Source organism: Streptomyces galbus (assembly GCF_005280195.1).
GTDB lineage: Bacteria > Actinomycetota > Actinomycetes > Streptomycetales > Streptomycetaceae > Streptomyces > Streptomyces galbus.
In genome coordinates this window covers 497,971-554,538 of record NZ_SZPR01000012.1, presented here as the reverse complement: position 1 = coordinate 554,538, position 56,568 = coordinate 497,971, and the positions used below count along the sequence as shown (strand labels likewise).

Below are 56,568 nucleotides of genomic sequence, written 5' to 3'. Positions count from 1 at the left end.
CGACATGGGCATTCCGCCCAGTCCGATCGCGCTGACCTCCACGTCACCGATGCGGCGGGTGTGCATGGGCTGTCGACCCCTCTCGGCTCTTTCGGCTGTCGCTCGGACACGGTGAGTACCCCGCGCCCCGTGGGCGTCGCGGGACACCGGACCGCACTCCAGCCTCTCGCCGTGCCGCGCACAGGTCCAATGGAGGAATCCGAACGCATTCAGCACGCGCACTGCTGAATCCCGGCCCGTGTGAGGGACACGGGCCGGGACACCCCCCTGCTCGGTCGGCGCTCCAGGGGGACGGGGTGGTCTCAGCGGCTCGCCAGGTACTCCTGCGCCCCGGGCACCTCGTGCGCCAGCTCGGCCTCGACGAGGCCGCCGACCGCCCCGGCGTCCGGCTTGAGCACGTACGTCTTCAGGCTCGCGGGCCGGTCGACGTCGGAGAAGTCCTGCGGGGTGCCGAGGCCGGTGTCGGCGTTCTTCTGCGACCGGTGCGCCTTGACCACGTCCTCACGGGCCAGGCTGCCCGCCGCGCACGCCTTCTTGAGGTCGGCGCCCAGCAGTTCGGCGGCGTTGTACCCGGACAGCACACCCGAGTCGACCAGCGCTCCCGGGTACTTCTTCTGGTACGCGGCGACCATGCGGCGCACCCCGGGCAGGTCCGAGCTGACGGCGGGCGCGGCGCTCACCACGTTCAGCAGGCCCGCCAGCGCGGGCGCGGCCGGGGTCTTCATGAGCTGCGGGGCGAAGCCGGGGGCGCTGCTGACCACGGGCACCTTCAGGCCCTTGGACGCGGCGACGCCGACCAGGGACGCGGTCTGCGCGGGACCGGCGCTGATCAGCACGGCCTTCACGCCCGCCGCGCGCAGCGCGGAGACCTGCGCGGACAGGTCGGTGTCGGTCGCCTTGATCTTCTGTCCGACCACCTTCAGGCCCGCCTTGCGCGCGGCCCAGGTGGAGCCCTCCAGGGCGTTGGAGCCGTAGTCGCCCTCGAAGTAGACGTGGCCGATGCTGTCGCCCTTCTTCAGGCCCTTGGTGCGGGTGAGGAAGTCGACGGCGGCGATCATGTCGACGTCGTACGTGGTGCCCAGCACCTGCACGGACGAGTGGCCGAGCAGGGAGGCGGCCCAGGCCTGCGGGAAGGTGAGCAGGTGGTCGCGCTCGACGTCGTCGAGGAGGGCCGCGACCACCGGGGAGCCGATGACCTGCGGGAGCGCCACGACGTCCGGGGCGATGTCGGCGTACGCGGTGACCGCCTTCTGCACGTCGTAGCCGTGGTCCTTGACGACGATCTCGACCTTGCGGCCGCAGATCCCGCCGTCGGCGTTGGTCTGGTCGGCCCACATCTGCTGGGCCTGGACGATGCTCTTGCCGAGGGTGGCGTAGGGGCCGGTCAGGTCGGTGAGCGCGCCGAGCCGGACGGTCTTCGCGCTCACGCCGGGGCCGCCCTTGACGCCGTCGGCGCCGTCGGACGTGCCGCTGCCGTCCGCCTTGGAGCTGCATCCGGTGGCCGCGAGGAGCAGCGCCGTGAGGGCCGAGGCGAGGGCGAGGCCCGGGGTGCGGTGGGTGACGTTCACGGGGTGTGCTCCTTGGTTCGTACGGCGGAGGCGGACGGGGTGGGGGCCGGGGCGGGGCCGGGTGCGGCGGCGGACGGCGGCCGGCCGGGGCCCGTCCGGCGGCGCAGGCGGGCGCGCAGCCGGCGGACGAGGCCGTGCAGGCCGTCGGGGGCGAACAGGAGGATCACGACGATGGCCGCGCCGTAGAGGTAGCGGGCCGCCTCGGTCGGGCCGACCCCGCCGTCGGTCGTGCCCGGCGAGGCGACCAGGGGCAGTTGGTCGGCGTAGCGGGTCATCAGCAGGGGCAGCGCGGTGACGAACACGGCACCCGCGGTCGCGCCCGCGACCGAGCCGAGACCGCCGATGACGATCATCGCCAGGTAGTCCACGGAGAGCGTGAGGCCGAAGTAGTCCGGCACCACGCGGCGGAAGGCGAGCGCCAGGAACGCCCCGGCCAGGCCCGCGTACATGGACGACACGACGAACGCGGCCGAGCGGTAGCGGGCGACGTCGACGCCCATCACGGACGCGGCGGTCTCGCTGTCGCGCAGCGCGGTCAGGGCCCGGCCGGGGCGGCCGCGCAGCAGGCCGCGCGCGGTCCACCAGGTGAGCGCGAAGAGCGCCAGGCCCAGGTACCACAGGCGTTCCTCGGCGCCGAACGGCACGCCCAGGACGACGAGTTGCGGCTCCAGGTCGAACGCGAACGACCCGACGGTGAGCGGTGGCACGGAGCGGCCGTTGAAGCCGCCGGTCACGGAGTCCGCGGTGAGCAGGACGTGGTGGCCGAGGAAGACCAGCGCCAGGGTGGCGACGCCCAGGTAGATGCCCTTCACCCGCCCCGCGACGGGGCTGAACAGCCCGCCGGCCGCACCGGCCAGCAGCACCGCCAGCAGCAGCGCGAGCAGCGGCGGCAGCCCGAGGCCGGGGTCGCCCGCGAACCACGTGTAGCCGTAGGCGCCGACCGCGAGGAAGAAGGCGTGGCCGAGGGAGAGTTGGCCGGCCGTCCCGCACAGCAGGCCGAGGCCGACGGCGCCGATCGCGGCGGCCATCGAGAACAGGCCGATGCGCAGCCAGAACGCGTCGAGGTAGAACGGCAGGGCGACGAGCAGCAGGACCGGCGGCAGCAGCCGGACCGTCCTGCGGATCGGGTCAGACACGGACCGCTCCCTTCGCGCCGAACAGTCCGGTGGGCCGCACCAGCAGCACCGCGATCATCACGGCGTAGGGTGCGACGTCGCCGACGCCCTCGCCGAGGACGTGCAGGTCGGACTGGTAGCCCGCGACGAACGCCTCGGTCAGCCCGATGACGAGGCTGCCCGCGAGGGCGCCGGCCGGGGAGGCCATCCCGCCGAGGATCGCGGCGGGGAACGCCTTCAGGGCGATCTGCCCGGTGGTGCGCTCCAGGCCGGGCGCCGGGAACGCGGCGAGGAACACCGCGGCCAGCGCGGCGAGCGCGCCCGCCAGGCACCAGGCGAGCATCCGCACCCGGCTCAGCCGTACGCCCATCAGCGCCGCCGCCTCCGTGTCCTCGGCCGCCGCGCGCAGCGACAGGCCCCAGGGGGTGAACCGGAACAGGGCGAACACCGCCCCGATCACCACGGCGGAGACCGCGATCGCGGCGATCCGGCTGTCGGCGACGGTGACCGGGCCGATCTCGGTCACCGCGTCGCCCCAGGGGTCGCCGAGGGACAGCAGGTCGCCGCCGATGCGCCGGGACAGCTCGGTCACCAGCACGATGTCGACGCCGATGGTCACGATGGTCTGCACCGGGGCGGCCGCCGGGTCGGGGCCGCCGCGCTGCAGCAGCAGGCGGTCCACGGCGCCCGCCAGGAGTCCGGTGGCGAGGACGGCCACGGCGAGGGCGCCCGCGAAGCCGAGGTCGTCGTGCAGGACGGCGACCAGGTAGCCGCCGAGCAGCAGCAGCGAGCCCTGGGCGAAGTTCAGCACCCCGGACGCCTTGAAGATGACGACGAAGCCGAGGGCGACGAGCGCGTAGACCGCGCCGAGGGCGAGGCCGCTGAGGGTGTTGTCCAGGAATGCGGTCATGCCGCGTCCTCCTCGTCCGCGCCGGTGCCGAGGTAGGCGCGCAGCACCTCGGGGTGGCGGCGGACCTCGTCGGGGGTGCCGTGGGCGATCGGGCGGCCGAAGTCGAGGACGGTGACCTCGTCGGCGAGGCGCATCACCAGGCCCATGTCGTGCTCCACGAGGACCACGGACAGGCCCAGTTGCTCGCGCACGGTGCCCACGACCTCGGCGGTGCGCGCGCGTTCGGCGCCGTTCATGCCGGCCACCGGCTCGTCGAGCAGCAGTACGCGCGGCTCCAGGCAGAGGGCGCGGGCCAGTTCCACGCGCTTGCGGTCGCCGTACGACAGCAGCGCCACGGGCGCGTCGAAGTGCGCGCCGAGGCCGACGAGTTCGGCGATCTCGCGGGCGCGGGCCAGGTGCTCGCGCTGCTCGCGCCGCGCCCGGGGCAGGCCCAGGGCGCTGGCGGTGAAGCCGGCCCGCGACAGGGCGTGGCGGCCCAGCATGAGGTTGTCGGCGACCGTGCCCGCGGTCGTGACGATGTTCTGGAACGTGCGGGCCACGCCCAGCGCGGCGATGCGGTGGGGCGGGCGTCCGGTCAGCTCCGTGTCGCCGAGCAGGACCCGTCCCGCCGCGGGGCGGCACAGGCCGGACAGCACGTTGAAGCAGGTCGACTTGCCGGCGCCGTTGGGGCCGATGAGCGCGTGCACCGAGCCCGGGGCGACGGTGAAGGACACGGCGTCCAGCGCGGTCAGTCCGGCGAAGCGCACGGTGACGTCCCGCACGGCGAGGGCGGGCGGCGGTGCGGTGGTGCGGTCGTTCACGCGGCCCCCTGGTCGCGGGTGGGGTCGGTGGCCGGGCGGGTGGCTTCCGGGGCGGTGGTCGTCCCGTCCGCCGTCCCGACGGCCGTTCCGCCCGTCGTCTCCTCCGTCGTCTCGCCCAGGTACAGGCGGCGTACGGCGTCGGTGCGGGCGAGGTCGTCGGCGGACCCGGAGAGCCGGATCTCGCCGACCTCCAGGACGTGGGCGTCGTCGGCGAGGGAGAGGGCCATGCCGGCGTTCTGCTCGACCAGCAGCACAGCCGTGCCCTGGGCGTTGATCTCGCGGATCACCTCGGCGATCCGGTGCACCATGAGCGGGGCGAGGCCCAGCGAGGGCTCGTCGAGCAGCAGCAGGCGCGGCGCGGCCATCAGGGCCCGCCCGATGGCCAGCATCTGCTGCTCGCCCCCGGACAGCAGCCCGGCGGCCTGGCGGCCGCGTTCGGCGAGCACGGGGAACAGGCCGAACACGCGGTCACGCGCCTCGCGGACCTGGGCGGGTGCGCGCCGGCCGAGGCCGAGGCCGCCGCTGCGCAGGTTCTCCTCGACGCTGAGCCCCGCGAACACCCGGCGGCCCTCCGGGACCTGTACGACGCCCGCCCGGACGGCGGCCACCGGGTCGCGGCCGTCGAGCGGGGTGTCGCCGTAGCGGATGCGGCCGGCGGTGACCGTGCCGCGGTGCAGCCGCAGCGTGCCGGAGACGGCGCGCAGGAGGGTGGTCTTGCCCGCTCCGTTCGCACCGAGCAGGGTCACGATGCCGCCGTACGGGACGGTCAGGGACACGGAACGCAGGGCCGAGACGGCCTGTCCGTACATCACGTCGACGTCCTCGACGTGCAGTGCCGGCCGTTCCTGCGGTGGTGCTTGGGGCATCGCGGCTCCTCGGGTCCGTGCCGGTGCGGCACGGCGCTTCGGGGGAAGGGGTGCTCACGACAGCACGGCGGCGCGGGCGGCGACAGGCCGCGGGGCGGGATCGCTGCGCGGGCCCAGCGGCCGGCGGGGCGGGCTGTGCGGGTGCCCAGGGGGCGGGGGGCGGGGGCGGGGGCGGGCAGCGGAAGAGGGCCGAGGGGGCCGGTCGGCGCCCTCGGCCCAGGTCGGGCTCACGGGTGCGGGCGCCCCTGGGCACCCGCCGGTTCACCGGGTTCGGGCTGCCACCCGGACCCGTCGGCTCACCGGGTGCGCAGGCGGCGGGCCGTCAGGGCGAGGCTGATCTCGACCATGTCGGCGGGGCGGGTCAGGGAGCGGCCGGTGAGCTGCTCGTAGCGGCGCAGGCGGTTCAGGACGGTGTTGCGGTGGCAGTAGAGCCGTTCGCCGGCGCGCTGCGCGGAGCCGTCGCACTCCAGCCACGCCTGCAGCGTGTCGAGCAGCACCTCGGCGTCCGCGGGTTCGAGGGGCGCGAGCGGCCCGAGGACCCGGTCGGCGAGGGCCTGGCCGAGTTCGGGCGCCGTTATCACCAGGGCGGCGGGCAGGTGTTCGGTGAGGCGGACCGTGCCGCCGGACGGCGGGCACATCCGCAGCGCGGTGTCCGCGAGGCGGCGCGCGTCGCCGACGGCTGCGAGTCCCGCGACGGCCGTGCCGATGCCGACCCGCGCGCCCGGCACCGGGTCGTCGGCGCCGGGCAGGCAGCGCTCCGGGTCGTCGCCGTCGCCCAGCAGCACGATCCCGTGGTCCACGTCGGCTCCGGTGTGCCAGTGCACCCGGGCGTCCCGGGCGACCGCGGCCCGCGCGGCGGCGCCGTCCGCCGGGCCGGCCGCGGACACGGCGACCACGACGTACCGCCCCTGCTCGGGCAGTTCGAGCGCCTGGGCGGTCTCCGGCAGGTCGGCGATGCGGCTGCTGCCGTCGAGGAGCGCGCCGGCCAGCATCCGCAGCCGGTTCTCCCGCCGCCAGGCCAGCCGCCGCTCGGTCTGCCGGTAGGCGTCGGCCACGAGCGTGCAGTGCTCATCGACGAAGTTCCACACGTCGGCCGCCACGTGCACGAGGAGCCGTACGTCCTCCGGGGCGGTGCGGGAGGTCTCCTCGACCAGCGCCTGCCAGACCATCGAGCCGCCGAGCCGGAAGGCGTGCAGCAGCGCGTCCAGCGGAAGCCCCTGCTCGGCCCGGGTCGCGCCGATCTTCCACGAGCAGCGGCGGGCCGCCTCGCGGCTGGCGCGCGGGTCGAGCAGCGAGGCCACGCTGTGCCGCAGCGAGCGGTGCACCTCCTGCCAGGTGGCGCCGCTGTCGTGGTCGACGGTGGCCCGGTAGGCCGGCTCCTGCTCCTGCAGGACCAGCACCAGCCGGTCGGTGAGGTCGGCCAGGTCGTCCAGCAGGACGCGGGCTGCGCGGTGCAGGACGTCCAGGGCGTCGGCGTCGATCAGCGAGCGGCCCCGCCGCGTGCGCGGCCGCACGGCCGGCCCGAGCGGGGCGGGGCGCACGGCGGCGCGAGGCCGTACGGCGTACTGCATGGCTGTCCTCCCCGGGGATCGCCTGCGTCGTCCTGCCCCGCAGGATGACATACCGTCCGGTCGGTCCCTAGGGGTGTGCGGGGGTCTTTTCGGTCTGCTCGACCAGACGGGCCAGTTCGACGCGGGAGCGCACGCCCAGCGCGGCGAACACCTTCCGCAGGTGGTAGTCGACGGTACGGGTGCTCACGGTGAGGGCCTGGGCGATCTCCCGGTTGGTCGCCCCGGCGGCCACGTGGCGGACGATGCGCAATTGCTGCGGGGTCAGCGCGGACAGGTCCCCGGCGCGCGCGCCGCCGGCGGACGTCCCGTTGGCCCGCAGCTCCGCCCTGGTCTGCTCGGCCCAGGCCCGCGCGCCGCAGCGCTCGAAGCCGACGAGCGCCGCACCCAGGTGGTCCCGCGCCTCGCGCAGCCGGCGCCGACGACGCAGCCACTGCCCGTAGAGCAGCTCGGTCCGGGCCCGTTCGAAGTCGCCGCCCGCCGTCTCGTGCAGGGCGAGCGCGTCCTCGTACAGCCCGTCGGCCCGGTCGGGCGGGGCCAGCAGGGCGCGGCAGCGCAGGAGTTGGGCGGGGGCCTGCGGGTCGGCGCCGAACCGGGCCCATTCGGCGAACTCCTCCACGACCGGTCCCGCGCTGCCGCCCTGCCCGGCCCGTGCGGCCGCCTCCACGTAGCACGGCACCGCCAGCATCCACACCGCGAAGTGCCCGCGCCGGGGCCCCGGCCGCACCAGCGGGCCGAGCCGGTCGGCGGCCTCGGCGGGCCGGCCGTCGCCCAGGTCGGCGCGGGCCAGTGCCCACTCGGCCAGCGTGGCGGCCTGGGCGAGGCCGTGCCGCAGGGAGATCTCCTGCGCGTGGCGCACGTGCCGGGCCACCGCGTCGGCGTCGCCGTCGATCGACGCGGCCAGTGCCTGCGCGGCGTGGTGGTGGGCGGCCGTGTTGCGCTGCCCGGCCCGCAGCGCGGCCCGCAGCCCCTCCTCGGCGTGGGTGCGGGCCAGCCCGTGCCGTCCGGCGCGCAGTTCGGTGTACGCCAGGTACTCCAGCGCCGGGCCCAGCGCCGCCGCCTCGCCCTGCGTGCGCGCGGCGACCAGGGCCGCGGTGGCGGCCCCGCGGGCGCCCACGAGGTCACCCATGAGCAGCGCCGCGGCGGCGGCCCGCAGCAGCAGGTCCGCCCGGTCGCCGGGCGCCGCGCCGTCCACGACGCGCCGCAACGACCCCACGGCCACCCCGAACCGCCGCTCGAGCAGGGCGAGCATGCCCCGGCGGTGCTCGCGCAGGACGTCGTCGGCGCATGCGCCGGAAACGGCGGAGGCGGTGGAAGCCGCTGGGGCCGTGTTTCCGAGGGCGGGACGGGCGGGGGTGCCGGCGCCCTCGCGTGGGTGGAGCCGGGCCCGCGGCCCGCCCGGGTCGCCGGTGCCGCCCCCTCCGTCCCGCTGTCCCTCCGTCAGTGCCTCCAGGCACCCCGGTACGTCGCCCGCCGCCCAGGCCGCGTCGGCGGCGCCGAGGGCGGCGGCCAGGGCCGCGTCCGGGGCGTGCGCGGCCAGCAGGCTCTTGGCCAGCAGCAGGGTGGCCCGGGCCTCGTCGACCGGCCCGTCGCGCAACAGGGCCGCCCCGCGCAGGAGTTCCGCCCGGCCCCGCAGCTCGCTGTCCGGGGCGTCGGTGCGTACCGCGTCGAGGAGGCGCAGGGCCCGGTGGGGCTGTCCGGCGAGGAGGGCCTGACGTGCGGCGGCCAGGCGGTAGCGGGCCCGGTCGTGGCCGTCGCCGGTGAGGTCGGCGGCGCGGGCCAGCGCGGCGCACCGCAGCCGGGGCGACGCGGGGACGGCCGGGTCGGCTGCGGCGGCCGCCAGCCCGGCCGCGCGGGCGCCGGCAGCGGCCGGGCCGTCGGCCGTCGTGGTCGCGTCGGCAGGTGCCGCCCAGGCGTGGTGCAGCAGTCCGGGCAGGCCCGCTTCCTGGGCCGCGAGTGCCCGGTGCGCGGCCCGCCGCCCGCGCTCCCCCGCGCGCGCGTAGAGCGCCCTGCGCACCAGCGTGCTGCGGAACCGCAGCCGTCCGCCGCTCACGACCAGCAGGTCCGGGGGCGGATCGAGGCGGGCGGCGGGAGCGCCGCCGGTGAGCCGGGCGAGGGCCCGCCGCACGGGCGCCACGGCCGTGGAGCCGTCCTCCGCCTCGCGTACGGCGGCCGCGGCCGTGAGCAGCACCTCGTGCTCCTCGTCGGTGAGGGCGCCCAGGCGGTCGCCCACCAGCCCGGTGAGGATCTCGGCGTCGGCCAGGGGCCGGGGCAGCGGGGCGCGTCCGCGCACCTGGGCGGGCGTGAGCGAGCGGAGGAGGGCGAGCAGGAGGGCGGGGTTGCCCTCCGCCTCGGCCACGAGGCCGTCGCGGACGTCACGGTCGATGCCCCCGCCGGTCTCCGCGTCCAGCAGCGCGGCCGACGCGGCGGCCGTCAGCGGGTCGAGGCGCAGCCGCGGGACCCCGGCGAACTCCGGGTCGACCGGGCGGTGTCCGGGAACGGTGAGCAGCAGGCTGACGGCGCCGGCGGCGCGCGGGTCCCGGCCGAGGCGGCCGAGCGCGGACCGGGAGGCGGGGTCCCACAGGTGTGCGTCGTCGACGCACACCAGCAGTGGACCCCCGGCGGAGGCGGCGCACAGGGCGGACCGCAGGACGGTGTCGGCCGGTCGGCCGTCGAGCCCGGCCGGGGGTGGTGCGGCGGCCTCGTGCGCGTGCGGCGGGGCGAGCAGCCCCAGCAGGGCGCGCAGCCCGCCGTACGGCACGGTGGCGCAGGCCGGGTCGGCGCGGACGTGCGCCACGGGTCCGGCCGTGAAGGCGCGCGCGGCCCGGTCCAGGAACCGGCTGCGCCCGCACCCGGGTTCACCGGTCACGAGCCGCGCCTCCCCCTCGGCCACGGGCGGCCCGGCCGGCTGCGGGACGGCGGTCGGCCGGTCGCCGCGCACGACCGCCGGGGGAGCTGTGTGACGCACGGTCGTCTGTCCGGTCATCCCCGTGACGTTACGAGCGTGTGACGTGGACCGGAAGCCTTCCGTCCGTGCCGGTCGCCCGCGGGTCCCCGGCGCGAGCTGGGAGTTGGCGGGCCGCCCGGCTCACCGGACTGTGCCGTCGCCCAACGCCCGGCCCCCGCCGCGGTGCGCCGGCACAGGTCCGGGAACGGGGCGCGGCGGACGCGCCGGTCGCGCGTCCGCCGCTGTGCGGTGCCTGCCGGGGTCAGGAGGTGTGCGGGCAGTTGCCCCGGTACTCGTCGATGGTCAGGCTCGGCCTGGGCAGCGGGCAGAGGAACTGCTCGTAGCGGGTGTCGTTGTCGATGAAGCGCTTCAGCCAGGAAATGCTGTACTTCGCGATCGTCGTGTTCGACGAGTTGGGCGTGAAGTGCGTGGCGTTGTTCAGCTCCAGGTAGGCGCGGTCCAGCGAGGACGGCAGGGTGGAGTAGAACGGCTCGGCGTGACTGGCCACGGGGGCGATGGTGTCGCCGTCCGCGCCGAAGATCAGGGTGGGGGTGCTGATCTCGGGCCAGGTCTTGTCGAGGTTCCACGGGGTGAGCGGGATCGCCGCCTGCAGCGAGGGGCGCGACTTGGCCGCCTCGAGGCTGCCGCCGCCGCCCATCGAGTGGCCCATCACGCCGAGCCGGGAGCTGTCGATCCGGCCGCGCACGGAGCTGCGCCCGGTCAGGTAGTCCAGTGCGGCGAGGAGCTGCCGGCCGCGGGAGTCGGGCTGGTCGAGCGTGGTGAGGGTGTCGATGGTGAACACCACGAAGCCCTGCGAGGCCAGGCGCGGGCCCAGCCAGGCGATGGACGACTGGGTGCCGGTGTAGCCGGGCGAGACGGCCACGGCGCCGAACGTGCCGTCGCTGGTGCTGGTCGGGTAGTAGATCGTGCCGCCGCCGAAGCCGGTCACGGCGAGCGAGGACACCGAGGTCTCGGAGACGGCGTACGGGCCGCGCAGGGCCTCGATGCTGGACGTCGTCGGCGCCGGGCCGCGCTCGTAGGGGTTGTCCGCCGCGTGGGCGCCGGGCCCGCCGAGGAGGCTGAGGCCGACGGTGGCGGCGATCGCCACCGCCGCGCCGGCCAGACGCCGGGCCCCGCGCCGGGCCGGTCCGGAGGGGACCTGGGCGCGGTGGGGAGTGCCGGTGCGGGTGTGCTGCTGCACGGAGGGGGGTCCTCTCGGTCGTGGCGTGCCACCGGCCGTGCACGCCGGACGGGGTCCCGTGGGGCGGGCTCCCGCCGTCCGGCCGGCCGGCGGATCACCGCCGTTGGGATGGCCGTGCCACTGTGGGCCGCCGACGGGCCCCCGGGGACCGGCAATGTCACCGGTCTCGTGGCGTCGCGGGCGTCACCCTGGCCGCCGGTCCGGTGGCTGTCGCCGGCGTCACTCTGGCCGCCGGTCTCTCGTCGCCGGGGTGACCGCGCGTCCGCCGTTCTTCCGTCACCCGGGCGGCTGCACGGCCGCCGGACGGGTGTGCGAGGCTCGCTGAGGAGCGGCCGGTGTTCGTCGGCCGTCGTCCTGTCGTACGGCAGCGAGGAGAGTCAACGGCATGCGCATCGGTCTGCTCGGCACCGGCCCCTGGGCGCGGATGGTCCACGCCCCGGTTCTCGCCGCCCACGGCGGCCTCGACTTCGTCGGCGTGTGGGGGCGGCGCGCCGACGCCGCCAAGGAACTCGCCGACCAGCACGGCACGCGGCCCTACGACGACGTCGACGCGCTGATCGCCGACGTGGACGCGGTGGCCGTCGCCCTGCCCCCGGCCGTCCAGGCGCCGCTCGCGGAGCGCGCCGCGCGGGCGGGGCGCCACCTGCTGCTCGACAAGCCGCTGTCGCTGACGGTCGACCAGGGGCGGGCGGTCGTGGACGCGGTGCGTGCGGCAGGGGTCGCGTCGGTGGTGTTCTTCACGACCCGGTTCCAGCCGGAGACCGCGGAGTGGATCGCGCGGCAGGCGGACGAGGGCGGCTGGTTCACCGCCCGGGCCGAGTGGCTGGGCGCGGTGTTCACCGGCGACAGCCCGTTCGCCGCGTCGCCGTGGCGGCGGGAGAAGGGCGCGCTGTGGGACGTCGGCCCGCACGCGCTGTCCGTGCTGCTGCCGGTGCTCGGCGACGTGTCCCGCATCGCGGCGGCGGCGCACGGCCCGGGTGACACGGTCCACCTGGTCCTGGAGCACCAGGGCGGCACGACCAGCACGGCCACGCTGAGCCTGACCGCCCCGCAGGCCGCCGCCGGCGCCGCGGTGGAGCTGCGCGGCACGGCCGGGGTGACCCGGCTGCCGGAGACCGCCGAGGGCGCGACCGAGGCCCTGACCCGCGCGGCGGACGCACTCCTCGCCGCCGCCGCGTCGGGCGTCCCCCACCCGTGCGACGCGGCCTTCGCCCTGCGCGTCACCGAGATCCTGGCCGCGTCGCAGTCACTCCTGGACGGCACCGCGCAGGGGGTGCTGGACACTCCTTAGGCGGGTGGTGGAGCGGCGGGCCGCCGGTGAGGGCGGCCCTCCCGGCTCGGACCGGGGCCGAGGGACGGGCCGGTCCGGTCGCGGCTCACCCGCCTGCCGGGCCGGGAGGCGGTCGGGGCGGAGCGGCGCTTCGATGGCTGCCATGAGCGAGCGCGACGACTTCCTGGCCTGGGTCGGAACCGACCTGTACGCGGCGGAGCTGGCCCTTCACAACGGCGACGCGGGCCCGCGCAGGGCGCTGTGGTCCCACGAGGAGCCGGTGAGCGTGCTCGGCGCCTGGCGCAACGCCTTCGGGCTGCGTGAGGTCGACGAGCTCTTCACCCACCTCGCGGAGGACTTCTCCGACTGCACGTCGTACACGTTCGAACTGCGCGCGTGCGACGTGGTGGGCGACGTGGCCTGGACGGCCGGCTTCGAGCACACGTCCGTGTCCGTCCGCGGCGAGCCCCGGAGCTACACGCTCCGGGTGACGCAGGTCTACCGCCGCGAGGACGGACGGTGGCGGGTCGCCCACCGCCACGGGGACGAAGAGCCGTGACCGGCCCCCTCGGCCCGGCCGCCACGTGTCACCCCGCCGCGAAGTGCACCCGCTCGCCGAGGACCGGGTAACCGGCCCGCGCGAAGGGGGACACCATCGGCGTGTTGCCCTGGTCCGTGGCCGCGGCGACGGACTCGGCGCCGTGGGCGGCCAGGTGGTGGGTGCACTCGGCCAGCAGGTCGGACCCGTAGCCGCGGCCGCGGTGTTCGGGCAGCACCCCGACGAAGGGTGTCGGCGTGGATGCGGCGCAGGGCGTCGAGGAAGACCCCGTCGTCCGGTTCGGGGGCGCACCGCAGGCGGCCGGGGCGTTCCGGCGGACCGCACGCCCGGGTCCAGCGGTAGCGGCAGCGCTCGACGAGGAGCGCGCACCCGGCGGCGCGGGCCGCGGCGAACCGGGACTCCCAGGGGCGCCGACGGAGCACGGCCACCGGTTTTCCCGCGCCCGCTTTCCCGCTGCACTCCCCGGTCTCGCTCCCCCGCCCGGTCTCCGCATGCGGCCCGGCTGCCCGTGGTGGAGCCTGGGGGCGTGGGCACAGAGGGTGGTCCGGCGGTGCGTCCGCCGCGGGACGGGGAGCGGCGCGGCTGGCTGCAGGGAGCTCCGCCGCCGCTGTGGGTGCGGGCCCTGCCGCTCGCGCTGACCGTGGGCGTGGGGGTGGCCGCCCTGCTCACCCCCGACGCCGAGGACCTGGGCTTCCTGCTCGGCGCCATCCCGCCGCTGGCCGTGCTGTCGTACGGCCCGCTGGCGACCGCCGCCCTCGGCGCGGCCGTGCTGGCGATCCTGACGTCGTCGGTCTTCCACCTGAACCGGCCCGGCCAGGCCGACCTGCTCACCGTGCTGTTCGTGGCGCTGCTGAGCGTGTTCGTGTCGTACGTGCGCAGCCGGCGGGACGTCCAGCTCGACACCGAGCGCACCATCGCGGAGGCCGCGCAGCGGGCGGTGGCGCCGCCGGTGCCCGAGCGGGTCGGTCCGGTGCGGTGCGCGGGCCTGTACCGGGCGGCGGAGCGCGGGACGCTCGTGGGCGGCGACTTCTTCGACGTACGGCAGAGCCCGTACGGGGTGCGGGCGGTGCTGGGCGACGTGCAGGGGCACGGGCTGTCGGCGGTGGCGACGGTCGCCTCGCTGCTGGGGGCGTTCCGGGAGGCGGTGCTCGACCTGCCGGACCTGGCGTCGGTGGCGGCGCGTCTGGACCGGCGGCTGGTGGTGGACGCGGCCCGCAGCGCGTACCCGGAGCTGTTCGCCACGGCCGTGCTCCTTGAGTTCGCGCCGGACGCGGCCCGGGTGCGGGGCGTGGCGTGCGGGCACCCGCCGCCGGTGCTGCTGCGGGACGGCACCGCCACGCAGGTCGAGGCGGTGCCGTGCCTGCCCCTGGGCGTGGGCCTGCCCGAGGCGGTCGGGCCGAGCGCGTTCACGCTGGACCTGCGGCCCGGTGACCGGCTGGTCGTGGCGTCGGACGGGGTGTGGGAGGCCCGCGACGCGGCGGACGCGTTCTACCCGCTGACCGAACGGCTGCCCGCGCTCGCCGACCCCGACCCGGCGGTGACGGCGGACCGGGTCTGGGCGGACGTCCTGCGGCACGCCCCCGAGGTCCGCGACGACGTCACGATGCTCGTGCTCGTTCCGGTCCCTCCGGAGCCCCGCTGACCCCCGGCTCGCCCTCCCCCTCGGCGTCGATGTGCGGCAGCAGCCGGTCCAGCCACCGGGGCGTCCACCAGGCGTGCCGGCCCAGCAGCGTCATGACGGCGGGCACCATCAGCAGCCGTACGACGGTGGCGTCGATGAGGACACTGACCGCGAGGCCGAGGCCCAGCATCTTCACCACGATGTTGTCGCTGAGGATGAACGCGGCGAACACGCTGACCATGATCAGGGCGGCACAGGTGATGACCCGGGCGGTGATCTCCAGGGCGTGGGCCACGGACGCCTCGGCGTCGCCGGTGCGCAGCCACGCCTCGTGGACGCGGGAGAGCAGGAAGATCTCGTAGTCCATGCTGAGGCCGAAGATGATCGCGAACATCATCATCGGCACGTAGCTCTCGATGGGCACCTTGCCCGAGACGCCGAGCGCGGGGCCGCCCCAGCCCCACTGGAAGACCGCCACCACCACGCCGTAGGAGGCCGTGATGGACAGGACGTTCAGGACGGCGGCCTTCACCGCCACGAGCAGGCCGCGGAACACGGCGAGGATGATCAGGAAGGCGAGGGCCACGACCACGCCGATGATCAGGGGCAGCCGGCTCGCCACGATGTCGCGGAAGTCGACCTGGGCGGCGGTGGTGCCGGTGACGTAGCCGTGGGCGGCGGTGCCGGAGACCGCGTCGGGCAGGGTGTGGTCGACGAGCCGGTTGGTCAGGTCCGTGGTGGCGGCGTCCTGCGGGGCCTGCTCGGAGTAGACGGTGCCGATCAGCACGTCCCCGTCCTCGGTCGGGGTGAGCTGGGTGACGGTGGCCGCCCCGGGGACGGCGCTCAGCGTCTTCTGGGCCTGGGTGGCGAGGGCGGAGCGCTGGTCGGAGGGCACCTTCGTCTGGTCGACGACCACGGTGAGCGGTCCGTTGGAGCCCGGCCCGAAGGCGTCGGTCATCAGGTCGTAGGCCCGCCGGTCGGTGAAGGACGTCGGATCGGCGCCGTCGCCGATGTGGCCGAGCTGGATCGAGAACACCGGGATCGCCAGCACCGCGATCGTGGCGACGCCGGCGGCGAGGAAGCTCCAGGGCCGGCGTTCGACGCGCTGGGCGTAGCGGTGCCAGGTGCCCTGGGGTGCGCTCCCCGGGTCGGCGTCCGTCTCGGCGACCGGGCGGCGCACCCGGTAGCGGTCGACGTGGCGCCCGACGAGGCCGAGCAGGGCCGGGACCAGCGTGAGGGCGCCGGCGACGGCGGAGACCACCGTGACGGCGGCGGCCAGGCCCAGTTTCCCGATGAAGCTCACCCCGGAGGCGTACAGACCGGCCAGGGCGATGATCACCGTGGTGCCGGAGACGAGGACGGCGCGTCCGCTGGTCGCCGTGGCGTGCCCGGCGGAGCGCACCGGATCGGCGCCGTCGATCAGCCCCTGGCGGTGCCGGGTGATCAGGAACAGCGCGTAGTCGATGCCGACGCCCAGGCCGATCATGGTGGCGAGGGTCGGGGAGACGGTCGCGAAGGTGAAGGCGGCGGCGAGCAGGCCCAGGCAGGCCAGGCCGCCGACGACGCTGATCAGCGCGGTCAGCAGGGGCAGTCCGGCGGCGATGACGCTGCCGAAGCCGACCAGCAGCACGACGATCGCGACCGCGAAGCCGATCAGTTCGCTGACCCGGTCGTCGGCGGCGGGCCGGGCCAGTTCGCCGAGCGGTCCGCCGTACTCCACCTGGGTGCCGGCCGCGCGCAGCGGCTGCACGGCGTGGTCGACGCCGTGGAGGTAGCCGTCGCCGAGCGTGGAGGGCTGGACGTCGAAGCGGACGGTGAGGTAGCCGGTGTGCCCGTCGCCGGACAGCGGGCCGACCGGGGAGGCGGGGGTGGACAGCGGGTTCTGCACGGCGAGCACGTGGGGCAGTTTCTGCAGGTCGCCGACCGTGGTGGACATCTGCGAGCCGAGTGCGGTCAGCGACTGCTTGCCGTCGTGCACGACGATCTGGCTGCTGTAGCCGCCGGCCTGCGGGTCGTGCCGCTCGAGGACGTCCAGGCCCTGCTGGGACTGCACGCCGGACAGGGCGAAGTTGTCCGAGTAGGTGCCGCCCCAGGTGCGGCTGAGGACCTGGAGCGCGACCAGCGCGACCAGCCAGGCGATGATCACGACGAGGAAGTGCCGGGCGCACCACTCGCCCAGGCCGCGCAGTCCTCCCCCGGCGGTCTTCCCCGGCTTGCCCCCCGGGCCACCGGTGGTGGCGTTCATGGGCCCACCGCCCTCTCCGCCGGAGCGGGATGTCCGACTCCTCCATTGCACGCCAGGCGGTGTGGCCCGGCATCTCGGGTCGCCGGGAGGCCGTACGGCGGGGGGCGGGGCTACCGTGGTGGTGGGGAGGCAGCGGCTCCGGGCGGCCCCGGCGCCTTCCGGCCGGTGCGCTCCCGCGGTGAACGGCGATGGCGGGCCCGGTGACGGCACCGGACCGGAGCGCCATCCGGACCCGAGGAGCCCAGATATGTCGACGTCACAGCCCTCCCAGGACCGCGCCACCCCGGACAACCTGCTGCACACCTGCAATGGCACCGATGTGTCGCCGGAGGACGTGGTCATGGCCACGGGCAGGGACCTCACGCCGCACAACCTCGAATGGGCCCGGCGCAAGCTGGCCGAGGACCCGAACGCGGTCGAGAAGCTGCTGCCGTAGGCCCTGCGGGGTACGGGGGACCGACCAGACACCTGGGGACCGACCAGACACCTGGGGGCCGGGCGGAGAACCGCCCGGCCCCTGAGGCACCCCTGCGGGAGGACTGGTACTAGTACTCCCCCGACTCCCGTTCCTCCGGCAGGTCGCTGTCGTCGACGATGTGGACCGCCGCCTCCTCGGCGCCGGCGGCGCCCGCGTCGATGCCGACGTCCTGGGCGACCTCTTCCTTCGTCTCGTCGGTGTGGGCGCCCTCGTCGGGGGCGACGAGCCGGCCGGCCCGCCGTGTGCCCGCCTCGGGGTCCACGGGTTCGCCCTCGCCGCCGGGGAGGTCGCCCACGTCGTCACCGAGGGGCTCGGTGGCGTCCGGGACCTCCTGGGCGAGGCGCTGGTCGAGGGACTCGCCCTCGTGCTGCTCGGCCGCGGTGGTGCCGTACTTGGTCACGCCCAGCGGCTTCTCCGGCGGCGAGTAGCCCTCGTCGAGAGTGTCGTCGTAGGTGCGCTCGTCGAGGGCGTCCTGCAGGTCCAGCGGGGACGCGTCCTCCTGCTCCTCGTTGGTTCCGGTGGGCTGGTAGGCGTCGTCGCCCATCGTCTCGGGCTCGGTGCCCATGGGTGCCTCCTTCGCTGGCCGGGGGCCTGATCGTCCTGGTCCGCGTTTCCCGTCAGCGGCCGCCCAATCACGGCACTTGCCGCGAGCGCGGCGGAGAGGGGCGCCGGCGTTCACACCGCGCGGCGCCGGACCAGCAGGCCCAGGACCAGCAGGCCGGGCAGCAGGGGCAGCCACGCCGTCAGCAGCCGGTAGCCGAGGACGGCGGACGCGGCGGTCGCGCCGGGGCTGCCGGCCGCGGTGAGGGCGAAGGCCAGCACCGCGTCGAGGGAGCCGAGGCCGCCCGGGGTGGGCAGCAGGGCGGCGGCGCTGCTGGCGGCGAGGTAGAGCAGGGCCACCCGGGCCGGCGCGAGGGGCAGGCCGACCGCGTGGGCGACGGCGACCAGCACCAGCGCGTGCAGCACGGCGAAGGCCAGCGAGCCGCCCCACAGGGCCGCCGCCCGGCCCGGCCGGGCGTGCACGGCGCGGATGTCGCCGAGGACCGCGGCCGCCGCCCGCCGCCAGCGCGGGCGCAGCGGGCCCCGCAGCAGCGCGGCGAGGGCCAGCGCCGACCCGCCGGCCACGGCGAGGGCCGTGGCGGAGACCTGCGGCAGGCGCAGGACACCGGGGCAGCCGAGGGCCAGGACGGCGATGAGGGCGCAGCGGGCCAGGACCGCGGCGATGCCCTTGACGGCGACGGCGGTGGCCGAGCGCCCGGCCGGGACGCCGCAGCGCAGCAGGAAGCGCAGGGTGACCGCGCCCGCGCCGAGCCCGGCGGGCAGCAGGTGGTTGGCGGCGGAGGCGGCGAACTGGGCGGCGACGAGCCGCGCGCGGGGCAGCGGCCGGGTCACCGCGCCCTGCTGGGCCAGGGCGGCGCACAGCCAGGTGGCCGGGGTGAGCGCGGCTCCCAGCAGCAGCCAGCCGTGATCGGCGTCGGCGAGCCGTCCGGCGCCGCTCTCCAGGACGGGCCAGTGGCGCCGGGCGACGTAGGCGACGGCGGCCAGGACGGCGAGCGCGAGCGCGAGGTGCCACCGGACGCGACGTAAGGCGGAGGTGGGTGCGGACTCCTTGACGCCGGGGGCGGCCCTCGCAGAGCCGGGGGCGGTCTTCTCGACGCCGGGAACGGATGTCGCAGCATCGGGGCCGGGCTTCTCGGCGCCCGGAGCGGCTCTCGCGGCACCGGAAACGGGCTTGTCCACGCAAGCAGCGGATCTCGGGGCACCGGAGGCGGACTTGTCGACGCCGGGAGCGGCGTCCGCGGGGCCGGTGGTGGACTTCCCGGCGACGACGATGGGCGGGGGTGCCGCCTGCTCCCTGGTCCTCCGGGTCGTCGACGTCGTCCCGGTCGCCGGGGTCATCGGACGGCGCTCCGCCGGGCCGTCGGGGCGACCTGCACGCTGACCTCGCCGATCCGGTGGTCGTCCCACGTCCGCGCGTAGGCGGGCGTGGGGTGGCCGGGGCCGGTGAGGTGGGCCACGGGGATCCGGTCGGCGGTGGCGCGGATGCCCGCCTCGGTCGTGGTCGTGTCCGGCCCTCGTGTCGCGGCGGAGGCGCAGCCGGCGTAGTACGCGACGGGGATCGCCTGGTCCCCGACGAGCAGACAGGGCGGGCGGACGCCGAGACGGTGCAGCCCGGTGGCGGTGCGGGTCCAGGTGACACGGTCGGCGGTGGTCCGCTCGACGGTGCGGTGCAGGACGGCGTACTGCACGCCCAGGTGGCCGGCCAGCGCGCAGGCCACCAGCACGGCGGCCACCGGACGCCGGCGGCCGTCGGGCCCGCGCACGAGGTGGAGCAGCGCGTCGGCGACGGGCAGGGCCAGCAGCGCGTAGGCGGGCAGCAGGAAGCGCGGGGCGGCGTAGCCGATGAGGAACAGGTACGGGAAGGCGGCCGTGACGGCGCAGGCGAGGGGTACCAGGGTGCGGGCGGTCCGGCCGGCCCGGACCGCGACGACCAGGCCCAGCGCGGCCAGCAGCGGCAGGGCGAACCACCACAGCAGCACCACCGGGTGAGGCATCGGCGCCGTGCACGGACGGCACAGGGTGCGCCCGACGAGGCCGCGCATCTGGTCGGCCACGGCGACGTGCCAGCCCAGGCCGCCCTGGACGCGGGAACCCTCCGACAGGCGCTCGGCGAGGCCGCCGTAGCGGACGTACGCCTCGATCACCCACTCGGCCGCGCCCGCCGCGAGGCCCGCCACCAGCGCCGCCAGGAGCCGCAGGCGGCGGGTCGCCGGGGCGAGGAGGAGCAGGGGCGCCGCCACCCACGCCGCGTCGGTGGGCCGCATCCACGCCATGAGCGCGGCGCCCGCCCCCACGCCCCACAGGGCGGCGCGGTCCGGCCCGTCCGCGCATGCCCGCAGGAAGCAGCCGACGCAGATCAGCGCGCCGAGCGCCACCCACAGGTTGGGCATGACCTGGGGGCCGTAGAAGAGCGTGACCCACAGGGTGGCGAAGAGCGCCCCGGCGCCGGCCAGGACGCGGGCCGGGAAGAGGCCGCGCCACTGGCGCAGCGCCAGGTAGAGGACCAGACCGGACAGCAGGGCGAGGTAGACGCGCAGCAGGGCGGTGGACGTCGACCAGGAGGCCACCGGGGCGACCAGCAGGGACACGCCACGGGCGCGCGGGGCGCTGAAGGAGGACGCCGGGGCCTGGGCGCCGACCTGGCTGACGTACACGGTCTCGTCCCAGCCGAGGCCGAGGCCCGGTCCGACCAGCAGCAGTTGGGCGAGGGTGAAGGCGCCGGCGACGGCCGCGAGGAGCGCGTCGTCGCGGGCCTGCCAGGCCGGGCCGGCGCGCGCCCGCGGCTCGCGCCGCCGCACTCCGGTGAACAGGGCATCCACGCCGTAGACCATCGTCCGACCTTCGCCTCGCCCGTCGCGGGGTCACAGGACCCCGCGGCCCGGAGGGGGACGGGCACCGGGACAACACGGTCAAACTAGCCCAGACCCCGGCCGGCCGCCGCGCTGGACGGGGCCGGTCGGGGACGCGGGCGGTCAGCGCACGTGCGGGGCGCGGTGCGGCGGCTGTTCGGGCGTCGGCCGGGCGGGGAGCGACGGCACGGCCCGCACCTCGGGTCCGTCACCGTCGACGGTGAGCGGTGCGCCGTAGTGCCGGAGCGTCAGGGGCGGCCCGGACAGCAGGCGGTAGGCCGCCTTGCCCGGGGTGATCTCCACGTGCAGGCGGCTGTCGCGGAACTGCAGGCTGAAGGCCAGCCGGCTGAACTTCTCCGGCAGGCGCGGCTTGAAGCACAGCGTCCCGCGCTCGTCGCGCAGCCCGCCGAACCCGGCGACCAGCGCCATCCAGGTGCCGGCCAGCGACGCGATGTGCAGTCCGTCGCGGGTGTTCTGCTCCAGGTCGTGCAGGTCCATCAGCGCGGCCTCGGCCGTGTACTCGTAGGCCAGCCGCAGGTGTCCCGCCTGGGCCGCGATGACCGCCTGCACGCACGCCGACAGCGAGGAGTCCCGCACGGTCAGCGGCTCGTAGTAGGCGAAGTTGCGGGCGACCTGCTCGTCGTCGAAGTGCTCGGGGCAGGTGTACATCGCCAGCACCAGGTCGGCCTGCTTCACCACCTGCTTGCGGTACAGGTCGAAGTACGGGAAGTGCAGCAGCAGCGGGTACTGGTCGGGCCGGGTGCCGGCGAAGTCCCAGCGCTGGTACCGGGTGAACCCCGCGTGCTGCTCGTGCACCCCCAGCTCGTGGTTGTACGGCACGTTGACCGCTTCGGCGGCGTCCCGCCAGGCCGCGCTCTCCTCGTCGTCCACGCCGAGCCGGGCGGCCTCCTTCGGGTGGCGCTCGACGGCCTCGGCGGCGGCGAGCAGGTTCGCCCGGGCCATCAGGTTGGTGTACGTGTTGTCGTCGGCGATGGCGCTGTACTCGTCGGGGCCGGTGACCCCGTCGATGTGGAAGGCGCCGTGCGGGTCGTGGTGGCCCAGCGAACGCCACAGGCGGGCGGTCTCCACCAGCAGTTCCACGCCCGTGTCGCGTTCGAAGTCGGTGTCGCCGGTGGCCACCACGTAGCGCTTGACGGCGTCCGCTATGTCGGCGTTCACGTGGAAGGCGGCGGTGCCGGCGGGCCAGTACGCCGAGCCCTCCGAGCCCTCGATGGTGCGCCAGGGGAACGCCGCGCCGCGCAGGCCGAGCTGGGCGGCGCGCTCGCGGGCGGCGGGCAGGGTGTTCTGCCGCCAGCGCAGCGCCTCGGCGACCGCCTCGGGCGAGGTGTACGTCAGCAGCGGCAGGACGAAGGTCTCGGTGTCCCAGAAGGCGTGCCCGTCGTAGCCGGACCCGGTCAGCCCCTTGGCGGGGATGGCGCGCTGCTCGGCGCGGGCGCCGGCCTGCAGGACGTGGAAGAGCGCGAAGCGCACCGCCTGCTGGATCTCCTCGTCGCCCTCGACCTCGACGTCGGCGCGGGCCCAGAAGTCGTCGAGGTAGTCGCGCTGCTCGTCGAGCAGTCCCTGCCAGCCGCTGTGCCCGGCCGCCGCGAGCGCCGCCTCGACCTGGTCGCTCATCGCGGGCCGGGAACGGGCCGCCGACCAGCCGTGGGCGACCAGCTTCTCCACGCGCAGGGTCTCGCCGGGCTCCAGCACGGAGGTGACGGTCAGGCGGGCGACGTCGACGTTGCTCTCGCTGGCGGTGGTGGTCCGCTCGGGCCCGCTGACGACGTGGTCGGCGGCGACCGCGACGCGCAGTCCGCTGCGCCGGGTGCGGTGGACCAGGCGCAGCCGCCGGCCGGCGGTGAAGTCCTCCTCGGGCTCCAGCGGCGACTTCAGGGCGCGCGCGGCGCGCGGGTCGCCGTTGGGTTCGGGGAGGCTCTCGTTGGCGACCAGCTCGGACTGGATCACCACCCGGCTGCGGCTGCCGACGGCCTCCACCTCGTAGGCGATGGCGGCCACGGCCCGCTGGGTCAGCGACACCAGCCGGGTGGAGCGCACCCGGACCGTGGTGCCGGCCGGCGAGGTCCACTCGCAGGTCCGCTCCAGCACGCCCCGGCGCAGGTCGAGCACGCGCTCGTGGGAGACCAGGCGCCCGTAGCGCAGGTCGAACGGCTCGTCGTCGACGAGGAGCCGCAGCACCTTGCCGTTGGTGACGTTGATGACGGTCTGGCCGGACTCCGGGTAGCCGTAGCCGGCCTCCGCGTACGGCAGCGGGTGGACCTCGTGCACGCCGTTGAGGTAGGCGCCGGGCAGGCCGTGCGGCTCGCCCTCGTCGAGGTTGCCGCGCCAGCCGACGTGCCCGTTGGACAGGGCGAACACCGACTCGCTCTGGGCGAGGACGTCCAGGTTCAGCTCGGTCTCGCGCACGCACCACGGCTCGACGGCGTACGCCCCTTCGGTGATCACGCCTGTGCCCCCAGTTCGGCGAGGTCTTTGACGACGATGTCCGCGCCGTGCGCGTACAGGGCGTCGGTCTGGCCCACGCGGTCGACGCCGACGACGTACCCGAAGTGCCCGGAGCGGCCCGCGTCCATGCCGGCCAGGGCGTCCTCGAAGACGGCCGCGCGGGACGGCTCCACGCCGAGGTCGCGGGCGGCGGCGAGGAAGGTGTCCGGGTTCGGCTTGCCCGGCAGCCCCCGCTCGGCGGCCACCACGCCGTCGATGCGCACGTCGAACAGGTCCTCGGCGTGGATCGAGCGCAGGACGTCACGGGTGTTGGCGCTGGAGGAGACGATCGCCGTGCGCAGGCCCCGGGCGCGGACCGCGTCCAGGTAGCGCAGGGTGCCCTCGTACGCCTCGACGCCGTCGGTGCGGATCCTCTCCAGGAGCAGTTCGTTCTTGCGGTTGCCGAGGCCGTGGACGGTCTCGGCGTCGGGCGGGTCGTCGGGGGTGCCCTCGGGCAGCTCGATGCCCCGCGAGGCGAGGAAGCTGCGCACGCCGTCGGCGCGTGGCCGTCCGTCCACGTACTGGCCGTAGTCGTCGTCGCTGAAGGGCCGGAAGGAGTCGCCGTCGCGGGCGCGCAGGAAAGCGTCGAACATCTCCTTCCAGGCGGCCGCGTGGACCACGGCCGTGCGCGTGACGACCCCGTCGAGGTCGAAGAGGCAGGCCTGGATCGTGTCCGGTAGACCGAGCTGCGTCGTCATACAGGACACCGTTCCCCGCTCCGGGCCCGCCCACCGGGTGGCGCACGCCACAACACCCCACGGGATCAGTCGTGCGGGAAGGAGTGGTGCTCGTGGGCGATCAGCCAGCGCCCGCGTTCCTTGCGCAGTCCGAACGTCAGCCGCAGTCGCGGCGCGGGCGGCCCGGCCGGGTCCCCGGGCGGATCGCAGCGCACCGGGGCGTGGGCGAACGCGACCTGGGCGCCGGCGGTCACGTCGAGGGTGTCGAGGTCGAAGGCCGCCCCCTGGGACTGCCAGGCGAAGAACGGCGGCCAGAGCGCCCGGTAGGCGGCCAGGCCGCGGAAACCCCCGTCGGGCGGGGGCACGTAGTACAGGACGAGATCCTCGGCGTGCCCCGCGAGCACGCCCTCCAGGTCGCCGCGGCGCACCGCGTCGGCCCAGCGGGTGATCAGGGTGCGGATCTGCGTCTCGTCGTCGGGCACGGGCGTCCTCCTCCTCCCCGGCGGGGCCGGGGCTGCTCGCAGTACCTCGGTGGGGCGGTGCCACACTGTGCGGTGTGTCCGTGAGTGCTGCGTCTGTGGTGTTCGACGATCTCCTCCTGCGTGCGCGTTCCCTGGTCCGCGACGGCCACCGCGCCCTCCTCGGGATCGCGGGCGGTCCCGGCGCGGGCAAGACGACGCTCGCCGAGCACCTGGTGGAGGCGCTGAACGCCGGCGGTGAGCCGTGGGTGGCGCACGTGCCCATGGACGGCTTCCACCTCGCGGACCAGGAACTGGACCGGCTGGGGCTGCGCGACCGCAAGGGGGCGCCCGAGACGTTCGACGCCGCCGGGTACGCGGCGCTGCTGCGCCGGCTGCGCGACGACGAGCCCGACACCGTGTACGCGCCCGGCTTCGAGCGGGTCCTCGAACAGCCCCTGGCGGGCGCGATCCCGGTGCCGCCGGCCGCACGGCTGGTGGTGACGGAGGGCAACTACCTGCTGCTGGGCACGGGCGCGTGGGCGCGGGTGCGCCCGTGCCTGGACGAGGTGTGGTTCTGCGACCTGGACGCCGGCGAGCGGGTGCGCCGTCTGGTGGCCCGGCACGAGGAGTTCGGCAAGAGCCACGAGGAGGCGGTGGCGTGGGTGCACCGCTCGGACGAGGCGAACGCCGTGCTGGTGGCGGCGACCCGGGAGCGGGCGGACCTGGTGGTGCGGGAGGTGGCGGGGCTGCCCCGGCACTGAGAACGGCTCGGCCCGGATCGCGCTGAACCCCGGCGGGCCGCGGGCCGTACCTGTGGGCAGGGCGGGAGGTCCGCCGGTCCGACTCCTGGGGAATGATGGCGCGCACACTGCACTCGGCCCCGGCTCCCCCGCTGGACGCGCGCGGGTCCGCCGCCGCGCGGGCGCGCCGCCCCCGGCTCGTGGCGCTGCTCGTGGCGGTGCTGCTCGGTCAGATGGCGGTCGCCATGGTCACCACGGCCGTGCAGCAGACGCCGACCATCGACGAGCCGGTGTACGTGGCCACCGCCGCCGACTACCTGCACGCGCACCGGGTCCGCTACAACGCCGAGCACCCGCCCCTGGGCAAGCTGGTCATCGCCGTCGGGGTCGCGGCGGCCGGCCCGCGCGTCGACCCGTCGTACACCGGTGACCAGACCGCGGCGGGACGCCGGCTGCTGTACGGCACGGGCAACGACCCCGGCCGGCTGATGCTGTGGGCGCGGCTGCCGGTCGTCGTGCTGACGTTGCTGTTCGGGCTGGTGGTGTTCGCCTTCGCCCGCGACCTGGCCGGTCCCGCGGCGGGAGCCGTGGCGCTCGCCCTGTACGCCTTCTCGCCCGACGTGATCGCCCACGGTGCGCTGGCCACGCTCGACGTGCCGACGGCCGGCTTCCTGCTGACGTCGGTATGGCTGCTGTGGCGGGCCCGCGAGCGACCGCGCCGTTGTCTGCCGCTCGCGGGGGCCGCGCTGGGGGCGGCGCTGGCGACGAAGATGAGCGCGCTGCCCGCCGTGCCGGTGCTGATGGCCCTGGCCGCGCTCGCGCTGTGGCCCACCCGCCGGTGGCGGGCCCTGGCCGGGGCCGGCGTCGTGGCGGGGGCCGCGGTCGCCGTCGTGTGGGCGGCGTACCTGGCTGTGGACCCGCGGCTGCGGTGGGACCCGGGCGCCACCCACGTGCCCGCGGTGCACGGGCTGCGCGGTCTGCTCGTCGACCTGCTGCCCTTCCCGCCGGCCTACCGGGACGGCCTGCGGATGCAGTTCGGGCTGGAGAACCAGCCGTGGCAGGGCTTCCTGTTCGGGCACCTGTACACCGGTTCACGCTGGTACTACCTGCCGGCCGCGCTGCTGGTGAAGACCCCGCTCGGGCTGCTCGCGCTGTGGGCGGCCGGGGCGGTGGCCCTGCCGGCGGTGCGGCGGCTGCGCCCGGCGGCGCCGTACCTGCTGCTGCCGTCCGGCACGCTGCTGGCCGCGGCGATGACCGGGGCCCGGGACTTCGGCACGCGGTACGTCGTGTTCCTGCCGCTCTTCCTCGCGGTGGCCGGCGGGTGCGTCGTGACCCTGCGGGCCGGGCCGCGCGACCGGGTCCGGACCGGCGTCGGGGCGCGGGCCCGGTGGGCGGCCTGGGCGACGGTGCTGCTGGTGGCGTGGGTGGCGGTCAGCTCGCTGCGGACATTCCCCTATTACCTGCCGTACGCCAACGAGGCGTTCGGCGGGCCGGCCCGCACGCACGTGTGGCTGCACGACTCCAACGTGGACTGGGGCCAGGACCTGGGCCGGCTCGCGGACCGGCTGCGCGAGCGCTACCCCGGTGAGCGGGTGTGGCTCGTGTACAAGGGCAGCGGGGTCCCGTCCGCCTACGGCATCCACGCCGCGGACCCGCTGCGGGTCCCCGCCGGCGAGGTGCGCGGACTGCTGGTCGTGTCGGACTCGGCGGCGGCCAAGGCGCGGGGCGCCCTGGCACGGCTGCTGGACGGCAGCCGGCCGGTGGACGAGGTGGGCCACTCGATCACGCTGTACCGCCGGTAGGACCCGTGCCGGGATCTTGCCGGGCCCCCGGGCGTACCCGCGCGGCGGCGCAGGTCGCGCGGGTCGTGCGGGGCCCGACGGGTGTGCTCGCGGCCCCGGTTCGGGCGCGGCCGGTGGGCTATGTTGAGTGCTCGTGGGAGACAAAGGAGGCGCACCCGTGCCATCGCCGCAGCAGGCACGTGCGCAGGCATCAGCGATCACCTCGGGCAGGACCGCCCCGGAGGCCGAGGGCTCTCCGACGTCCCGGCTCAGGGAACTCTTCGACCGGCCCCAGCTGTCCCCGGGGCAGCGCCGCATCGCCCAGTACCTGATCGAGCACATCACCGAGGCGGCGTTCCTGTCGATCACCGACCTCGCCGAGCGGGTGGGCGTCAGCCAGCCCTCCGTGACCCGGTTCGCGGGCGCGGTCGGCTTCAGCGGCTACCCGGCGCTGCGGGAGAAGCTCCAGGCGATCGCCCTCGGGGCGCTGGCCGGGGGCCCGGCGACGGACGAGGTCAACCGCAGCAACGAACTGCAGTCGGCGGTCGACGCGGAGATCGAGAACCTGGAGAACCTGCGCCGTGACTTCGCCGACCCGGACCGGGTGATCGACGTCGGCCGCAGCCTGTCGGAGTCGACCCCGCTGACCGTCCTCGGGCTGCGCATCTCCGCCTCGCTCGCCGAGTACTTCGCCTACGCCGCACGCCGGATCCACCCGGACGTCCGGGTGGTGACCCGCGGGGGCAGTGTCGCCTACGACGCGCTGCTGCAGTCCCGGGAGGCCGGGGGCACCTGGGTGCTGGCGTTCTCCATGCCACGGCACGCGCGGGAGACGCTGACCGCGGTGCGGGTGGCGCGCAGCGCGGGCCTGAAGGTCGCCCTGGTGACCGACCTGGCGCTGGGACCGATGGCCGACGAGGCCGACGTCACCTTCGCCACGGGCACCGGCTCGCGGCTGGTGTTCGACTCCTACGCGGCGCCGGGCGTGATGTCCGCCGCCCTGCTGCAGGCCATGACCGACGCCGGTCCGGAGCGCACCCAGGCGCGGCTGGAGGAGTACGAGCAGATCGCCGAGCAGCACCACTTCTTCCTGCGGGACTGACCCGGGCCGCCGCAGCCCCCCCCCCGCTGGGAATCTGACGCCGGATCACTGCGCGCCCAGCGCACATGAATGTTTTCATACGTCTTGCCAAGGGGACGGCATATATAAATACTGCTCACGGCCGCACCCGCCCGACAGGGCTCCCGTTCGGACACCCCGAGCCGCCGTCCCCTACCCACGCCGGCGCACGGGTGCCCGGGGCACCGCCCGGCGCGCGTGCCCGTGGCGGCCCCGGTCATCCCCTGGGCCGGGGCCGCCCCGCCAGGTCGGACCACCCGTCCCGACGCCGTACACCGGAAGCGATGATCATGCCCCTGACGACGACGCGCATCAGCCCGGACTGGCCGCGCCAGGTGAAGACCCCCGGCAGCTATGACTGGGAGCGCTCGGCGACCAAGTGGCTGCGCGAGCTGGTGCCCGCCCGCTACGCGAGCTACCCGGCGCTGCTGCGCCACCCGGTGCTGCTCGCCCGCCACGCGCACCTCCAGGTCCAGCAGGAGATCCGGGTCGCCCGCACCGCCCTGCAGACCGCCCGCGCCGACCTGCCACGCCTGGGCCTCGCCGAGTCGGTCATCGAACACACGATCAAGCTGTACGCCGCGGAGATCATGCAGCTCCAGCACATCGCCCGCAGCGTGCGCGCGGTGACCGAGGCCCTGGTGGAGCACACCGCCGGACGGTGACCGCGGGGCGCTCGCGCTCTGCCCCGAGACCGCGATCGAACGACCCCACCTGTGTCATGCTCGTTCCGTGACGAGCGAACCCGCGGTGCCCGGAGACCCGGGCGGCGCGCCCGATCTGGCCGCGCTGACCCGGGTGGTGGCGCGGCAGCGCGCCGAGATGGACCGCCTGCAGGACGTGGCGGCCACCTCGGCGGTGATCGAACGCGCCAAGGGGGCCGTCATGGCCCGGCTCGGCTGCACCCCCGACGCCGCCCACGACACGCTCGTCCAGCGGGCGAAGGCCGCGCGGCGCACGCTCCTTGAGGAGTGCTGGATCACCCTCGGCACGCTGGCCCCGCCCCGCGCCCCGGCGCCGGGACCCCACGCCCCCGACGCCGTCGCACCGCTGCGCGCCGTCCCGCCGGCCACCGCCGAGGACGTCTCCGTCTCCCTCGCCCGGCTCGCCCGGTCCCTGGTCCGGGTGGGCGCCCCGCAGGACCTGGCGCGCTGCCTGCTGGAGCACGTGGCGCCGGACGTGGGCGCCGACGCGGTGCTCCTCTACGCCCGCCTGCCCGCCGGTGGCCTGGAACTGATCGGCCACGCGGGCATCGACGACGCCCTGGCCGTGCAGTGGCAACAGGTGCCGCCGCTCGCCGGGATCGCCCCGCTGGAGGCCCTGCGCAGCGGTGAGCCCCGCTGGCTGGAGGACCTGAGCGCCGACCGCAAGCGCTACCTGCTGATCGGGGAACCGCCCGAGCGGTGGGGGTCCCGGGCCTGGCTCCCGGTCCTCGGTGCCGGCGACGCCCCTGGTACGGCCGACGGTGCCGACGACGACCCCGGTACGGACGCCTTCGGCGACTCCGGCGCGGAGGAGGCCGCCGTCGTCATCGGGTTCCTGCGCCGCGTCGGCGCGCCGTTCACGCCGCGCTCCCGCGAGCAGCTCGAGGCAGCCGTGCGGCTGTGCGCCGGCCCGCTGGCCATGTTCGGCACCCGCCAGGAGCCCGCGGTCGGCTCCGCGGTGGACGCCGTGCAGGCCGTGTTCGACCGGCTCCCCCTACCCGCCGTCCTGCTCACCCCGGTGCGCGGACCGTCGGGCTCCGTCGAGGACTTCCGCGTCGACGCGGCCACCGTCGACACCGTCGACTCCACCGGCCGCAGCGGGCGCCGGCTGATCGGGCTGCGGCTGCTGGAGTGCTGGCCGACGATCGCCGCCGAGACGCTGTGGCACGGCTGCCTGGACACCCTCACCCGGGGCACGCCGTTCACGGGCGAGCCCGTCGCCCGGCAGCGGATGGTGGACGGCGAGGCCGAACTGTCCACGTTCTGCGCGCACGTGGAGCGGCTCGGCGACGGACTCGTCCTGAGCTGGCTGCCGTACGACCCCTCGGACCGGCAGGAGCAGCGGCTCGCGGACGTGCAGCGGCTGGGGAACCTGGGCTGGGCCAACTGGAACCTCGCCAGCGGCGACATCGGCTGGTCGTTAGGTGTTCACCATATTCGAGCGCGATCCGGCGCTGGGCCCCGTGCAGTTGACCGACCTGCCCGAACTCGCCCTGCCCGAGGACGTGCCCGGACTGGCCCGGGCGGTCGGCGAGCTGGTGCGGCTGGGACGGCCGTGCGACGTGCCGTTCCGCATCGTCACCCGCGGCGGCGTCCGGCACCTGCGGGCCGTCGCCGAGGCCGTGACGGACCAGTACGGCACGCCGGTGGAGGTGCACGGCTTCGTGCAGGACCTCACCGCGCAGCGCAGCGCCGAACTCGCCCTGGTCGCCAGCGAACGCGCCATGCTGACCCAGCACGGTGTCCTCCAGGCCGAGCGGACGGTGGCCGCCCGCCTCCAGGACGCGCTGCTGCCGCTGCCGAAGGAGCCGGTGCGGCTGGCCGGGCTGCGCGTCGAAGTGGCCTACCTGCCCGCCCAGTCGGGGCTGAACGTCGGCGGCGACTGGTTCAGCGCCATCCAGCTGCCCGACGGCGACGCCCTGTTCGTCGTCGGCGACGTCGCGGGGCACGGCATGGACGCCGTGGCGACCATGGCCCAACTGCGGTTCACCGCCAAGGGCATGGTGATCACCGGTTCGTCCCTGACGGGTGCCCTGAACCGGCTGAGCGCCCTGCTGCTGCACTCCCGCGACTCGCACGGCACGGCCACCATGGTGCTGGCCCGCTACGACCCCGCCGAGCGGCGCCTGCTCTGGGCGCAGGCGGGGCACCCGCCGCCGCTGCTGGTGCGCGACGGCGCGGTCCGCTACCTCGACCGGCCCGCCGGGATGCTCCTCGGCGCGTCGGACACGCCCCGTTACGGTGAGGCCGAGTGCCTGCTGCGGCCCGGGGACCGCGTACTGCTCTACACCGACGGGCTGGTCGAGCGGCCCGCGGAGAACATCGACCGCGGCCTGGAACGCCTGGCCGGGGCCGTCGCGGCCCAGGCCGTCGCCGGCACGGCCTCGCTCGACCGGCTCCTCGGTGCCGTCCTGGAGGCCGAGCAGCGCGACGACGTGTGCGTGCTGGACATCCGCGTCCCCGAGGACGACACCGCGCGCTGAGGCACCGGGCACCGCTGCACCGGGCGGGGCGTCGCCGGGGCGCTCCGCCGTGGTCACGTCCGTGACTCCAGGTCGCGCCGGGTGTCGTCGCCGTAGACGCCGCTCTCGTCGCCGCGGATGCCGTACCAGAGCTGGAAGCGGGCGACGGCCTCCGCGAGGACGGTGCCGTAGCGGCCGTCGGTGGGGCCGTCGTCGTAGACGTCCGGGACGCGGCGCAGACGTTCCTGGAGGTCGGTCACCTCGGGTCCGCTGTCGCCCTCGCGGAGGGTGCCGGGCCCGTCGGGGTCGCCGGGGGCCGGGCCGGTCGGGGCCGGGCCGGTCGGGGCCGCGGCCGCCGGAGGGGTCCGCCCGGCTGCTCCGCCGCCCGGGCCGGGCAGCAGCAGGGCGCAGGCGAAGCCGGCGAGGGCGGCGACGAGGACGCCTCCGGCGACGGCGGCGCGCCGCGGACCGGGGCGGCCGGCGCAGCCGGCGCAGGCGGGACGGTGGGCGCGGCCGGCGTGGCCGGGACGGTGGGCACCGGGTGCGGGGGTGGCCGATCCGCCGGGCACGGGCGGGAGTTCCTCGGTGTCGGCCTCACCGCCGGGGCGGCCCGCGCCCCGGGCGACCGGTCCGTAACCGGCGGACGGGCGGTCCTCGGTCAGCTCGCGGAACAGCTCCGCGAGGGCGTCGGTGCGGCGGGGCCGCAGGACCCGGATCGGTTCCAGCACCGGGCGCTCCGGGCGCTCGGGGGGCTCCCCCGGTTCGGGCGGTGTCGGCACGCTGCCTCCTTCGGTGTCCCCGGGGAGTGGTACGTGCGGGCCGCCGTCCGGGTTCAGTGCGTGCGGCCGCCGTCGGCCAGGAACCGGTGCAGGGACGCGGCGAAGGCGGCCACGAACGCCTCCCGCCGGTCCTCGTCCAGGGCGTCCAGGGACAGGTAGGGGTTGAGGTCCTCCAGCTCCACCAGCAGCAGCTCCCCGTCGGGCGCGCGGCAGGCGTCCACCCGCTGGATGCCGTGCCGCAGCCCGTTCCACTCGATGAAGCGGCGGGCGAACTCCAGGTCGCGCACGGTGGGTTCGTACGGCCGGAGCTCCCAGCGCCGAGCCGGGTCCGGGGCGTACAGGGCGTACTGGAAGGCGTCGTCGACGAAGCAGAAGGAGACCTCGTAGGCGAAGTCGACGTGGGGCTGGACCAGCACCGTGCCGTCGGCGAGGGCGGGCAGCTCGGCGCGAGTCACGATCCGCAGGCCGATCGAGTCGGCGCCGAGGCGGGGCTTGACGACGTAGCGGCCGGCCTCGGGCAGCCGGTGCAGGTCCTCGGCGCGGTCCACGGTCGGGATGACGGGCAGTCCGGCCGCGCTCAGGTCGAGCAGGTACTGCTTGCCGGCCATGTCCGCGCGTCCGGTGAGCGGGTTGTAGACGCGGGTGCCCTGCCGCAGGGCGCGCTCGCGGAAGGCGTCGTACTCCGCCCGGTAGCCGAGGACCGGGCCGCTGTTGCGGACCACGACTGCGTCGAAGGCGTCCATCAGGGCGGCCGCGTCGCGCGGGTGGCACAGGGCGAGGTCGAACCCGGCGCGCAGCCGGGAGGTCAGCAGGATGTCCTCGTCGCAGTAGCGGCGCCCGCGGGCCGGGTACGCCAGGTCGCTGACGTACAGGATGCGGGGGCGGGCGTCGGCCATGCGGTCTCTCCAGGTCACGGCGGGCGGGGCCCCGACAGGCTACGGCGTGGCGGCGGCGCCCCCGCGGGCGGGCCGGGCGGGCCGCCCCGCACCCGGCACGGGGCACTGAGTGCCAGGTGCGGCATCGGGCGCTACAGCCCCGCTCGAGGACCACTCGCAGACCGCGCAAGGACTCTTCCAGAAGTGGTAGGCACCCGGTTCCTCATTCGTGGTACGCAGTATCTTTACGCCTGGCACTGAGTGCCATACATTGAGCGGGTGCGCGGTGGCACGGCGGCCGCGCGGACGGGTGCACGGCCGGGCCGTGCGCGTGGATTCCGGCGTAGTGCAGGGAGTTGACCAGCGTGTACCACTTCGCAGGAGACGGCGTTCAGCAGACCACCGGCGCCCCGGCGGGCGTCCTCGACCGCCGGGGACCCGACGGCGAGGCGATCCTGTTCCAGCGCTGCACCTACTGCGGCACCGCCGTGTACCACCGGGTGCTCTGTCCGGTCTGCCGGGGCAGCGACCTGCGCACCGAGCGCAGCCAGGGCACGGGCACGGTCCGCCACTCCACGGTGGTGCACCGCAACACGCCCGCCGCGCGCAACGTGTCGCTGATCGAGATGGCGGAGGGCTTCGTCGTCCGGGGCCGGGTCATGGGTCCGCCCATCGGCATCCACAGCGGTGACCGCGTCCGGCTGTCGACGGCCCAGGACCCGGTGCGCGGCGAGCCGGTCTTCCAGCTCGTCGACGAGCCGCTGCGCGCCTGGACCTGAGCCCCCGTCACGCCCCTCCCCCGGCTCCCGGATGGCCGGATCCCGGCGCCGGAACGCGCCGGACCTGCGGGTCACAGGCAACCCACAGGGACCGTCCCGCATCCTCCGGGGCGCGTGAGGCTCCCGGGACCGACGGGTCGCCCGCGCGCCACGTGCGAGGAGGGGACCATTGATCCGTGCCCGGCACATAGGTGTCACCGCCGTCGCGTTGCTCGCGACACTGGCGGGCACACCCGGCCTGGCGGCGGCCCAGCAGCCGCCCGGAACACGACCGTCGACCACGCTGTCCGACACGGGGCTGCCACCCGGCTGGCAGCTCTCCGCGCGAGGTGACCGGCGCGAGCTGGTCTGGCACGCGCCCGCCCCGGTGCCCATGGGCGACGCCCGCGTGGAGTTCCACGCGGGCGACCGGCTGCTCGGCGTCCCGCAGGCGGGCCGGGACGGCCGCACCTTCCGGCTCGGCCTCGCCCAGGGCCGCCCGTCCGACCTGAAGGACCTCCGGGTGCTGGCCTCCGGGCGCCGGCTGGACGCCCCCGCCGAACGGGGTGCCGCCGGCCGCCGCACCGCGCCGCCCGCCACCCCGCCGGCCGCCGTCGCGCCCGCCGCGCCGGCGCCGGCCGGCGCGGTCGACCCCGGCCGGCCCGGCTCGTACCGCACGGCCACCTCGGCCTACGACCTGCAGCCGGTGACGCTGCCCGGCCTGCCCCGGCCCGTGGAGATGAAGGCCGTGGTGGTCGCGCCCAGGAACGCGGCCGGCAGGCGGCCGTTGGCGCTCTTCCTGCACGGCCGGCACTCCACCTGCTACCGGCCGGGCGCCGAGGACGACGTCACCGGTGACTGGCCCTGCGCCGACGGCTACCGGCCGATCCCCAGTCACCGCGGCTACCTCCGCGACCAGCAACTCCTCGCCTCCCAGGGCTACGTGACCGTCTCGATCGCCGCCAACGGCATCAACGGCCAGGACTGGCAGGCCGAGGACGGCGGCGCCGAGGCCCGCTCGTCGCTGGTGCGCCGGCACCTGGCCGACTGGGCCGACTGGGCCGCCCACCCGGGCCACGCCCCGGCCGCGCTGCGCGGCGTGCCGCGGGCCGACCTGTCGCGCGTGCTGCTCGTGGGCCACTCGCGCGGCGGCGAGGGCGTCAACCGGGCCGCGATGGACAGCCTCTACCCGCCACCCGCCGGCCAGGACGGCTACCGCGGCCCGGTGCGCTGGAGGATCCGCGGCACCGTGCTCGTCGGACCGACGATCTTCGGCCAGAATCCGGTCGCCGACGTCCCGTCCGCCACGATCCTGCCCGGCTGCGACGGCGACGTGTCCGACCTCCAGGGCGAGGTGTACGTCGACGGTACCCGCGGCGTCAGCAAGGGCACCGCCCTGCACAGCGCGGTCTACGTCGTCGGCGCCAACCACAATTTCTTCAACAGCGAGTGGACGCCCGGCCAGGCCGAGGCGCCCGCCTCCGACGACTTCTGGGACGACGAGGGGGAACGCGACCCGGTGTGCTCCCCCGGCACCCCCACCCGGCTGACCGCCGACCAGCAGCACCGGGCCGGCACCACCTACATCGCCGCGGCGGCCCGGCTGTTCGTGGCCGGTGACGACCGGGCGCGGCCGCTGCTGGACGGCACCGGCCTGCGCGCACCGTCCGCCGACCCGGCCCGCGTCCTGACGCACGCGGTGGGCGCCCGGCGGGCCGGAGGGTTTCTGCCGGACGGGCCGGTGACCGTGACCGGCGGCCGGCTCTGCTCGGCCGTCGACCCCGACCCGGCCGTCGCCTGCCTGGACCCCGAAGTCCCCGGCTCCTCCCCGCACTTCGCGGGCTGGGAGACCGACCGCGAGACCGGCCGCCGCGCGGTGGCGCTGGCCTGGACCGCGCCGGGCGGTACGACCGTCGCGGTGCGGCCGCGGGCCGCGGTGTCCCTCGCCGGTGCCCACAGCCTCGCGCTGCGCGTCATCGTGCCGCCCGGCAGCGGGCGCACCCCGTCCGACGTGGCCGTCACCGACGCCTCCGGCCGCCGGGCCGCCCTGGGCCGGGTCACGGTCGAGGCGCTGCCGGGCAGCGGGCGGACCGCCTCCTACTGGGCGCGCGAGGTCCGCGTCCCGCTCACCGCGGCCACCCGCGCCGGACTGGACCTGCGGCACGTCACCTCGCTGGCACTCACCCCGCGTTCGGGCGCCGGGCGGGCCTGGCTGGTCGACGCCTGGGGGTGGCGTCCCGGCACCCCGGCCGTGCGGGCCGCGGCGCTGCCGCGCGTCGACGTGGGCCGTACGACGGTCAAGGAGGGCGACTCCGGCGTGCGCACCTACACCGTGCCGGTCCGCGTCTCCGGGCACGGCTCCGGGCAGGTCCGCGTCTACGTCCTCGACCCGGGCACCGGCCGCGGCCGGGACCGGCTGGTCACGGTGCGGCCCGGCGGCCACGCCGTCGACGTGTCGGTGGCGGTGCGCGGCGACACGGCGTTCTCCTACGACGTCCAGCACGACATCGCCGTCAAGGCGGTGCACGGCGCCGTGGTCGGGGCGCACCGGGGTGGCATCACCGTCGAGAACGACGACCCGATGCCCGCCCTCACGGTGACACCGACCGCCGGCCGGGTGACCGAGGGCGCGGCCCTCGGCTGGCGGCTGGCGCTGTCGGAGCCGAGCGCGGTGGACATCTGGCTGCCGTTCCGGATCGTCCCGGTGACCGAGGGGGCGGAGTTGTCCACCAAGGACGTCGACCCGCGGTGGCTGAGCGAGTGGACCGGGGCGGAGCCCGACCCGGAGCGTCCGCTGTCCGCCGCCGACGCCTGGGTGTGGGTGGACTTCCCGGCGGGCGCGACCCGTTATGACTTCAGCCTGCCGACGCTCACCGACCAGGTGGCCGAGCCGGCGGAGTCGGTGCGGTTCGAGCAGACCGACGACGAGGGGCGGCCGGTGCCCGGCGGCACCGTGTTCACGGGAACGGTGACGGACGCGCCGTGACCGCACGGTGTGCGGGGGCCCGGACCGGCCGGCCGGTCCGGGCCCCCGTGCGTCAGTCCGTCGCGCCGTCGGCCGCGCCCGGCGTCACGCGGATGCCCACCGTGCCGTCCAGCCCGCGGCGCAGGCGGCTGCCCAGCAGGGTGAGCCGGCCGGTGAGGCCGTACTTGCGGGCGATGAGCTGCCGGTAGCGGCCCACGGTCGCGGCGTCGACGATCTCCGCGGTGGCCGGCACCTGGTCGCCGGTCGGGTGCCCGCGCAGGTCGCAAGGCCCCACGAGGACACCGGGGCGGGCCCTGATCCGCTTGACCTTCCACGAGTCGGCGGTCGTCCAGACCCCGAGCGCGTCCCCGTCGCGGACCACCCACACCGGGGTCGCGACGGCCGTTCCGTTCTTCCGGTAGCTGGTCAGGAGCAGGTACTTGCCCGCTCCGAGCCGGTCGAGCAGCGTCTCGTCCATCCCGGCAGTCTAGGGGCGCCGGGCCCCGCAGGACCCCTCCCGATCTCCGCAGCCCCCGTGCGGCCTTGAACGCCGCGCCCTCCGGGCCCGTATGGACGGTGGGTGCTCGACGACCGGAGCGCCCCGCGGTGTCGACGCCGCGCGCGTTCGGGTTCGGGAGCGATGCATGAGGCACGTACGACGGCGGATCGTCCGGCGAGTGACACGACTTGCGGCCGTCGGCGGACTGCTCCTGGGCGGGGCCATGGTCGCGCAGTCCGCCATGGCCGGTGAACCGGGCGGCCCGGCCGCGCAGCGGGGCGCGGCCCGGACGCTCTCCGCGACGGGCGCGGACCTCGTGGACCGCCTCGGTACGGCCCGCACGGCGGGCAGTTGGGTCGGCGACGACGGGCGGACGGTGGTCGCGGTCACCGACGCGCGCACGGCCGCCGAGGTCGAGCGGGCCGGCGCCGAGGCGAAGGTCGTCGGCCACAGCATGAACGAACTCGAGGCGGCCGCGTCGGCGCTGCGTTCGGCGCCGCGCGTGGCCGGCACGGCCTGGGCGCTGGACTACCGCACCAACCGCGTGGTGGTGCGCGGCGACAGCACCGTGTCGGCCGCCGACTGGGCCCGGCTGACGCGGGTGGCGGACGGCATCGGCAGCTTCGTGCGCATGGAGCGCACCCCGGGCACCTTCACGCCCCGGCTGAACGGCGCACAGCCCATCCTGTCGACCGGGGGCCGGTGTTCGGCCGGCTTCAACGTGACCGACGGGCAGCGGGACTTCATCCTCACCGCGGGGCACTGCGGTCCCGCGGGCGCGCAGTGGTTCGCCGACAACCAGGGCAGCCGGCCCGTCGGCCGGACCGTGAACTCCGCCTTCCCGGGCGCGGACTTCTCCCTGGTGCAGTACGCGAACGGCGCGGCGGGCGAGGGCGCCGACGTCGTGGCGATCGGCAACGGCAACGGCGTCCGGATCACCGGGCTCGCCGACCCGTCCGTCGGGCAGCGGGTGTTCCGCAGCGGCAGCACCAGCGGGCTGCACGACGGGCAGGTCACCGCGCTCGACGCGACGGTGAACTACCCGGAGGGGACGGTCACCGGGCTGATCGAGACGAACGTGTGCGCCGAACCGGGCGACAGCGGCGGCCCGCTGTTCTCGGACGGGATCGCGCTCGGGGTGACCTCGGGCGGCAGCGGCGACTGCACCACGGGCGGCACGACGTTCTTCCAGCCGGTGACGGCGGCGCTGACCCGGCTGAACGTGAAGCTGATCGTGTCCGCGCAGGCGGCGGGCGGGGCGAGCGCGTCGCCCTCGTCCGGAGCCGCCGTTCCGTCGGCCTCCCCGACCCAGGCGGCGATCGCACCGGGCGCGGCCTCGCCGGGTTCGACGGCCCCGGTCACGGGCGGCGCGGGCACGGGACGGACGCTGGTGGCGCGGCTCACGGACCCCGGCGCCGTCGGTCCCGGCCTGCTGGTGATCGCGGGCAGCCTGGTGGCGCTGGTCGCCACCCGCTACCTGCGTGCCGAGCGGGACCGCAAGGCGTACCAGCGGTACTACTCGACGACGTGGAGCTGACGGGCCGCGGGAAGCGGCCCTGGTGTGCGCGTGATGCGGTGGTACGGGGATTTCCGGGGGGTGCGGCGCGCGGTGGCCGCCCGGCGTGCGGAGCGGCGGTCAGGCCGCGTCGGCCCGCTGCTGGGCCACGGCGGCCCACTCCAGGACGAGGCGCTGGTACTCCGCGCGCTGCTCGACGCTCAGTGTCCCGCCCGACCGGAGCCACAACGCCCGGATCTCCTCGTTGACCTCCGCAGCCGATCGCTCGGAAACGGGTTCAACAGTGGTGGACATGGTGTGAATCTTACGGTGTCCAAGGTGAAGGCCGCGTGAGTTAATACGCGATATTCCGGGCAAATCGGACCGTGTTGCTGATCACGTCCATCTCGCAGGAAAAAGCCGTGCCCAACCGCCCGCACCCGCCCGGGAGTCCGCCGCGACCTGCGGGAACGCGCGCACCACGACGAGCGGGCGGCCCCGTGGGGAGCCGCCCGCCCGTCGTGTGTCACGCGACACGTCCGCCCGTGCCGGTCAGGTGCCCGGCTTGCGGCCGTAGACGAAGACGTCGTCGCCGGTCTTCAGCAGCGACCAGTACTTCTTGGCGGTCGCGGTGGTCATGTTGACGCAGCCGTGCGACCCCGGCGGGTTCCACATGCTCAGGCCCACCGAGTGGAAGGCCTGCCCGCCGTCGAAGAACTGGCTGTACGGCATCGACACGTTGTAGATCGTGGACACGTGGTTGATGTGCCGCCAGTAGATCTTCTTCAGGCCGGTGCGGGTCTCGTAGCCGTCGCGCCCGGTGCGCACCGGGACCGGCCCGTAGACGAGCCGGCTGCCGTCCTGGATCCAGCTGAGCTGGAGCGTGAGGTTCACGCAGGCGATCCGGCCCTTGTTCGTCGGACACTTGTGGTCCTTGTTCGGGTTGTTCCCGACCGCCTTCTGCTTGTTCATCAGGTCCATCACGCCCCAGGTGACGGGTCCCGCGTACCCGATGTTCGGGGTGATGCCGTGCTTGTTCTGGAAGGCCTGGATGGCCCGGCAGTCGGTGGAGGACTGCTTCCCGTCGACCGGCCGGCCGAGGAACTTCTCCACCTGCTTCTGGTACGGCCCGGCCTGCGTGGTGCAGCTGCTCGCCGCCTGCGCCGGTCCGGTGCCCAGTGCGAGGGTGAGCGGCGCCACCAGCGCCGTCATCCCCAGGGCTACCACCCCTCGTCTGCGTATGTCCCCCATGTCCGCCCTCTCCCTGGCCCCGTGTGCGTCGTGTGCGCCGTTGTCGATGAACTAGACAGCATCACGCGTCCTTGGGTTGTAGCAGGGCGAGAGCTGTGACGAAACAGTGAAGTTCGGCCGTGACGGTCGTCACGCACACGTACACCTGCCCGCACGCCGACCGGCCGGGCCGACGGGCCTCAGTCCTCCTCGCCGCGGCCGGTCGCCCGCCTGAAACCGGTGTGCACCGCGGTGATGCCGCCGTCGACGACGACCGAGGTGCCGGTGACCCAGGCGGCGTCACGGGAGGCGAGGAACGCGACGGCGGCGGCGATGTCCTCCGGCTCGCCCACCCGGCCGAGCGGGTACAGCGCCCGGATCTCCTCCAGATCGTCGTCGCGGCCCTCCCACGCGCCGGTGCGCACGGTCCCCGGAACGACCAGGTTGACCCGCACGCCCCGGGCGGCCGCGTGCCCGGCGAGCGTGCGGGTCAGGGAGGCGAGGCCCGCCTTGGCGGCGCTGTAGGCGTGGTTGCCGAAGTCCTGCAGGCCGTTGACCGAGCCGATGTTCACGATGGCGCCGCGTCCGCCGGCGGCCAGGTGGGGCAGGGCGGCCCGGCTGCACCGGTAGGCGCCGGTCAGGGTGAGGTCCAGGTCGTGGGCCCACGCCTCGTCGGGCTCGTCCTCGAAGAGCGGGGCGTCGGGGGTGCAGCCGTAGGCGTTGTTCACCAGGACGTCGAGGGCGCCGAAGGTGTCCACGGCGTGCGCGACGGCCGCCTCGACGGAGGCGCGGTCCGCGACGTCGCAGACGAACCCGGCCGTCTCGAGCCCCTCCTGCCGCAGCTCGCCGGCGGTCCGCCGCGCCGCGGCCGGGTCGACGTCGGTCACCAGCACCCGCGCCCCTTCCCCGGCGAGCCGGCGGGCGACGGCCCGGCCGATCCCGCGGGCGGCGCCGGTGACGAGGACTGCGTGGCCTTCGAAGCGCTCTGCGTGTGTCATGGCTCCGACGGTAGATCCCGTGCGGCCCGGCGGACCACGCTCACGCCCTCACTCCCGGCTCCGCCGGTCCCGCAGCCACTGCTCGAACCCGGTGGCCACGATGCGCTCGTCGTGCACGCCCAGCGCCACGCCGGTCGCGCCCGGCGACCGTCGCCGCGACGGACTCCGCACGCTCGCCGGACCGACCGGTCAGTGCGCCGCGGCCCGCGGCCGGTGCGGCATGTCCCGGACCGGTGTCAGGCCCGAGGGGAGGGGAACCCGGTGCAGCCCCGCCGCACCCGGACCCGGTGATGCGCCGGTTCGCGGCGGCGGCCGATGCACCCGGTCCCTGCTCGGCAGGGCGACAGCTCCACGACGTGAAGTGAGGCGATCCAATGGCCCGGGTTCCCGAGGTGGCCGTGGTGGGAGCCGGCATCGTCGGCCTCTGCACCGCCTTCGCACTGGCCGAGCGCGGAACGCCGGTGCGGGTCTACGAGAGCGGCGTTCCGGGCCACGGGCAGTCCGGCGGGCAGTCCCGCATCTTCCGCCACGCGCACGACGACCCCCGCCTGGTCGAGTTCACCCGGCAGGGCCGCGCCGTCTGGGACGAGTGGGCCGAGCGGCTGGGGGCCGAGATGGTCTCCGGTGACGGAGTGGTCGCCCTGGGCGGTTCCGTTCCCGGGAGACTGCGCATTCTGCGGGAGGCCGGCGGCATACCGGCCCGGACCGTGGACAGCGCCGAGCTCCACGCCCGTATGCCGCTGCTCGCCGACTACGGCGGCCCCGCGATGCTCGACGAGGGCGGTGGCGCCATCCGTACCCGTGCCGCCGTCGAGAGCCTGACCGACGCCCTGGGCGACGCGGTGGTCACCGACGAGGTCATCTCGCTGCATCCGACGGGCCGCGGCACGGTGGAGGTGCTCAGCTCCGTCGGCCGCGAGGAGTACGCGGCGGCCGTGGTGTGCGCGGGCACGGGCACGGCCCGCCTCGCGCGCACCGTGGGGCTGTCGCTGCCCGTGCAGCCGGCAGCCCACGTCCGCCTCACCTTCCGGCTCAGGGGAGCGCCCCCGCAGCGGGTCGCCTGCCTGCAGGACAGCAGCGGCGCCTTCGGCGAGGTCGGCGTCTATGCCACCCCCTACCCCGGCAACAGCCGGTACGCGGTGGGCCTCAGCGAGACGGTCGAGGTACGGGAGGACGGCAGTTTCGCGGACCCCCGGGCACTGGTGGCGCTCAACGACCGCGCCCGCGCGTACGTCTCCCGCGCACTGCCCGGCCTGGACCCCGAGCCCGTCGAGTACCTGCACTGCTGGGTGACGAGCCTGCCGTGGAGCGAGGACGGCATGGCGGTCTGGGAGGCCGACGGGATCTTCTTCGCCGCCGGGCACAACCTGTTCAAACAGGCACCTCGGCTGGGACGGGCCCTGGCCGCGGCGGCCACGGGCGGAGGACTCGAGGAGGACCTGCGTCCGGCGGCAGCACTCGGCCGGCCCCGCTGAGCGCCCCGACGGGAAAATTCCGGCCGTTGCCCTTAGGAGGGGCCCCGGTCAGCGGTAGCCCGTCGTGTCCGCCGGCCTGCCCGCGTCCTGCACCTCCACCAGGTACCGCCAGGCGTCGGGGCGGCTGCCGTCGAGGTCGGTGAAGCCGTACTCCCGGGCGAGGCCGCCGCTGGACAGGGACCGGCCGTTGAAACGGGCCACGTCCGGGTCGGCGGCCAGCGCGGCGACGGCCCGGCCGACGTAGCGCGGGGTCTCCGAGATGGCGAAGTGCGGCACCTCCTCCAGCGCGTCGCGCCAGGTGTCCTCCCGCACCCCGAAGGCGTCGAGCATCATCTCCGAGCGCAGCCAGCCCGGGGTGAGCGCGAGGGCGGTGGCACCGCGCGGGCCGAGTTCGTGGCCGAGCGCGAAGGCCATGCGCAGCACGGACGCCTTGGCGAGGTCGTAGAAGAAGGAGTTGCGGTAGCGGTCGCGGTTGTACTCCGCGGTCCCGTCGGTCATCTCGACGACCAGGCCGCCGGGGTGCCGCAGCAGCAGGGGCAGGGCGTGGTGGCTGGTGACGGCGTGCGTCTCGACCGCGAGCCGCAGCAGGCGCAGCCCGTCGTCGAGGTCGTGCTCCCACAGGGGGGTGTCGAAGGCGAAGAGGTGCTCGCCGCCCCAGATGTCGTTGACGAGGACGTCGAGGCGGCCCCGCTCGTCGGCGATCCGGTCCACGAGGGCGCGGACCTGGGCGGGGTCGAGGTGGTCGGTGGGGACGGCGATGCCCTCGCCGCCGGCCTCGGTGACCAGGTCGGCGGTGTCCTCGATGGTCTCGGGGCGGTCGTACTCGGAGCGGTGGGCGCGGGTGCTGCGTCCGGTGACGTAGACGGTGGCGCCGGCCGCGCCGAGTTCCACCGCGATCCCGCGGCCCGCCCCGCGCGTCGCGCCCGCCACCAGCGCGACCCTGCCCCGCAACGACTGCGGCATGTCCGGCCTCCCGTGTTCCTCGTGCGTACGGTCGCCTCACAGCGTGCCGGGGAAGCCGGACATCTTCTGTCGTCTTTTCGAGCGGGGTTCTCCGGGTGACCCCTCCGGGTCGGGCGGGGTCACCCGGTCGGCCGTCAGTGCCCCCGGTCGATCCACTCCTGCAGGTGCGGGGCCTCGGCGCCGATCGTGGTGCCGTCGCCGTGCCCGGTGAAGACCTCGGTCGCGGGCGGCAGGGTGAGCAGCCGGTCGCGGATCGAGGTGATGATCGTCGGGAAGTGGGAGTACGACCGCCCGGTGGCGCCGGGACCGCCCTGGAACAGGGTGTCGCCGGTGAACAGGGCGCCGAGACCGGGGTCGTGCAGGCACACCGCGCCGGGCGCGTGCCCGGGGGTGTGCAGCACCGTCAGGTCGGCGCCGGCGGCCTCGATGACCTGCCCGTCGACCAGGTGCGCGTCGGGGTCGCGGTCGGGGTGGGTCAGCTTCCACAGCGGCAGGTCGTCGGGGTGCAGCCAGATGGTGGCGCCGGTGAGGTCGGCGAGGGCGGGGGCCGCGTTGACGTGGTCGTTGTGGGCGTGGGTGCACACGATCGCGGTCAGCCGCCGGTCGCCGACGGCCTCGGCGATGGCCTGCGCGTCGTGGGCGGCGTCGATGACGATCACCTCGTGGTCGTCGCCGACCAGCCAGACGTTGTTGTCGACGTCCCAGGTGCCGCCGTCGAGGGTGAACTGCCCGGAGGTGACTACGCGTTCGATGCGGGCGGCCATCACAGCACCACCACCGAGCGCAGCACGTCGCCGTGGTGCATCCGCTCGAACGCCTGCTCCACCTCGTCCAGTCGGATCGTCTCGGTGACGAACGCGTCCAGCGGCAGGCGCCCCTGGAGGTGCAGGTCGATCAGCATGGGGAAGTCCCGCGAGGGCAGGCAGTCGCCGTACCAGGAGGACTTCAGCGCGCCGCCGCGGCCGAAGACGTCCAGCAGCGGCAGCTCCAGCTTCATCTCGGGGGTGGGCACGCCGACCAGGACGACGGTGCCGGCGAGGTCACGGGCGTAGAACGCCTGCCGGTAGGTCTCCGGGCGGCCGACCGCCTCGATGACGACGTCGGCGCCGAAGCCTCCGGTCAGCTCGCGGATCGCCTCGACGGGGTCGCTCTCGCGGGAGTTGACGGTGTGGGTGGCGCCCAGGGCGCGGGCCTTGTCCAGTTTGCGGTCGTCGATGTCCACGGCGATGATCTTCGCCGCGCCCGCCAGGCGGGACCCCGCGATCGCCGCGTCGCCGACGCCGCCGCAGCCGATGACGGCGACCGAGTCGCCGCGGCCTACGGTGCCGGTGTTGATGGCCGCGCCGATGCCGGCCATCACCCCGCAGCCGAGCAGGCCGGCGACCGCCGGGGAGACGGACGGGTCGACCTTGGTGCACTGTCCGGCCGCGACCAGGGTCTTCTCGGCGAAGGCGCCGATGCCCAGCGCGGGGGCCAGCTCCTGGCCGGTCGAGGCGAGGGTCATCCGCTGCCGGGCGTTGTGGGTGTCGAAGCAGTACCACGGGCGCCCGCGCAGACAGGCGCGGCACTGACCGCACACGGCCCGCCAGTTGAGGATCACGAAGTCACCGGGCGCGAGGTCGCCCACGCCGTCGCCCACCGACTCCACGACGCCGGCCGCCTCGTGCCCCAGCAGGAACGGGAACTCGTCGGTGATACCGCCCTGCTTGTAGTGCAGGTCGGTGTGGCAGACCCCGCACGCCTGCACGCGGACGACGGCCTCGCCGGGCCCCGGGTCGGGTACGACGATCGTCTCCACCCGTACCGGCTCGTCCTTGCCCGGTGCGATCACGCCGCGCACTTCCTGCGCCATGGTGCTGCCCCTTTCGTCGCGGTCGTCGTGGTTCGACATCCGGCTCCGACCCTAGACGCAACGGATCACCGGACGCACCGGGTCACGCCGGGGGGTGGTCGTGCCGCGGGGCGGACCGGTGGCGGTCCCTGCACCGGTCGGCCGGGGCGGGACACGCCTAGGTCGTGTCCGCAAAGTCGCGTCATCCGCCCGGAGGGCGGGCCCTGCGGCGTCCGGTGCGTGCTCTCGGCGTGCCGGGCGGACGCCCGCGTACTGGCCGTACGCGGGTGTTCGCCCGGTGCGGCGGTGGGGGCACCTCCCGCGTGAGCGAAGCCGAGCGTGGGGGAGCGTGCCGGGCGCCGTGGGGCAGGCGCGACTTTGCGGACACGACCTAGGGGGCCGCCCGGTGTGCGGGCGGCCCCCTCGGGGAGGTGCGGTGGTCAGGCGTGCACCGACGGCAGCAGTCCGGTGACGGGGGCGACCAGGCCGGCGATCTGGTACACCGGTTCACTCACCCTCTGCAGCTGCTTCACCTTGTTGAGCTCGTTCAACTGGGCCGACACCGGCGGCAGTTCGCCCCGGTGCTGCGCGGGGAGCTCGCTCGCGGCGAGCGAGTCGAGAAGGGTCAGCGGGCTCAGCCGACCCGCGTCCTTGGCGTCGGCCGCGTTCGCCAGGGGCGCGGCGAGACCCGTGACCCCGACGGCGAGACAGGCTGCGGCGACGATGCGTCGAGTGGAGATCATGCCCTCAGCAACGCCCCCGGGCGCCCCGGGGACACGGCCGCGGGTCGCCGCTCACCCGTGAGGCGCAGGACGGGCCGCGGGCTTGCCGGGTCCCGCGGCAGGGAGGACGCTCTGAGGTGAGGGCCGCACGGCCCGGTCCGCTCGGTCCGCGGCCCTCCGAGGAGGTCACCATGGACACCGCGACCGGCTCGTCCTTCGACGCCGACACCCTGCGCCGGGGACTGGAAGGCAACACCGGCGACACCCTGCTCTCGCTCTACGCGGACGACGCCGAGCTGCGCATCGTCGACCGCACCGCCCAGCCCAGCCACCCCAAGGTGGTGCGGGGCCGGGCCGCGATCGCCGAGATGCTCGACGACGTCTACAGCCGGGACATGACGCACAAGCTGGACCAGTGCGTGGTGCAGGGCGACCACGCCGCCTACTGCGAGTCCTGTGAGTACCCGGACGGCGTCCGCGTGCTCTCCGAGTCGATGACCACGCTGCGCGACGGCAAGATCGTCGACCAGGTCATGATCCAGGCCTGGGACGAGTGACGGCACCCGCGGGCCGGTCCGGGTCACCGCCCGGCCGGCCCGCACTCCTGCGGCGGGGCACCGGCCCGGTCCGGCGGAAGGGGGGCTGGGGGTCCTCGGTTACGCTGGGGGCGGGCCGTGACTGGCGCTGAGGTGGAGCACCACCGGGGAGCGGCCCGGACACCCGACATGCCGTGCGCCTGGGCGACACCGACCGATCCGCCCAGGAGGACACCCATGTCGCAGGCCCGGCTCATGGACGGCACCGCGCTCGCCCGGCGCATCGTCGAGGAGACCGCCGAGAGAACCGCCGACCTCACCGCACGCACCGGTACGACGCCCTGCCTGGCGACCGTGCTGGTCGGGGAGGACCCGGCCTCCGTGACGTACGTGCGGATGAAGCAGAACCGCTGCCGCACCGCGGGCATCGACTCGCGGCACGTGGCGCTGCCCGCCACCACGACCACCGGGGAGCTGGTCGGCACGCTGCGCGCGCTGTCCGCCGACCCCACCGTCCACGGCATCCTGCTCCAGCACCCGATGGGCCGTCACATCGACGAACGGGCGGCGTTCGAGGCGATCGCGCCCGAGAAGGACGTCGACGGCGTGACCTTCGCGTCGTTCGCGACGATGAGCTTCGGCCTGCCGGGCTTCGTCTCGTGCACGCCCGGCGGGATCATGCGGCTGCTCGACGCGTACGGCGTCGACCCGGCCGGCAGGCGGGCCGTGGTGGTCGGCCGCAGCGCGATCCTCGGCAAGCCGGCCGGGATGCTGCTGCTCGCCCGGGACGCCACGGTGACGTACTGCCACTCGCGCACGGCGGACCTGTCGGCGGCGGTGCGGGAGGCGGACATCGTGGTCGCCGCCGTGGGCCGGCCGCGGCTCATCCGGGGGCAGGACCTCAAGCCGGGGGCGGTCGTGGTCGACGCCGGCTACAACGCGGGCAACGTCGGCGACGTCGACTTCGACTCGGCCGTGGAGCGCGCCTCGCTGATCACCCCGGTGCCGGGCGGAGTCGGCCCCATGACCATCGCCACGCTGCTGGAGCAGACGGTGACCGCGGCGGCCCGGCAGCTCGGCGTCTGAACGGCGCCCGTCCCGCCGGCGCACCGGAGCCGACGGGACGGGCCGTTCGGGACCCTTCCTCGGGTCGAGTTGTTCCTCATGTCGAACGCGGCACGGCTCACCGAACCCGGGCGCGCGCCGACCGTAGGACCGTCCGGGGACGAAGTCAACGCTGCGGGCAGGGCCCGAACCGGCCGGCCGCGTGGTGCGGGCGCCGACGGCACTGCCCGGCGGGGCCTGGCGCCCCCATACTGTTCCTCGTGCGAGTGGCGATCATGACGGTGGGGTCCCGGGGCGACGTCGCGCCCTTCACCGGGGTGGGCCACGGGCTGGTGCGCGCGGGGCACGAGGTCACCCTGGTCACGCACGCGCGGTTCGCGCCGCTGGTCCGGGGCTCGGGGGTGGGCTTCCACGCGCTGGCGGTGGATCCGCGGGCGGAACTGGAGTCGGAGCGCGGGCGCGGGCTGCACCGCAGCGGGAGCGGGGCGGGCAAGCTGCTGCGCGCCGCCGCCCTGGCGCGGTCACTGGTCGGTCGGATCACCGACGACCTGATCGCCGCGGCCCGCACCAGCGACCTGCTCCTGCTGTCCGCCTCGGTGGCCCCGCTCGGCCAGGCCGTCGCGGCGGGCCTGCGGTTGCCGAGCCTGGTCCTGCCGCTGCAACCGGTCACGGCCACACGGGAGTTCGCTCCCCCGCTGCTGGGCGGCGGCTCCTACGGCGCCCTCGGCAACCGCATCGCGGGGCGCGGCCTGGAGCGGACGGTGCGCTGGGTGTTCGGCCCGGCCCTGCCCGGGCTGCGCGCCCGGCTGGGCCGCGCCGCCGCCTTCGGACCGACGCCCGACCGGCTGCTGCACGGCTTCAGCCCCCAGGTGGTGCCCCCGCCGCGCGACTGGGGCCCCGGCCTGGACGTCACGGGCTACTGGTGGCCCTACGACCACACGACGCATCTGCCCGCGGCCGTACGGGACTTCCTGGACGCGGGGCCACCGCCGGTGTTCGTCGGGCTGGGCAGTGCGACCGTGCCCGACCCCGGGCGGCTGAGCGCCGACGTCGTACGGGCCCTGCGGCGGGCCGGACTGCGCGGGATCGTGCAGCGCGGCTGGGCCGGTCTCGGCGCGGACGGCGACGACGTGCTGACCGTCGACGAGGTCCCCCACGCGCTGCTCTTCCCCGAGACGGCGGCCGTGGTCCACCACTGCGGAGCCGGCACCACGGCGGCCGGGATCCGAGCGGGCGTACCCGCCGTGCCCGTCCCCGTCCAGTTCGACGAGGGCTTCTGGGCGGACCGCCTGGTGCGCCTGGGTGTGGCCCCCCGGGCACTGCCCCTGCGCCGGCTCACGGCCGACGCCCTCGCGGCCGCGCTGACCCGCGCCACCGGCGACGCGGGCCACCGCGAGCGGGCGGCGCGGCTGGCGGCCCGGGTGCGGGCGGAGGACGGGGTCGGGCGGGTGGTGGAGGCGGTGGAGCGGCTGGGACGGGCCTGAGCCGTCTCACCACGGCGGGTGAGACAGGTCCTCAGGTTTTCCGCGACCCTTCCGAACGCCAGCCCTGCGGCCGGAGGATGCCGAGGAGCTGGCGGACCAGTTCGTCGACCACCTCGTCCAGGGCCGCCTCCACCCAGCCCGCGCTCCAGTCGTGCAGCAGGCCGTTGACGCCGCCGATGAAGGCCGTCGCCGCCAGCCGGTAGTCGCGGGGTGCCGCCTCCCCACGGGCCGCCGCGGCGGTCGCCTCGGCGCAGATCAGGTCGACCCAGCGGGAGCGGCGGGCCAGGCGCTGCTCCTCCAGGCGGGCGCTGACGCCGATGATCTCGACGAACGTGATGCGGATGCGGCGCGGGTCGGCGGTGACGTTGCCCGCGTAGGCGCGGAAGACGGCCGTGACCCGTTCCTCCAGCGGCAGGTCGCGGGCGGCGGCGAAGGCGGTCAGAACGGCTTCCTCCGCCCAGTCGTTGACCTGGAGGTGCAGGGCGGCGAGCACGTCCTCCAACGTGCGGAAGACTTCGTAGAACTGACGGGTCGACAGCCCGGCGGCCTCGCTGAGCGCCGCGACGGTGGTGCCGCGGTAGCCGGGGGCGCCGCCGAACAACTCCAGTGCGGCGTCCAGGAACCTCCGGCGCCGCTCGGCCTGCCGCTCGGCGGCGGACTTCCCTGCGTACCGGCCGGTCGGGGCCCTGAGCCTGCCCGCCACTGGTCCTCCCTCGTCCGTCCGACTCCCGATTTTGTCCTGCACGCGGTCTTGTGGCGAAGGGCGCCCCTTCCTTACTTTCCAGTAAGTCCACTCTGAACGCAGCGGTGTTCAGATTCGGACCGAGCCGCTGTGCCCTGCCCCGCTCCTGCCGCCCCCCAGAGGAAGAGAGCACACATGCCTGCCTTCAGACCCAGGCACCTTTGCTCCGTGGCCGCCGCCCTCGCCCTGACCGTCGCCGCCCCCGCGAACGCCGCCACCGCCGCCGGTGCGGCGTCCGACGCCGCCGCCCTGCGCGAGGTGCTGTTCGTCGGGAACAACTGGGACGGCACCGCCGACGTCATCAGGTCCACCGGCGACTTCGCGAAGATCGGCCGCATCGACGTCATCCCCGACAAGGCCGCGCGGATGGCCGAGATCAACGCCGACCCGATCAAGTGGATCTACTTCCAGGCGATCCGCAACGGCGTCGGCGAAGGACACGACCAGTTCGCCGACGACATGTACTCCACGCCCGACGGCACCTCGGTGGTCGTCTCACGGCCCAGCTTCGCCGACGTCGTCTCCCTGGACCTGGCCACCGGCGCCGTCAACTGGCGCTTCCCGGTGTCGGGTTACCGCGCCGACCACATGGCCGTCTCCCCCGACGGCAAGCGCGTCGCGGTCTCCGCGTCGACGTCCAACACCGTGCACGTCCTGGACATCGTCACCGGCAAGCAGGTCGGCTCGTTCGCGACCGGCGACAAGCCGCACGAGAACATCTTCACCAAGGACGGCAAGTACATCTACAACATGGCGATCGGCGACGTGAACACCTCGCTGGACGCCCCCTGGCTGGACTGGACGAAGGGCGACCGGCACATCACGGTCGTCGACGCGACCACCTTCCAGCAGGTCAGGACCATCGACATGCGCCAGCGGCTGGACGCGATCGGCCTCGGCGACTACTCGGACGCGGTGCGCCCGGCGGTCTTCTCGCCCGACGAGTCCAGGCTGTACTTCCAGGTGTCGTTCTTCAACGGCTTCTTCGAGTACGACCTGGCCACCGACCGGATCACCCGCACGAAGACGCTGCCCAAGAACCCGGCGACCAGCGACGACCGCACCACGTTCGTCAACGACTCGCGCCACCACGGCCTGTCGATGAAGCCCGACGGCAGCAAGCTGTGCGTGGCGGGCACGATGGACGACTACGCCGTGGTCGTCGACCGGGCCACGTTCCAGCAGGGGCCGCTGGTCAGCGCGTCCAAGCCGTACTGGGCGACGGTCAGCGGCGACGGGCGGGACTGCGTGATCTCCGAGAGCGGCGCCGACCAGGTCACCGCGATCGACTTCGCCACCGGCCAGAAGGTCGTCTCCGTGCCCGTGGGCGACCACCCGCAGCGGGTGCGGCTGGGCCACGTGGCCGCCGACTGGACCGGGCCGCGCGCGTCCTGACGCCCGGGCCGCGGGTTCACGGCGGTGCGGCGGGTGCTTCCTGTCGAAGGCGCCCGCCGCACCGCCGTGTCCCCGCCCGGCGCGTCCGATGAGTTTTCCGCTCGCGGTCGGTCCAGGCTCGTGACACCCACGGGAGAGGACACCGCCATGTCGGAGCTTCTGGTCGACTTCATCACCACCCTCGACGGATACGCGTCGGGAGAGGGATGGCCCGGGTTCTGGGGCCTCGAGGGCCCGGAGTACCTCGCGTGGCTCGGCGAGCAGCCCTCGGCCACGTATCTGATGGGAGCGAACACCTACCGCCTGATGTCGGGCTTCGCCACGGGCGAGATCCCTCCCGGCGAGGACGGCTTCCGGCCCGAGGAGGAGGCGTCCCTCGACGAGCTGGCGCGGGCGCCCAAGGTGGTGTTCTCCTCCTCCCTCGAGGAGCCGTTGACGTGGGCCAACTGCACGCTCGTCCGCGACGACGCCGTCGAGGCGGTCCGCGCCCTGAAGGCGAGCGGCCCGGGACTCCTCAGCACGCTCGGCAGCCTCGGCCTGAGCCGGTCGCTGCTGCGGGCGGGACTCGTCGACCGCTTCCGGGTCGTGATGTTCCCGGTGATCACGGGGGCCACGGGCGAGGAACGCATCTACGACGGCTATCCGGACGTGGCCCTGGAGATGACCGGGTCGCGCACCTTCGACGGCCGCATCCAGTTGGTCGAGTACCGGCCCCGCGTGCTCGACCACCCCCCGCTCGGCGCCCCCGCGTGACGTCGCCCCGGCATCAGGGCGTGTGCCGGGTCCACGCCTCCAGCTCGGCGAAGGCCGTGACGAAGGACGGCAGCATCGGCTTGAGCGTCCCGGGCGCGAGGGGGACCAGCCCGTCGGTGTGGGTGCCGCCGGCGACGAGGACGTAGCGCTGCAGGGCGGAGCGTCCGGCGTCGGTGACCATGCGGTGGTACACGTCGCCGAAGGCGGACGGCGGGGTGAGGACGTCCAGGGTGCCCTGGATGCTGATCAGGGGCCGCTGGATGCGCCCGCTCAGCGCGATCCGGTCCACGGCCCGGTGGACGGCGGCGGGGCGGGAGGCGAAGTCGTAGTCGGTGTCGCAGCCCGCGCCGGTCCCCGCCGGGCAGAACGGGGTCCCCGCCTGCGCCGCGCCGTCGTACCCGGGGTCGACCTCCTCGCGGATCACCCGCTGCAGGAAGTCCCACTGGGTGCGGTAGTGGTGGTCCCACAGCGCCTCCGAGCCCGCGGGATAGCCCGCCGCGAGCATCTCGGCGTGCGCGTCCGGGTCCCCCGCCCGGTAGCGGGGGTAGGCGCGCAGCGCGGGCGGGAGGGTGGTGAGCAGGCTGCCGTTCCGGGTGAAGGTGAGGGCGTTCCAGTCGATGCCGCCGGTGTACAGCCGCGGGTAGTGCTCGAGCTGCCAGCGGACCAGGTACCCGCCCGCGGAGAGCCCGGCGGCGTACGTGGTGCGCGGGGCGTGGCCGTAGTACGCGGCGGCGGTCCGCTGGGCCGCCCGGGTCAGCTCCGCGAAGCGGCGGTGCCATTCGAGGATCGCGTCTCCGGGGCGCTCGCCGTCCCGGTAGATCTCGGAGCCGGTGTTGCCCTTGTCGGTGGCGGCGTAGGCGTAGCCCTTGGCGAGCACCTGGTCGCTGATGATGCGGTCGTTGGCGTACTGCTCGCGCACGCCCGGCGGGCCGGCGACGACCAGGCCGCCGTTCCAGTGCCGGGGCAGCCGGACGACGAACTGGCTGTCGTGGTGCCAGCCGTGGTCGGTGTTGGTGGTGGAGGTGTCCGGGAAGTAGCCGTCGACCTGGACGCCGGGCACGCCGGACGGGGTGACGGTGCCCGGCGCCTCGAGGCCGGCCCAGTCGGCGGGGTCGGTGTGGCCGGTCGGCACGGTCCCCGTGGTGGTCAGGTCGGCCAGGCAGGCGGAGACCGTGTAGGCGGCTCCCGGGACGTGCACGTCGGCGCAGCCGGCCGGGGCGGGGCCCGGGTGGCGGGCGGTCGCCGCGGGGGGCGCCGCGGCGTCGGCGGCCGCCGCGGGGGCGGCGAGGCAGGTGGTGAGCAGCAGCGGGACGACCGCGAGACGGCGGAGCACGCCGTTCTCCTCTCGGTGGGTGACGGGACGCCGCCGAATCTAGGAAGCGCGGGTCCGCGGGAGTAAGTGCGGGACGGCCAGAGGCCGGTGGCCGAAGGGCACATGACCTGTGGCCAGGATGTGGGACGGCGGCTTCCGGTCCGGCGCCCGCTGCGTAGGCTGCCCGCGGTGGGAGTGGGGAGACGCGTGAGCCCGTGGGGAGGCCCGATGACGCGACCGGTGCCCTGGATACCTTCCGTCCTGTACGGCGCCGTGCTGTTCGGGGGTGTCTACTACGCCGCGATCGGGCCGGGACTCGGGGTGCGGGCCCTCGGGTTCGCGGGTCTGCTCTGCGCGCTGACGGTCCTGGACGCGCGGGAGTGGCCGGTCGCGCCGGGGGCGGTGTTCGCGGTGAGGGCGGTGCTGCTGGGCGCGGTGGCGGCGCTCGACCCGTCCGGGCTGTCCCGGGTGCTGTTCGTGCTGCTGCCGTTCCTGGCGTTCTTCGTGTACGGGCGCACGGTGTCCGTCGTGCTCGGCGCCGGCTGCGTGGCCGTGCTGGCGGGGGTCTTCACCGTCCGGGTCCCGCACTGGGAGGTGCGGGCCGAGTACATCTCCGACCTGTTGATGTTCGCCCTCGGGGTGGTCCTGGCCCTGGCCATGGCAGCGGTGGCCGTCCGCGAGCAGCAGGCCCGCGCCCGCCTGGAGGGCACGCTCGCCCAGGTGGCGGCGCTGTCCGCGGCGCGTGAGCGCAACCGGCTGGCCCGCGACATCCACGACAGCCTCGGCCACCACCTGACCGCGATCGGCATCCAGCTGGAGAAGGCGGAGGCGTTCGCCTCGCTCGACGCGGCCGCCTCCGCGCGGGCGGTGGCCCACGCACGGTGGTCGGCGCACCAGGCCCTTGACGAGGTGCGCGCCTCGGTGCGGGCGCTCGGCCCCGAAGCCGAGTCCGAGCCGGCCGGCCTCGGACGTGCGCTCACCGACCTGGTGCACCACCTGGACGGGGGCAGCGGCCGGATCACCCTGGAGGTGTCCGGCACCGAACGCCGGCCGCTGCTGGTGCTGTACCGGGCGGCGCAGGAGGGACTGACCAACGCCTGCCGGCACTCCGGGGCCACACAGGTCCGTGTAGATGTCGCCTACGAGGAGCACGGGGCCCTCCTGCGCGTGGCGGACAACGGGCGCGGGCTCGGCAGCGCCGAGGAGGGGTTCGGTCTCGCGGGCCTGCGCGAACGCCTCCGCCTCGCCGGCGGGTCGGTGGACCTGCGCAGTTCGGCGGCCGGCACCGTGCTCACGGTGAGGGTCCCCTGGTGACCGGGGTGCAGGACCCGGCCACGCGGGTGCTCGTCGTCGACGACCAGGAGCTGGTGCGGGAGGGCATCTGCGCGCTGCTCGGCATCCAGCCGGGCGTCGTGGTGGTGGGCAGCGCCGGCGACGGCGCCGAGGCGGTGGAGGCGGCGCAGGCCCGCCGCCCCGACGTGGTGCTGATGGACGTGCGGATGCCCGGTCTGGACGGCGTGGCCGTGACCGCCCTGCTGCGGCGGGTCCTGCCCGCCTGCAAGGTGGTGATGCTGACGACGTTCGCCGACGACGAGTACGTCACCCGGGCACTGCGCGCCGGGGCGGTCGGGTACCTGCTCAAGAACCTGCCCGCCGCCGCCCTCGCCCAGGCCGTCCGCCTGGCGCACGCGGGCGTCGCCCAGTTCGACCAGAGCGTCACGGCGGGCCTGACGGCGGGCGTGCCGGCGCCGGAGCTGCTCACCCCGCGCGAGACGGAGGTCCTGCGCCTGATCTGCGCGGGCGCCACCAACAAGGAGATCGCCGCCCGCCTCTACCTCAGCGAGGGAACGGTCAAGAACCACATCTCCCGCGTCCTGAGCCGCCTCGGCCTGCGCGACCGCACCCAGGCGGCCCTGTACGCCAGGGAGAACGGGCTGCTGTGATCCCGGGGCCCCGGTCCGCCCCACCGGGTCGTCACCAGGGTGGCTGCCCTGGGGCGGGGCGCGGACGCGGGCGGGGACGCGGGGCCGGCGTACGGCGGTCGCCCCCACGAGGCGCGCACAGGGGGCGAAGCCGGCCCGGCGCGGTCGACGGGTCGTCGGCTCAGCGGTCGACCCGGCGGGTGACGTTCAGCAGGTACTCCTTCCGGTTCAGCGGGTTGTGGTCGGTGCGCGGCCGCTCCGGCACCGCCGCGCCCGGCGCCACGGGCGCGTAGTGGTCGAAGGCGCTCTCCAGCTCGCCCTCGCCGCGCGTCAGGCCCGGCAGTCGCTGCTCCAGCGCGTGCACCCGCGCCGCGGGCACCGCGCCCTCCAGGACGCACGTCGCCCCGTGGGTCCGGGTCGTCTGCGGCACCGCCCCCAGCCGGGCCAGGACGGGCAGCAGGGCGCCCAGCGTGTCGGCCGGGGCCTCCAGGCGGAAGCGGTGCATCGGCTCGTGCACCCGGGTGCCGGCCCGCCGCAGCGCCTGTGTCAGCACCAGCGGGGTGAGTCCCCGGAAGTCGTGGCCGGTGCTGGACATGCTCTTGTCGAAGCGCTGGTGGGCGTGGCTCTGCCGGGGCGAGTAGCCGCAGTGCGTCATCGTGACCGCGCAGTCGGTCACCTGCCAGCCGTGCAGGCCCTGTGCCAGCGTCTCGTGGACCGTGTCCCGCACCGCCTTGAAGAAGGCGTACGGCATGGAGCCGAGCTCCACCTCCAGCGCGAAGCCGACGCCGCTGCCGGGCGGGGCGGCGTCGACGCGCAGGCCGACGGTGGCCAGGAAGGGGTTGCCGTCCCCGCCGTTGAACTCGACGGCGGCGCCGCTGCCGGCCGGCCGCTCGACGCACAGCGGGGTCGTCCCGCGGAACGTGACGTCGACACCGTGCTCCTCGGCGAGGGTCGCCTGCAGGACCTCCTTCTGCACCTCGCCGTACAGCGAGACCGACGTCTGCGCGCGGACCTCGTCGTGGCGCAGGGCGATCAGCGGGTCCTGCTCGGCCATCCGGGTGAGGGCCAGGTGCAGGGCCCGGCGGTCGGTGCCCGGCGCGGGGACCACGACCGTCTCCAGGGTCGGCGGCGCGAAGTGGTGGTCCTCGCTCCGACGGGCCACCCCGACGGTGTCACCGATGCGGATGTCGGCCAGGCCCCACAGCCGGGCGATCCGGCCTGCGGGGACCTCCTCGGCGCGGACGTCGGAGCCGTGGTCGAAGACGCTCAGCGCGGTGATCCGGCCCTCTCGGCCGGCCGCGCCGAACGGCAGCCGGTCGCGCACGCGCAACGTGCCGGAGACCACCCGCGCGCAGGCGACCTTCTCCCCCGCCGGGCCGCGCTCCACCTTGAACACCGCGGCGGACGGCGGACCCTCGGGGTCGCCCGCGGCGGGCGGCAGCAGCTCGGTGAGGCCGTCGACCAGCGCGTCGATGCCGGCCCCGGTCATGGCCGAGCCGAAGAACACCGGGTGCACCGAGCCCCGGCGGGAGGCGCCGGCCAGGGCGGCCCGCAGCCGTTCGGGCGGGACCGCGCCCGCGCCCTCGACGTACGCGGCGAGCAGCGCGTCGTCGTGGTCGGCGAGCACGTCCAGCGCGTCCGGGGCGAGGCCGGGCACGACGTCCGCCCCGCGGGTGCCGGGTGCGGTGACCCGGCCCAGCGGCACGACCGCCGGGGTCAGGCGCTCGGCGAGCGCCCGCAGGACCGCCTCGGGGCGCGCGC

48 protein-coding genes, 3 pseudogenes and 1 riboswitch (2 of these 52 cut by a window edge) are annotated in these 56,568 nt (G+C 75.4%); of the genes and pseudogenes, 20 read left to right on the top strand and 31 right to left on the bottom strand.

Features of this window, described 5'->3' with window-relative positions:
- From E4U92_RS15505 to bdeA, 9 genes are all read right to left on the bottom strand, one after another.
- Positions 1-66, bottom strand: partial view of an aldo/keto reductase gene (locus E4U92_RS15505; RefSeq protein WP_137300953.1) — the start only. It extends 792 nt beyond the left edge of the window; only the first 66 of its 858 coding nucleotides appear in the window; its start codon is at positions 64-66; its stop codon lies off the left edge, out of view.
- Positions 67-302: 236 nt separating this feature from the next.
- Complete coding sequence (locus E4U92_RS15500) at positions 303-1,568, bottom strand: ABC transporter substrate-binding protein (protein ID WP_137300952.1); 1,266 nt, start codon at positions 1,566-1,568, stop codon at positions 303-305.
- The gene (locus E4U92_RS15495) at positions 1,565-2,704 is read right to left on the bottom strand and encodes a branched-chain amino acid ABC transporter permease (RefSeq protein ID WP_137300951.1); all 1,140 of its coding nucleotides are present in this window, start codon (positions 2,702-2,704) and stop codon (positions 1,565-1,567) included. Before E4U92_RS15495 ends, E4U92_RS15500 begins: the two co-directional genes overlap by 4 nt.
- On the bottom strand, positions 2,697-3,593 hold the full coding sequence (locus E4U92_RS15490; protein ID WP_137300950.1) for a branched-chain amino acid ABC transporter permease: 897 nt from the start codon (positions 3,591-3,593) through the stop codon (positions 2,697-2,699). The genes E4U92_RS15495 and E4U92_RS15490 overlap by 8 nt, the downstream gene beginning before the upstream one ends.
- Positions 3,590-4,393 carry an ABC transporter ATP-binding protein gene (locus E4U92_RS15485; RefSeq protein WP_137300949.1) on the bottom strand — a complete coding sequence of 268 codons (804 nt, stop codon included), beginning with the start codon at positions 4,391-4,393 and terminating at the stop codon, positions 3,590-3,592. Before E4U92_RS15485 ends, E4U92_RS15490 begins: the two co-directional genes overlap by 4 nt.
- Positions 4,390-5,259 (bottom strand): ABC transporter ATP-binding protein, encoded by an 870-nt coding sequence (locus E4U92_RS15480; protein WP_137300948.1) that lies wholly within the window; start codon positions 5,257-5,259, stop codon positions 4,390-4,392. The genes E4U92_RS15485 and E4U92_RS15480 overlap by 4 nt, the downstream gene beginning before the upstream one ends.
- A gap of 296 nt (positions 5,260-5,555) precedes the next feature.
- Positions 5,556-6,830, bottom strand: coding sequence for a PucR family transcriptional regulator (locus tag E4U92_RS15475; RefSeq protein ID WP_137300947.1), 1,275 nt, complete (start codon positions 6,828-6,830; stop codon positions 5,556-5,558).
- A gap of 67 nt (positions 6,831-6,897) precedes the next feature.
- The gene (locus E4U92_RS15470) at positions 6,898-9,813 is read right to left on the bottom strand and encodes a helix-turn-helix transcriptional regulator (protein ID WP_137300946.1); all 2,916 of its coding nucleotides are present in this window, start codon (positions 9,811-9,813) and stop codon (positions 6,898-6,900) included.
- Positions 9,814-10,036: 223 nt separating this feature from the next.
- Positions 10,037-10,975 (bottom strand): bis(hydroxyethyl) terephthalate hydrolase, encoded by a 939-nt coding sequence (gene bdeA, locus E4U92_RS15465; RefSeq protein WP_137300945.1) that lies wholly within the window; start codon positions 10,973-10,975, stop codon positions 10,037-10,039.
- A gap of 385 nt (positions 10,976-11,360) precedes the next feature.
- Between bdeA and E4U92_RS15460 the strand changes: the two genes are divergently transcribed.
- Together E4U92_RS15460 and E4U92_RS15455 are read left to right on the top strand one after the other, a co-directional pair.
- Entirely contained in the window at positions 11,361-12,266 is a 906-nt protein-coding gene (locus tag E4U92_RS15460) for a Gfo/Idh/MocA family protein (RefSeq protein ID WP_137300944.1), read from the top strand.
- 142 nt (positions 12,267-12,408) lie between these two features.
- A complete protein-coding gene (locus E4U92_RS15455; RefSeq protein WP_137300943.1) occupies positions 12,409-12,804 on the top strand; it encodes a nuclear transport factor 2 family protein in 396 nt (131 codons plus the stop codon).
- 28 nt (positions 12,805-12,832) lie between these two features.
- On the opposite strand, the pseudogene E4U92_RS15450 reads toward E4U92_RS15455, so the two are convergent.
- Positions 12,833-13,205: pseudogene (locus tag E4U92_RS15450) on the bottom strand (GNAT family N-acetyltransferase); the annotation flags it as partial.
- 125 nt (positions 13,206-13,330) lie between these two features.
- Here E4U92_RS15450 and E4U92_RS15445 point away from each other — a divergent pair.
- Complete coding sequence (locus E4U92_RS15445) at positions 13,331-14,446, top strand: PP2C family protein-serine/threonine phosphatase (RefSeq protein WP_229862052.1); 1,116 nt, start codon at positions 13,331-13,333, stop codon at positions 14,444-14,446.
- Here E4U92_RS15445 and E4U92_RS15440 read toward each other — a convergent pair.
- Complete coding sequence (locus E4U92_RS15440; protein WP_137300942.1) at positions 14,403-16,670, bottom strand: MMPL family transporter; 2,268 nt, start codon at positions 16,668-16,670, stop codon at positions 14,403-14,405. The genes E4U92_RS15445 and E4U92_RS15440 overlap by 44 nt on opposite strands.
- A 247-nt stretch (positions 16,671-16,917) precedes the next feature.
- Between E4U92_RS15440 and E4U92_RS15435 the strand changes: the two genes are divergently transcribed.
- Entirely contained in the window at positions 16,918-17,106 is a 189-nt protein-coding gene (locus E4U92_RS15435; protein ID WP_137300941.1) for a hypothetical protein, read from the top strand.
- Between the two features lie 109 nt (positions 17,107-17,215).
- Here the strand turns inward: E4U92_RS15435 and E4U92_RS15430 are convergent, their stop codons facing one another.
- From E4U92_RS15430 to E4U92_RS15405, 6 genes and pseudogenes are all read right to left on the bottom strand, one after another.
- Entirely contained in the window at positions 17,216-17,713 is a 498-nt protein-coding gene (locus E4U92_RS15430) for a DUF5709 domain-containing protein (protein WP_137300940.1), read from the bottom strand.
- A gap of 110 nt (positions 17,714-17,823) precedes the next feature.
- Positions 17,824-18,732 (bottom strand): annotated as a pseudogene (locus E4U92_RS15425) (lysylphosphatidylglycerol synthase transmembrane domain-containing protein); the annotation flags it as partial.
- A 311-nt stretch (positions 18,733-19,043) separates the two neighbouring features.
- Positions 19,044-20,540 carry a hypothetical protein gene (locus E4U92_RS15420; RefSeq protein ID WP_137300938.1) on the bottom strand — a complete coding sequence of 499 codons (1,497 nt, stop codon included), beginning with the start codon at positions 20,538-20,540 and terminating at the stop codon, positions 19,044-19,046.
- Between the two features lie 141 nt (positions 20,541-20,681).
- Positions 20,682-23,024: a glycoside hydrolase family 65 protein gene (locus E4U92_RS15415; protein ID WP_137300937.1), complete on the bottom strand. Its 2,343-nt coding sequence runs from the start codon at positions 23,022-23,024 to the stop codon at positions 20,682-20,684.
- A complete protein-coding gene (locus E4U92_RS15410; protein ID WP_137300936.1) occupies positions 23,021-23,761 on the bottom strand; it encodes a beta-phosphoglucomutase family hydrolase in 741 nt (246 codons plus the stop codon). Before E4U92_RS15410 ends, E4U92_RS15415 begins: the two co-directional genes overlap by 4 nt.
- Before the next feature lie 65 nt (positions 23,762-23,826).
- Complete coding sequence (locus tag E4U92_RS15405) at positions 23,827-24,222, bottom strand: YybH family protein (RefSeq protein ID WP_137300935.1); 396 nt, start codon at positions 24,220-24,222, stop codon at positions 23,827-23,829.
- Positions 24,223-24,302: 80 nt separating this feature from the next.
- On the opposite strand from E4U92_RS15405, the gene E4U92_RS15400 reads away from it, so the two are divergent.
- From E4U92_RS15400 to E4U92_RS15380, 5 genes and pseudogenes are all read left to right on the top strand, one after another.
- Positions 24,303-24,962 (top strand): nucleoside/nucleotide kinase family protein, encoded by a 660-nt coding sequence (locus tag E4U92_RS15400; protein ID WP_174863868.1) that lies wholly within the window; start codon positions 24,303-24,305, stop codon positions 24,960-24,962.
- A 92-nt stretch (positions 24,963-25,054) separates the two neighbouring features.
- Positions 25,055-26,743 (top strand): phospholipid carrier-dependent glycosyltransferase, encoded by a 1,689-nt coding sequence (locus E4U92_RS15395; protein ID WP_373311457.1) that lies wholly within the window; start codon positions 25,055-25,057, stop codon positions 26,741-26,743.
- Positions 26,744-26,900: 157 nt separating this feature from the next.
- Entirely contained in the window at positions 26,901-27,824 is a 924-nt protein-coding gene (locus E4U92_RS15390) for a MurR/RpiR family transcriptional regulator (RefSeq protein ID WP_168725121.1), read from the top strand.
- Between the two features lie 302 nt (positions 27,825-28,126).
- On the top strand, positions 28,127-28,507 hold the full coding sequence (locus E4U92_RS15385) for a hypothetical protein (protein WP_174863866.1): 381 nt from the start codon (positions 28,127-28,129) through the stop codon (positions 28,505-28,507).
- A 67-nt stretch (positions 28,508-28,574) separates the two neighbouring features.
- Positions 28,575-31,029: pseudogene (locus E4U92_RS15380) on the top strand (SpoIIE family protein phosphatase).
- 53 nt (positions 31,030-31,082) lie between these two features.
- On the opposite strand, the gene E4U92_RS15375 reads toward E4U92_RS15380, so the two are convergent.
- Positions 31,083-31,787 carry a peptidoglycan-binding domain-containing protein gene (locus E4U92_RS15375; RefSeq protein WP_137300933.1) on the bottom strand — a complete coding sequence of 235 codons (705 nt, stop codon included), beginning with the start codon at positions 31,785-31,787 and terminating at the stop codon, positions 31,083-31,085.
- A 53-nt stretch (positions 31,788-31,840) separates the two neighbouring features.
- The gene (locus E4U92_RS15370; protein WP_137300932.1) at positions 31,841-32,683 is read right to left on the bottom strand and encodes an ATP-grasp domain-containing protein; all 843 of its coding nucleotides are present in this window, start codon (positions 32,681-32,683) and stop codon (positions 31,841-31,843) included.
- A 344-nt stretch (positions 32,684-33,027) separates the two neighbouring features.
- Between E4U92_RS15370 and E4U92_RS15365 the strand changes: the two genes are divergently transcribed.
- Entirely contained in the window at positions 33,028-33,441 is a 414-nt protein-coding gene (locus tag E4U92_RS15365) for a Zn-ribbon domain-containing OB-fold protein (RefSeq protein ID WP_137300931.1), read from the top strand.
- 169 nt (positions 33,442-33,610) lie between these two features.
- Positions 33,611-36,406 (top strand): hypothetical protein, encoded by a 2,796-nt coding sequence (locus tag E4U92_RS15360; RefSeq protein ID WP_137300930.1) that lies wholly within the window; start codon positions 33,611-33,613, stop codon positions 36,404-36,406.
- 52 nt (positions 36,407-36,458) lie between these two features.
- Here the strand turns inward: E4U92_RS15360 and E4U92_RS15355 are convergent, their stop codons facing one another.
- A complete protein-coding gene (locus E4U92_RS15355; RefSeq protein WP_137300929.1) occupies positions 36,459-36,863 on the bottom strand; it encodes a PPOX class F420-dependent oxidoreductase in 405 nt (134 codons plus the stop codon).
- Between the two features lie 166 nt (positions 36,864-37,029).
- On the opposite strand from E4U92_RS15355, the gene E4U92_RS15350 reads away from it, so the two are divergent.
- Positions 37,030-38,421 carry a S1 family peptidase gene (locus E4U92_RS15350; RefSeq protein WP_137300928.1) on the top strand — a complete coding sequence of 464 codons (1,392 nt, stop codon included), beginning with the start codon at positions 37,030-37,032 and terminating at the stop codon, positions 38,419-38,421.
- A gap of 99 nt (positions 38,422-38,520) precedes the next feature.
- Here E4U92_RS15350 and E4U92_RS35900 read toward each other — a convergent pair whose 3' ends face one another.
- From E4U92_RS35900 to E4U92_RS37035, 4 genes are all read right to left on the bottom strand, one after another.
- Positions 38,521-38,694, bottom strand: a complete 174-nt coding sequence (locus tag E4U92_RS35900) for a hypothetical protein (RefSeq protein ID WP_168374517.1) — start codon at positions 38,692-38,694, stop codon at positions 38,521-38,523.
- A gap of 237 nt (positions 38,695-38,931) precedes the next feature.
- The gene (locus E4U92_RS15345) at positions 38,932-39,630 is read right to left on the bottom strand and encodes a L,D-transpeptidase family protein (RefSeq protein WP_137300927.1); all 699 of its coding nucleotides are present in this window, start codon (positions 39,628-39,630) and stop codon (positions 38,932-38,934) included.
- Between the two features lie 179 nt (positions 39,631-39,809).
- The gene (locus tag E4U92_RS15340) at positions 39,810-40,607 is read right to left on the bottom strand and encodes an SDR family NAD(P)-dependent oxidoreductase (RefSeq protein WP_137300926.1); all 798 of its coding nucleotides are present in this window, start codon (positions 40,605-40,607) and stop codon (positions 39,810-39,812) included.
- 48 nt (positions 40,608-40,655) lie between these two features.
- Positions 40,656-40,778, bottom strand: coding sequence for a hypothetical protein (locus E4U92_RS37035; protein WP_268253513.1), 123 nt, complete (start codon positions 40,776-40,778; stop codon positions 40,656-40,658).
- Positions 40,779-40,981: 203 nt separating this feature from the next.
- Here E4U92_RS37035 and E4U92_RS15335 point away from each other — a divergent pair, with 203 nt between their 5' ends.
- Positions 40,982-42,082 carry an NAD(P)/FAD-dependent oxidoreductase gene (locus tag E4U92_RS15335; protein WP_137300925.1) on the top strand — a complete coding sequence of 367 codons (1,101 nt, stop codon included), beginning with the start codon at positions 40,982-40,984 and terminating at the stop codon, positions 42,080-42,082.
- Positions 42,083-42,130: 48 nt separating this feature from the next.
- Here the strand turns inward: E4U92_RS15335 and E4U92_RS15330 are convergent, their stop codons facing one another.
- The 4 genes from E4U92_RS15330 to E4U92_RS15310 all read right to left on the bottom strand — a co-directional run bounded on the left by E4U92_RS15330 (position 42,131) and on the right by E4U92_RS15310 (position 45,619).
- Positions 42,131-43,045: an SDR family oxidoreductase gene (locus E4U92_RS15330; protein WP_137300924.1), complete on the bottom strand. Its 915-nt coding sequence runs from the start codon at positions 43,043-43,045 to the stop codon at positions 42,131-42,133.
- Positions 43,046-43,179: 134 nt separating this feature from the next.
- A complete protein-coding gene (locus E4U92_RS15325) occupies positions 43,180-43,809 on the bottom strand; it encodes an MBL fold metallo-hydrolase (RefSeq protein WP_137300923.1) in 630 nt (209 codons plus the stop codon).
- On the bottom strand, positions 43,809-44,897 hold the full coding sequence (locus E4U92_RS15320) for an S-(hydroxymethyl)mycothiol dehydrogenase (RefSeq protein ID WP_137301128.1): 1,089 nt from the start codon (positions 44,895-44,897) through the stop codon (positions 43,809-43,811). Before E4U92_RS15320 ends, E4U92_RS15325 begins: the two co-directional genes overlap by 1 nt.
- Before the next feature lie 419 nt (positions 44,898-45,316).
- Positions 45,317-45,619 carry a hypothetical protein gene (locus E4U92_RS15310; protein ID WP_137300922.1) on the bottom strand — a complete coding sequence of 101 codons (303 nt, stop codon included), beginning with the start codon at positions 45,617-45,619 and terminating at the stop codon, positions 45,317-45,319.
- A 170-nt stretch (positions 45,620-45,789) separates the two neighbouring features.
- Here E4U92_RS15310 and E4U92_RS15305 point away from each other — a divergent pair, with 170 nt between their 5' ends.
- The 3 genes from E4U92_RS15305 to E4U92_RS15295 all read left to right on the top strand — a co-directional run bounded on the left by E4U92_RS15305 (position 45,790) and on the right by E4U92_RS15295 (position 48,683).
- Positions 45,790-46,155 carry a nuclear transport factor 2 family protein gene (locus E4U92_RS15305; RefSeq protein WP_137300921.1) on the top strand — a complete coding sequence of 122 codons (366 nt, stop codon included), beginning with the start codon at positions 45,790-45,792 and terminating at the stop codon, positions 46,153-46,155.
- 107 nt (positions 46,156-46,262) lie between these two features.
- A riboswitch (ZMP/ZTP riboswitch) is annotated at positions 46,263-46,347 on the top strand.
- Positions 46,348-46,371: 24 nt separating this feature from the next.
- The gene (locus E4U92_RS15300) at positions 46,372-47,220 is read left to right on the top strand and encodes a bifunctional 5,10-methylenetetrahydrofolate dehydrogenase/5,10-methenyltetrahydrofolate cyclohydrolase (protein WP_137300920.1); all 849 of its coding nucleotides are present in this window, start codon (positions 46,372-46,374) and stop codon (positions 47,218-47,220) included.
- A gap of 254 nt (positions 47,221-47,474) precedes the next feature.
- Positions 47,475-48,683 carry a glycosyltransferase gene (locus E4U92_RS15295; protein ID WP_137301127.1) on the top strand — a complete coding sequence of 403 codons (1,209 nt, stop codon included), beginning with the start codon at positions 47,475-47,477 and terminating at the stop codon, positions 48,681-48,683.
- Between the two features lie 31 nt (positions 48,684-48,714).
- Here the strand turns inward: E4U92_RS15295 and E4U92_RS15290 are convergent, their stop codons facing one another.
- Positions 48,715-49,386 carry a TetR/AcrR family transcriptional regulator gene (locus E4U92_RS15290; protein WP_137300919.1) on the bottom strand — a complete coding sequence of 224 codons (672 nt, stop codon included), beginning with the start codon at positions 49,384-49,386 and terminating at the stop codon, positions 48,715-48,717.
- Positions 49,387-49,560: 174 nt separating this feature from the next.
- Here E4U92_RS15290 and E4U92_RS15285 point away from each other — a divergent pair, with 174 nt between their 5' ends.
- Positions 49,561-50,820, top strand: coding sequence for a YncE family protein (locus tag E4U92_RS15285; protein WP_137300918.1), 1,260 nt, complete (start codon positions 49,561-49,563; stop codon positions 50,818-50,820).
- Between the two features lie 147 nt (positions 50,821-50,967).
- The gene (locus E4U92_RS15280; protein WP_137300917.1) at positions 50,968-51,573 is read left to right on the top strand and encodes a dihydrofolate reductase family protein; all 606 of its coding nucleotides are present in this window, start codon (positions 50,968-50,970) and stop codon (positions 51,571-51,573) included.
- A 13-nt stretch (positions 51,574-51,586) separates the two neighbouring features.
- Here the strand turns inward: E4U92_RS15280 and E4U92_RS15275 are convergent, their stop codons facing one another.
- Positions 51,587-52,906 carry a tannase/feruloyl esterase family alpha/beta hydrolase gene (locus E4U92_RS15275; protein ID WP_137300916.1) on the bottom strand — a complete coding sequence of 440 codons (1,320 nt, stop codon included), beginning with the start codon at positions 52,904-52,906 and terminating at the stop codon, positions 51,587-51,589.
- A gap of 207 nt (positions 52,907-53,113) precedes the next feature.
- Between E4U92_RS15275 and E4U92_RS15270 the strand changes: the two genes are divergently transcribed.
- Positions 53,114-54,199 carry a sensor histidine kinase gene (locus E4U92_RS15270; protein WP_137300915.1) on the top strand — a complete coding sequence of 362 codons (1,086 nt, stop codon included), beginning with the start codon at positions 53,114-53,116 and terminating at the stop codon, positions 54,197-54,199.
- Positions 54,196-54,828: a response regulator transcription factor gene (locus tag E4U92_RS15265; protein WP_137300914.1), complete on the top strand. Its 633-nt coding sequence runs from the start codon at positions 54,196-54,198 to the stop codon at positions 54,826-54,828. The genes E4U92_RS15270 and E4U92_RS15265 overlap by 4 nt, the downstream gene beginning before the upstream one ends.
- 160 nt (positions 54,829-54,988) lie before the next feature.
- Here the strand turns inward: E4U92_RS15265 and E4U92_RS15260 are convergent, their stop codons facing one another.
- Positions 54,989-56,568, bottom strand: partial view of an elongation factor G gene (locus E4U92_RS15260; RefSeq protein WP_137300913.1) — the 3' portion only. The gene runs 400 nt beyond the window's last position; 1,580 of the gene's 1,980 nt are visible here — the last part of the coding sequence; its start codon lies beyond the right edge, outside the window; it ends in the stop codon at positions 54,989-54,991.

Bases quoted from the DNA above. Each gene is read 5' to 3' on its own strand.
- E4U92_RS15490 (WP_137300950.1), bottom strand. From the start codon at position 3,593: ATGACCGCATTCCTGGACAACACCCTCAGCGGCCTCGCCCTCGGCGCG.
- E4U92_RS15480 (WP_137300948.1), bottom strand. From the start codon at position 5,259: ATGCCCCAAGCACCACCGCAGGAACGGCCGGCACTGCACGTCGAGGAC.
- E4U92_RS15475 (WP_137300947.1), bottom strand. From the start codon at position 6,830: ATGCAGTACGCCGTACGGCCTCGCGCCGCCGTGCGCCCCGCCCCGCTC.
- E4U92_RS15470 (WP_137300946.1), bottom strand. From the start codon at position 9,813: ATGACCGGACAGACGACCGTGCGTCACACAGCTCCCCCGGCGGTCGTG.
- E4U92_RS15460 (WP_137300944.1), top strand. From the start codon at position 11,361: ATGCGCATCGGTCTGCTCGGCACCGGCCCCTGGGCGCGGATGGTCCAC.
- E4U92_RS15455 (WP_137300943.1), top strand. From the start codon at position 12,409: ATGAGCGAGCGCGACGACTTCCTGGCCTGGGTCGGAACCGACCTGTAC.
- E4U92_RS15440 (WP_137300942.1), bottom strand. From the start codon at position 16,670: ATGAACGCCACCACCGGTGGCCCGGGGGGCAAGCCGGGGAAGACCGCC.
- E4U92_RS15435 (WP_137300941.1), top strand. From the start codon at position 16,918: ATGTCGACGTCACAGCCCTCCCAGGACCGCGCCACCCCGGACAACCTG.
- E4U92_RS15430 (WP_137300940.1), bottom strand. From the start codon at position 17,713: ATGGGCACCGAGCCCGAGACGATGGGCGACGACGCCTACCAGCCCACC.
- E4U92_RS15420 (WP_137300938.1), bottom strand. From the start codon at position 20,540: ATGGTCTACGGCGTGGATGCCCTGTTCACCGGAGTGCGGCGGCGCGAG.
- E4U92_RS15410 (WP_137300936.1), bottom strand. From the start codon at position 23,761: ATGACGACGCAGCTCGGTCTACCGGACACGATCCAGGCCTGCCTCTTC.
- E4U92_RS15395 (WP_373311457.1), top strand. From the start codon at position 25,055: ATGATGGCGCGCACACTGCACTCGGCCCCGGCTCCCCCGCTGGACGCG.
- E4U92_RS15385 (WP_174863866.1), top strand. From the start codon at position 28,127: ATGATCATGCCCCTGACGACGACGCGCATCAGCCCGGACTGGCCGCGC.
- E4U92_RS15370 (WP_137300932.1), bottom strand. From the start codon at position 32,683: ATGGCCGACGCCCGCCCCCGCATCCTGTACGTCAGCGACCTGGCGTAC.
- E4U92_RS15355 (WP_137300929.1), bottom strand. From the start codon at position 36,863: ATGGACGAGACGCTGCTCGACCGGCTCGGAGCGGGCAAGTACCTGCTC.
- E4U92_RS15350 (WP_137300928.1), top strand. From the start codon at position 37,030: ATGAGGCACGTACGACGGCGGATCGTCCGGCGAGTGACACGACTTGCG.
- E4U92_RS35900 (WP_168374517.1), bottom strand. From the start codon at position 38,694: ATGTCCACCACTGTTGAACCCGTTTCCGAGCGATCGGCTGCGGAGGTC.
- E4U92_RS15345 (WP_137300927.1), bottom strand. From the start codon at position 39,630: ATGGGGGACATACGCAGACGAGGGGTGGTAGCCCTGGGGATGACGGCG.
- E4U92_RS15340 (WP_137300926.1), bottom strand. From the start codon at position 40,607: ATGACACACGCAGAGCGCTTCGAAGGCCACGCAGTCCTCGTCACCGGC.
- E4U92_RS15335 (WP_137300925.1), top strand. From the start codon at position 40,982: ATGGCCCGGGTTCCCGAGGTGGCCGTGGTGGGAGCCGGCATCGTCGGC.
- E4U92_RS15330 (WP_137300924.1), bottom strand. From the start codon at position 43,045: ATGCCGCAGTCGTTGCGGGGCAGGGTCGCGCTGGTGGCGGGCGCGACG.
- E4U92_RS15325 (WP_137300923.1), bottom strand. From the start codon at position 43,809: ATGGCCGCCCGCATCGAACGCGTAGTCACCTCCGGGCAGTTCACCCTC.
- E4U92_RS15320 (WP_137301128.1), bottom strand. From the start codon at position 44,897: ATGGCGCAGGAAGTGCGCGGCGTGATCGCACCGGGCAAGGACGAGCCG.
- E4U92_RS15310 (WP_137300922.1), bottom strand. From the start codon at position 45,619: ATGATCTCCACTCGACGCATCGTCGCCGCAGCCTGTCTCGCCGTCGGG.
- E4U92_RS15305 (WP_137300921.1), top strand. From the start codon at position 45,790: ATGGACACCGCGACCGGCTCGTCCTTCGACGCCGACACCCTGCGCCGG.
- E4U92_RS15300 (WP_137300920.1), top strand. From the start codon at position 46,372: ATGTCGCAGGCCCGGCTCATGGACGGCACCGCGCTCGCCCGGCGCATC.
- E4U92_RS15295 (WP_137301127.1), top strand. From the start codon at position 47,475: ATGACGGTGGGGTCCCGGGGCGACGTCGCGCCCTTCACCGGGGTGGGC.
- E4U92_RS15285 (WP_137300918.1), top strand. From the start codon at position 49,561: ATGCCTGCCTTCAGACCCAGGCACCTTTGCTCCGTGGCCGCCGCCCTC.
- E4U92_RS15280 (WP_137300917.1), top strand. From the start codon at position 50,968: ATGTCGGAGCTTCTGGTCGACTTCATCACCACCCTCGACGGATACGCG.
- E4U92_RS15270 (WP_137300915.1), top strand. From the start codon at position 53,114: ATGACGCGACCGGTGCCCTGGATACCTTCCGTCCTGTACGGCGCCGTG.